Consider the following 56,227-nt stretch of genomic DNA (forward strand, 5'->3'; position numbering starts at 1 on the left):
GGCCAGCCGCGAGCTGGCGCCGCTGGTGCTGGTGCTGGCCGTCGTCGGCATCATCTACGGCTCCCTGCTGGCCGCGGGCCAGTCGGACATGAAGCGCTTCGTGGCGTACGTGTCCATCGCCCACTTCGGATTCATCGCGCTGGGCATCTTCGCCTTCAGCACGCAGTCGCTGGCGGGCTCGGTGACCTACATGGTCAACCACAGCATCGCCACCGGCATGCTGATCCTGGTGCTGGGCATGGTGATCGCCCGCGGCGGCTCCACCCGCATCGCCGACTACGGCGGCATGGCCAAGCTGACCCCGCTGCTGGCGGGCATGCTGCTCATCGCCGGGCTGGCGAGCATGTCGCTGCCGGGCACCAACTCCTTCATCAGCGAGTTCCTGGTGCTCGTCGGCTCGTTCCCGAACGCGCCGGTGTACACGATCATCGCCACGGTCGGCATGATCCTGGCCGCGCTCTACGTGCTCTGGCTCTACCAGCGGATCATGCAGGGCCCGCTGCGCGGCGACGCCATCATCGGCGCCGCGGGCGGACCGGGTGCGGTGATCGCGCCGGAAGTCGGCGCCAAGAAGGCCATCCTGGACCTGTCCGGGCGCGAGAAGCTCGTCCTCGCCCCGCTGGTCCTGCTGATCGTCGCGCTCGGAATCTTCCCGAAGCCGGTGCTGGACGTCGTGGAGCCCTCCGTGGCGGCCACCATGTGCGAGGCCGGTCTGGTCGACCCGGTGCAGTCCGATGAGGAGCAACCGCAGTGTTCGTGAAATTGCTGGCCCAGGAACCGCTGCCGGTGCCCGAGACGACCGGGATCGAGCCGCCGCCCGTCGGCGCCATCTGGCCGGTGCTGATCATCCTCGGCGCCGCCTGCGTCGGCGTGCTCGTCGAGGCGTTCCTGCCCCGCCACCAGCGCTGGTCGGCCCAGGTCGTGCTGACCCTGCTGGCCGTGGTCGGCGCGGGGGCCGCCCTGGCGGGCTACCTCGTCGACGCGCCCGCGGGCGGTGAGCTGGCCATGTACGGCACCATCGCCGTCGACGGACCGGCGCTGTTCCTGTGGGGCACGCTGCTGGCGCTGTCGGTGGGCGCGGTGCTGCTCATCGCCGACCGCTCGGTCGAGCCGGGCGGGGCGTTCGTGGCCACCGCGGCGATCCGGCCGGGCACGGTGCAGGACCGCGCGCAGGTCCAGTCGACCGGGATGCAGACCGAGGTCTTCCCGCTGACGCTGTTCGCGCTCGGCGGCATGATGATCTTCTGCGCGGCCAACGACCTGCTGACGATGTTCATCGCGCTGGAAGTGCTGTCGCTGCCGCTGTACCTGATGTGCGGCCTGGCGCGTCGGCGCAGGCTGCTGTCGCAGGAGTCGGCGGTCAAGTACTTCCTGCTCGGCGCGTTCGCCTCGGCGTTCTTCCTCTACGGCGTCGCCCTGCTCTACGGCTACTCCGGATCGGTGCGCCTGGCCGACATCGGCGCCGCCGCGGCGGGCACCGACCGCTCCGACACCCTGCTGTTCGCCGGTCTCGGCCTGCTCGTGGTCGGCCTGCTGTTCAAGGCGTCCGTCGGCCCGTTCCACACCTGGACCCCGGACGTCTACCAGGGCGCCCCGACCCCGGTCACCGCGTTCATGGCCGCCTGCACCAAGGTCGCCGCGTTCGGCGGCATCCTGCGGGTCCTGCAGGTCGCCTTCGAGTCGACCAGCTGGGAGTGGCGCGGCGTGCTGTGGGGCGTGGCCATCATCTCGATGGTCATCGGCGCGGTGCTCGGGCTGACCCAGACCGACGTGAAGCGGATGATCGCCTACTCGTCGGTCGCGCACGCGGGCTTCCTGCTCATCGGCGCCATCGCGCTGACCGAGAAGGGCCTGTCCGGCACCCTGTTCTACCTGCTGACCTACGGCTTCACCACGCTGGCCGCCTTCGGCGTGATCAGCCTGGTGCGGGGCCCGGACGGCGAGGCGACGCACCTGTCGCAGTGGGCGGGGCTGGCCAAGCGCTCGCCGCTGGTGGCCGGGGTGTTCACGTTCCTGCTGCTCGCCCTGGCGGGGATTCCGCTGACGTCGGGGTTCATCGGGAAGTTCGTGGTCTTCGAGGCCGCGATCGCCGACGGCATGGCCCCGCTGGTCGTCATCGCCCTGGTGGCCTCCGCGGTGGCGGCGTTCTTCTACCTCCGGGTGATCGTGCTGATGTACTTCAGCGCGCCCGCGGAGGACGGCCCGACGGTCACGGTGCCCGGCGCGTTCACCACCGCGGCGATCACCCTGGGCGTCATCGTGACGCTGCTGCTGGGCGTCGCCCCGGCGTTCGCCCTGGACTGGGCCGCCGGCGGGACGTTCGCGATCCGGTAGGGACTCGTTCGTCAGGCGGGCGCGGCCGGACCCCCGGTCGCGCCCGCCTCTTTTTGTGGGACGAGCGCCACGCGGTGTTCCGGCGGCATTCGTCTGAACTGGGCGAAGTCGGGCAAGTAGGCTCTGAGACTGTGTCTGCCACCGAGAACTCGGCCGTTCTGCCAGCGTCGCTGGGACTCGACCACGCGGACCCGGCGCTGACGGCGGCCGTCATCGCGGGTCTGGCGAAGGTCGAGGACGTCCTGCGCACCACCGTGCACAGCGACGTGGACTACATAGACGACGCCGCGCTGCACCTGGTCCGCGCGGGCGGCAAGCGCTTCCGCCCGCTGTTCACCCTCGTCGCCGCCGAGTTCGGCACCGGCGCGACCGACGAGGTGATCGCCGCGGCCGCCGCCGTCGAGCTGGTCCACCTGGCCACGCTGTACCACGACGACGTCATGGACGAGGCCACGATGCGCCGCGGCGACGCCAGCGCCAACGCCCGGTGGAGCAACTCCATCGCCATCCTCACCGGCGACTTCCTCTTCGCCCACGCCTCGATGCTGGTCGCCGACCTCGGCCCGGCCGCCACCCGGGTGATCTCGGAGACGATGCGCGAGCTGGTCACCGGCCAGATGCGGGAGACCATCGGCGCGCGCGGGGCGGACCCCATCGAGCACTACCTGTCGGTGATCGCGCAGAAGACCGGCTCGCTGATCGCGACCGCGGGCCGCTTCGGCGCGATGTTCGCGGGCGCGCCCATCGAGCACACCGAGGTCCTGCAGCGGGTCGGGGAGGTCGTCGGCGCGGCGTTCCAGCTCTCCGACGACGTCATCGACATCGCCTCCCCCGCGGCGGAGTCCGGCAAGATGCCGGGCACCGACCTGCGCGAGGGCGTGCGGACCCTGCCGATGCTCTACGCGCTGGCCGACGACCCCGACCCCCGCCTGGTGTCGCTTCTCGACGGTCCCATCACCGACGAGGCCGCGCTGCAGGAAGCCCTGGACCTGCTGCGGAAGTCGCCGGGGCTGGAGCGCGCCCGGCAGACCCTCGATGACTACACAGCGCGCGCGGACGCCGAACTCGCCATCCTTCCGGAGAGCCCGGCGCGCGAGGCCCTGCACCTTTTGACACGCTACGTGGTCGAGCGGACGCACTGAGCGCTATCACGGCGCAATCTCGGCGGGGTATCGGAATGGGCTCTGTGATTCGTTCGCGGAATCCACCGGCTGGCGCACGGCACATCAGGAGGCGCAGTAGCCTCTCCTAGTCTTTCAGCGACGGTCTGGCGCGATGTGTGGCAGGACCGGGAGGGAGAAGAGGCACGATGGGGTTGTTCGGGGAGGTGTGGCTCTGGAGCCTCGCCAGTTTCCTGGTCGGCGCGCTCCTGTGCTGGGCGCTCGTTGCCCGACCCGCCCGCAGGCGTGCCATCGAGCTGGAGGAGAGCCTGGCCGACGCGCGCAGGCGCAAGCCCTCCTATGAGGACGCCGCGCCGGCCGCCCTGCTCCCCGGGTTCGACCGCTCCGACGCCGCGCGCCGGGACGACGGGTACGCGGACTACCTCGACGCCGAGCGCTCGGCGGACGCGCACGGCTCCCGCGCCGAGCAGTCCCCCGACTCGCGCCCCGAGCGCTCCTTCGACTCCGGGCGTTCCTTCGACCCTCAGCCCTCCTCTGACTCCGGGCGCTCCTTCGACTCCGGTGGCTCCTTCAACTCCGGTGGCTCTTTCGGCTCCCGGCCCGACTCGCGACCTGACTCGCGGCCCGGCTCCCGGGGGCCCTTCGACTCCCGCGCGGCGGACTCGCCCGATGAGCTGACCGCGCCGCCGGAGCCCGCCCACGAGCCCGCCGAGCCGCCCGCGATCACCCCCGTCGAGACCACCCAGCTGATGGCCGCCCCGCCGGTGGCCTCGCACGAGCCGGTCGCCGCCCCGCCCGAGGTCGACTGGTTCCCCGCCGCCGAGCGCTTCGACGCCTCCCGCCTCGACGCCGACGACCGGGCCGACGACCGGGCCGACAACCAGGCAGGCGACCGGGCTGATGACCGGCCAGGCCACCGGGCCGCCGATGACCGCGCCGATGACCGCGCCGACGACCGGGCCGACGAGCACTTGGTCGACGACCTCCCCGACGACGCCACCACCGCCGACGAGCAGGACGACGACCGGGCTGATGACCGGGCTGATGACCGGGACGGCGACCGGTACGCCCGCGGCGGCACGATCTTCACCCAGCACACCACCCCCATCCCGGCCGAGCTGATCCGCAAGATCGACGAGGACGGCTCCCTGGTCGACGACCTCGATGACGCCGACAGCGCCGACGGTGCCGACAGCGCCGACGACCTCGACGGGATCGACCCCCACCGCGGCCACTTCGCCGACGCCCTGACCCCGGACGACGAGGAGGAGTGGGCCACCTCCCGAGGCGCCCACAGCCTCGACGAGCCCGACAGCCCCCGGGACCCGGCCACCACCTACCTCCCTGCCCTCACCCCCGCCGTCGCCACCGCCGACCCCACGGAGAACGGCCACGGCCCGGCCACCCGGCACGAGCCCGAGCGGCGCCCGGACCACGAGCCGACCGTCTACACCCCGGCCCTCGGCCACCGCCACGACGACGAGGACCAGCCCGAGCCCGACGCGGCGCACGGCTCGCGCAGGCCGGAGCCGGGCCACGCCCTGCCCAAGCGCCCGGAGCGCCAGCCCGAGGCCACGGTGTACGCCTCCGCGCCCGAGCTGGACCTGCCCAAGCGGCATGAGCGTCAGCCCGAGCCCGAGGCCACGATGTACGCGCCCGCGCCTGAGCTGGATTTGCCCAAGCGCCGTGAGCGCGAGCCTGAGCCGACCACGTACGCCCCGCCCGTCCGCGACAGCCGCGAGCCCGAGCCGTCGATGTTCGAGCCCGCCACGCCGGTGGAGCCCGCGCGCCGCGAGCCGGACCCGGCGGTCTTCGCGCCCAGCGTGCCCGAGCCCGTCGACGAGGAGCCGGACCCGGTCATCCCCGACCCGGAGGCCGCGCCGCAGCTGCCGGGGTCGCTGCCCAAGCGGGTGCCGAAGAAGCCCGGCGACCGCTTCCCGTTCGGGGTGCGCACCTCCACCCCGGCAGGCCCGTCCGTCCCGTCGCAGACCGGCTCCGCCACGCCCTCGGTGCCCCGCCAGGGCTCCGACGCGGAGCGGTCGCGGTCGCTGTTCGAGCCCATCCGCCCGGCCGACGAGGCCGCGAGCGCGGCCAAGGCGCCGGTCCCCGCGGTGAGCAAGCCGCGCCGCGGCCGCGCGGCCCAGGTCTCGCCCGGCGGCGTGGACACCTTCGTCCCGCCGGGGCCCTTCGGTCCGGGCTCGGCGATGCCGCTGCCGGGCGGGCACTCCCCGTCCAGCGAGTACCGGGTGAAGGCGAGCGTCACCGCGCTGCGTTATTGCTCCCCCGAGTCGGCGAAGTTCGACCGCACGGTGGCGGAGGTGTGGTTCCGCTCGGTCGCCGACGCCGAGCGGGTGGGCTTCCGACCGCTGGCCTGAGCCGTTGGCCTGAGCCGGTTCGGCTCGCGGTGATCGTTGCGGGGTGATACAACGAGGGTCGGGCTAGGAGGGCTGTGGTGCGTCGACCACTCGTGCTGTGTGCGCTGTCGTTCCTGTTGGGGATCGCGGCCGTGTGGCTGTGCAGGCAGCGCGAGATCCGCGAGTTCTCAACGGACGCCCGCGCCGTCGTCGACCCGCCGACCGGGGGCATCCCGGTGCCCACCGCCGAGGGCAGGCTGTCCGGCACGCTGGACGGGCTCCTCGACGACGACGCGCTGATCGACCAGGACGACTACGACGAGCGGTGGTCCGCGGTGGAAGTGGCCCCCGGGCCGTACCCCGGCTCCGCGCTGCCCCTGCCCGACGGCGGCGCGCCCTCGGACGAGTACACCGTCAAGGGCATCGCCGAGCACTTCCACACCACCGAGTCGCCGCAGTACCCGCGGGTGCGCGCGCAGCTGTGGTTCCGCAACCCGACCGACGCCGAACGGGCCGGCCTGACGCGCTGGGACACGTGAAACGGGCCCTCCCCCGATGGGGAGGGCCCGCTCGTCACGACGTGGCCTGCTCAGCCGATGACGGTCCAGGTGTCCTTGCCGTGCAGCAGGGCCCGCAGGTCGGTCTTCTTCGCCGCCCTGGCCTCGGCCACCTGGGCCCTGGCGAGGTCGTCGTAGGTCTCCCTGCGCACCGAGCGGAACACGCCCGTCACGGTGTGGCTCAGGTCCTGCGTGGACAGCCGCGACAGCGCGAACGCGTAGGACGGGTCGGTGGCGTGGGCGTCGTGCACGACCAGCGCCGCCTCGCCGACCTCGGCGACCTTCGCGACCTCCAGCGACCCGAAGCCGGAGCGGACGACGCCGAACTCGCCCTCGGCCCCGAACCGGATCGGCTTGCCGTGCTCCAGCGGGATGAGCCGCCGCTCGGCCTGGCCCGGCTCCTTGAGGGCGTCGAAGGCGCCGTCGTTGAAGATCGGGCAGTTCTGGTAGATCTCCACCAGCGCCGAGCCGCGGTGCTCGGCGGCCTGGCGCAGCACCTCGGTGAGGCCCTTGCGGTCGGAGTCCAGCGCTCGGCCGACGAACGTGGCCTCCGCGCCCAGGGCCAGCGAGACCGGGTTGAACGGGAAGTCCAGCGAGCCCATCGGCGTGGACTTGGTGACCTTGCCCGGCTCGGAGGTGGGGGAGTACTGGCCCTTGGTGAGCCCGTAGATCCGGTTGTTGAACAGCAGGATCTTGAGGTTCACGTTGCGGCGCAGGGTGTGGATCAGGTGGTTGCCGCCGATGGACAGCGCGTCGCCGTCACCGGTGACCACCCACACCGACAGGTCCGGCCGCGCGGTGGCCAGGCCGGTGGCGATGGCCGGGGCGCGCCCGTGGATGGAGTGCATCCCGTAGGTGTTCATGTAGTACGGGAACCGCGAGGAGCAGCCGATGCCGGAGACGAAGACGATGTTCTCCCGCTTGAGCCCCAGCGACGGCAGGAACGACTGCACGGCGTTGAGCACGACGTAGTCGCCGCAGCCGGGGCACCAGCGCACTTCCTGGTCGGACTTGTAGTCCTTGGCCTTCTGCGGCTCGTCAGCGGTGGGAACCCCCGCCAGGCCGGGCAGACCCAGGTCGATCGTGGTCACGCGGCATCGGCCCCTTTCACGAAGTCCAGCAGCACGCCTTGCAGTTCCTCCGCCATGAACGGCAGGCCCGCCACCTTGGTGTAGCTGATCGCGTCCACCAGGTAGCGCGCGCGCAGCAGCATGGCCAGCTGGCCGAGGTTCATCTCCGGCACGACGACCTTGTCGTAGCGGGCCAGCACCTCGCCGAGGTTCTTGGGGAACGGGTTCAAGTAGCGCAGGTGGGCCTGGGCCACGTCGTGTCCGAGCTTGCGGACCCGCCTGCACGCCGCGCCGATGGGCCCGTAGGAAGACCCCCAGCCGAGCACCAGCGTCGTCGCCGTGCCCGAGGGGTCCTCGACCTCGAGGTCGGGCACCGTGATGCCCGCGATCTTGGCCTGGCGCAGCCGGGTCATCCGGTCGTGGTTGTCCGGGTCGTAGGAGATGTTGCCGGTGCCGTCGGCCTTCTCCAGCCCGCCGATGCGGTGCTGGAGGCCGGGCGTGCCGGGCACCGCCCAGGGGCGGGCCAGGGTCTCCGGGTCGCGCAGGTAGGGCAGGAACTCGCCGTCGGCGCCGTTGGGCTCGGTGGCGAACTGCACCCTCAGGTCGGGCAGCGTCGACAGCTCGGGGATCAGCCACGGCTCGGAGCCGTTGGCGATCGCGCCGTCGGAGAGCAGCAGCACCGGCGTGCGGTAGGCCAGCGCGATGCGCGCGGCCTCCACCGCCATGGCGAAGCAGTCGGCGGGCGACTGCGGGGCCAGCACCGCGACCGGGGACTCGCCGTTGCGCCCGAACAGCGCCTGCAGCAGGTCGGCCTGCTCGGTCTTGGTCGGCAGGCCGGTGGACGGGCCGCCGCGCTGCACGTCGATGACGATGAGCGGCAGCTCGGTCATCACCGCGAGGCCGATGGTCTCCGACTTCAGCGCGATGCCGGGACCGGAGGTGCTGGTCACGCCGAGCGCGCCGCCGTAGCTGGCGCCCAGCGCGGCGCCGATGCCCGCGATCTCGTCCTCGGCCTGGAAGGAGGTGATGTTGTAGTGCTTGAGCTTGCTCAGCTCGTGCAGGATGTCGCTGGCCGGGGTGATCGGGTACGTGCCGAGGAAGATCGGCAGCGCGGACTGCTCAGCGGCGGCGACGAGCCCGTAGGCCAGGGCGGTGTTGCCGGTGATCTGGCGGTAGGTGCCCGGGTTGAGGTTCGCGGGGGCGACCTCGTAGGTGACCGCGAATGCCTCGGTGGTCTCGCCGTAGTAGTAGCCCGCGCGGAAGGCCAGCACGTTGGCCTCGGCGATGTCGGGCTTGCGGGCGAACTTCTCGCGCAGGAACCGCTCGGTGCCCTCGGTGGGGCGGTGGTACATCCAGGAGAGCAGGCCGAGGGCGAACATGTTCTTGCAGCGCTCGGCGTCCTTCTTGCCGAGGCCGGTCTCGGCGAGGGCGCCCTGGGTGAGGGTGGCCATCGCCACCTCGTAGACCTGGTACTGGGCCAGGGAGTCGTCTTCGAGCGGGCTGGTGTCGTAGCCGACCTTCGTCAGGTTGCGCTTGACGAACTCGTCAGTGTTGACGATCAGGGTGCCGCCGGGGGGCAGGTCGGCGATGTTCGCCTTGAGCGCGGCCGGGTTCATCGCCACCAGCACGTCGGGGCGGTCGCCTGGGGTGAGGATGTCGTAGCTGGCGAAGTGCACCTGGAAGCTGGAGACGCCGGGGATGGTGCCCTGGGGCGCCCGGATCTCCGCGGGGAAGTTCGGCATCGTGGACAGGTCGTTGCCGAACGCCGCGGCTTCCGAGGTGAACCGGTCGCCGGTGAGCTGCATGCCGTCACCGGAGTCACCGGCGAACCGGATGACCACCCGGTCCAGCTTGGTGACCTGGGCAGGCTTGGCAGCCGACCCGCCGTCGAGACTAGTGCTCATCGATCCCTCTCTCCTGGCCGCCGCCGCGACGTCTGCGAGGGTAGTACGGCCCTCCAGGCTCCTGGCCAAGCGTGGCCACCGGGTGCCCAGTATCCCGGTCTACCTGATATGTACCTGATGTTACTGTGACTCGCGGTAACAGTATCCCGGATGTCGGACGCGGTGTCCGATGTGTGGATTGTCTCAGCCCGGCTTGGTGATCCGCGCCTTCATGGCTGCCAGGAGCGCGGCGAACTCGGGCGTCTCCATGGAGGCCACCTGGGCGGTCAGCTCCGCGGCTATGGCTCCATCATGCCCCGACATCGCCGCGGTCGCCCTGAGCGTCCGCTTGGTGGACATCACCAGGTCGCGCGGGGCCGCCGCCGCTGGTGCGGCCAGTGCGACGGCGGCGGCGACGAGGTCGTCGTGGTCGCCGTCGACGGTGTCGAGCACGAGCCCGAGCCGCTTGGCCTCCCGCGCGTCGGGGACGTGCTTGAGCAGCGTCATCGCCGCGGCGGCCTGCGGGCCGACGACGCGCTGGAGCATCCAGGTCATCCCGCCGCCGGGGTGGATGCCCAGTTGCAGGAACCGCGCGTCGAAACGGGCCTTCGGACCTGCTAGGCGCACGTCCGCGGCCAGGGCGAGGTTGAGCCCCGCGCCCACCGCGGCGCCGCCGACCGCGGCGATGGTCGGCAGCGGCGAGCGCGCGACCGCGAGGAACCCCGCGTAGATGCGCTTGAGCCCGTCCTCCTTCGACTGGCCGAGCACGGTCAGGTCGGCGCCCGCGCAGAAGGCGGGCGGCGCGCCGGTGACCACGATGGCGTTGACGGTGCCGTCCTCGGCGCACCCCTCGACGAGGTCGGCGAGGTCCTGGGACATCTCCAGCGTCAGCGCGTTGCGCCGGTCGGGGTCGTCCAGGGTGATGACGGCCACGCCGCCGCGGCGCTCGATCTGCACGGTCATGGCAGTCGAACCTAGCGAGGTTCCGGGGCGGGTGGGCGTTCCAGGAGTGTGGAAAGCACCACCGTGGAGATGGTGCGCGAGACCATGTCGACCGCGCGCAGGCGTTCGAGGGCGTCCTCGAGGTGGTGGATGTTGGCCGCCCGCAGGTGCACTATCGCGTCGGCGGCGCCGGAGACGGTGTAGGCCGCGACCACCTCGGTGAGCGGTTCGAGGCGCTGGCGGATGCGGTCGGGGGAGACGTTGCTGTCGCAGAACACCTCCACGAAGGCCTCGGTGCCCCAGCCGAGGGCCTCCGGGTTGACCACCGCGGTGAACCCCCTGAGCACCCCGGCCTCCAGTAACCGGTCCACCCGCCGCTTCACCGCGGGCGCCGACAGGGAGACGACCTTCCCGATCTCCGCGTAGCTGGACCGCGCGTCGGCAACCAGCTGCGCAACGATTCGCTGATCAATGGCATCCATACGCAACATTATGTATGGATAGCCGCAACGCAGCGACATTGTTCGTTGGTTATCCGCACCCTTACATTTCGATCCATGACCACAGCGTCCACCACGCAGTCCACGGTCGTGCTGTCCGTGGCCGAGCGCGTCCCCACCACGCGCCGCTACTTGATGTGCGAGCCCCGCCACTTCACCGTCGAGTACGTGATCAACCCGTGGATGGACCCGACCCGCCCGGTGGACACCGCTCGCGCGGTGGCCCAGTGGTCCACCCTGAAGTCGGCGTACGAGTCGCTGGGCCACACCGTCGAGACCATCGATCCGGTCCCCGGCCTGCCCGACATGGTCTTCAGCGCCAACTCCGGCACCGTCATCGACGGCCGCGTCCTCGGCGCCCGCTTCCGCGCCCCCGAGCGCGCCGCCGAAGCCGACCACTACCGCCGCTGGTTCCTCTCAGCCGGCTACCGCGACGTCACCATGCCTTCCCGCATCAACGAGGCCGAAGGCGACCTCACCTGGACCGGTGACGTGCTGCTGGCGGGCACCGGCTACCGCACCGACCCCGCCGCCCACGCCGAAGCCCAAGAGGTCCTGGGCGTCCCGGTCGTCTCCCTCCAACTGGTCGACCCCCGCTACTACCACCTGGACGTGGCCCTGACCGTCCTCACCGAAGCCACCCCCACCCGCCGAGCCCACGTCGCCTACTACCCCGACGCCTTCTCCCCCGGCACCCAACGCGTCCTGTCCCGCCTCTACCCCGACGCCATCCTCGCCACCGAAACCGACGCCGCCTGCCTGGGCCTCAACGCCGTCTCCGACGGCCGCAACGTCGTCGTGGCCACCGAAGCCACCCACCTGATCGGCTCCCTCAAGGCCCACGGCTACACCCCCATCCCCGTCGACATCTCCGAACTCCGCAAATCCGGCGGCGGCCCCAAGTGCTGCACCATGGAACTCCGGGGCTGACCGGCTGCCACTCCATCGACGGAACCTGGGCGACACGGTCGCGGTTGCGTCGGTGGGTGGCTGCTGTGAGGCCAGAATCCGGCGATGCACAGGGAATGCGTCGCCACCGCGCTCATTGGCTACGGGCGGTTGAGCGTGGGGCTGGTGGACAACTACGCCCGGCTGATCCAGGAGTTGGTGGATCGGTGCCTCTGTCCTCGGTGCGGGTGGGGGCCGAAGGCGGAGTGGGAGCACGTGTCGCGGGTGGTGGGGGATGGGTGTCTGCGGATCTGCGGCGAGTGCGCCGATCACGAGGGTATTGAGGAATTGCGCAGTGGCGTGGTGCCGCCGATCGTCACGTGGCCGACGCTGGGGAGCCGGGCGGCTCGGCGGGGGTGACGAGCAGGGGCTTTCGCGTGGCAGCGTGCTCTGGGGCCGAACGCGGAAGCAGTACCGGGGTGTCGGCGGCCACCGGCAGGCACGCGAAGATGGGCGGTGATGAACACCGACCAGCCCCGCAAGCGTTCCCGCAGGCCGGAGCCCCGCCTCTGGCGCGTCCCGGTGGTCGCCGTGACCCGCCTCACCCCCCGGATGGCCCGTGTGACCGTCCAGCACGAGTCGCTGGCCGCGTTGCAGGACGTGCGGACCGACCAGAACGTGATGCTCTACCTCTACCCGCCCGGCACCGACCTGCCCGGCACCCTGGCCGACGCCCGCGCCCGCTGGTCGCAGATACGGCCGCTGACCAGGACGTACACCATCGCCCGCCACGACGAGGCGACCAATGAGGTGGACTTCGACTTCGTCCTGCACGGCGACAGCGGACCGGCGTCGAGGTGGGCCGCCCGCGTCCGGCCCGGCGACGAGGTGATCTTCGTCGGCCCCTCGCCCGCTTATCAGCCCGACCCGGACGCCGACTGGTACCTCCTCGCGGGCGACGAGACCGCCCTGCCCGCCATCACCGCGATTCTGCGGACGGTGAACAAGCCCGTTCGGGCGTTCGTCGAAGTCGCCGACACCGGCGAGGAACAGCCACTGGAGAACGTCGTCTGGCTGCACCGCGACGGCGTCCCCGCGGGGGAGAGCACCGTTCTCGTCGACGCCATCCGGGCCGCGGATCTGCCCCCCGGCCTGCCGGAAGTCTGGATGGCGGGGGAGCGCGCCGCCATGCTCGCCGTACGCGCGCACCTGTTGTCGGAACGGGGTTTCCCGCGCGCCCGAGTCCGGCCGACGACCTACTGGCGCCGGGGTGAGAGCGGCAACTAGCGGAACCTTCCCCGCCCGCGATCCGTTGGTACATCGGACCGAAGGGGGGAAAGCGCATGCACCGCGAGGGATTGCGGGCCGCCCTGCTGCTCGGCGCGATCACCGCGCTGATCCTGCTGTTCGGCGCCCTGTTCGACGTGCTCGTGATCGCCGCGGTCGCCGTCATCGCGGTCAACGCCTACGCCTTCCTCAACTCCGGCCGCGGCGCCCTGCGCGCCATGCGGGCCCGGCCGGTCTCCGAGGCCGAGCAGCCCGCGCTGTACCGCGTCGTGCGCGACCTGGCGACCAAGGCGCGCACCCCCATGCCCCAGCTCTACATCAGCGCCACCGCCGCGCCCAACGCCTTCGCCGTCGGCCGCGGGCCGCGCAGCGCCGCCATCTGCTGCACCACCGGCTTACTGGAGCTGCTCGACGAGCGCGAGTTGCGTGGCGTCTTGGCCCACGAGCTCTCCCACGTCTCCCACCGCGACACGCTGGCCGCGGGGGTGGCGGGCGCGCTGGCGGGCGCCGTCGGCCTGGTCGCGGGCGCCGCCGCCGTCAGCGGCCTGTTCGGCGACGACGAGGACGACAACCCGATCGCCCTGCTCGCCGTCGCCGTGCTCAGCCCGGTGGCCGCGACGATGGTCCGGCTGGCCGTGAGCCGCACGCGCGAGTACCGCGCCGACGCCGAGGCCGCCCGCCTCACCGGTGACCCCTTAGGTCTGGCGTCGGCGTTGGACAAGCTCGACAGGGGCACGCGCGTCGCGCCGCTGGCCCCCCAGCCCGCGCTGCTGTCGCAGGCCCACGTGATGATCGCGAACCCGTTCCCGGCCGGGGCCCGGCAGGCCCGCCGGTTCGCCACGCACCCGCCGATGGCCGAGCGCGTCCGGCGGCTCAGCCGGTAGCGCCCGCCGTCTTGGCCACGCTCATGACGTACTGCCCGTAGCCGGACTTGGCCAGCTCCAGTCCCAGCGCGTACGTCGCCTCGGGGGTGATGAACCCCTGGTCGAGGGCGATCTCCTCAAGGCAGGCCACCCGGACGCCGGTGCGGTGCTCCAGGGTCTGCACGAACTGCCCGGCCTCCAGCAGCGAGTCGTGCGTGCCGGTGTCCAGCCAGGCGAAGCCGCGGCCGAGGTCGACCAGCTTGGCCCGGCCCTGCCGCAGGTACTCCAGGTTGACGTCGGTGATCTCCAGCTCGCCGCGCGCCGAGGGGGTCAGCCCGCGGGCGATCTTCACGACCTGGTTGTCGTAGAAGTAGAGCCCGGTGATCGCCCGGTTCGACCGCGGCTGCTCGGGCTTCTCCTCGATGGAGACCAGCCGCCCGGCCGCGTCGACCTCGCCGACGCCGTAGCGCTCGGGGTCCTTGACCCGGTAGCCGAACAGGGTGGCCCCGTCCAGCGTGGCCAGGCTCTCCTGCAACTGCTCGATGAAGCGGTGGCCGAAGAAGATGTTGTCGCCGAGGACCAGGGCCACGTCGTCGTCGCCGATGAAGTCGGCGCCGATGATGAACGCCTCGGCCAGGCCGTTGGGCTCGGCCTGCTCGGCGTAGGCGAAGCGCATCCCCAGGCGCGACCCGTCGCCGAGCAGTCGGCGGAAGTTGGGCAGGTCCACCGGGGTGGAGATGATCAGCACGTCCCGGATGCCCGCGAGCATCAGCACCGAGAGCGGGTAGTAGACCATCGGCTTGTCGTAGACCGGCAGGAGCTGTTTGGACACCGCCTGGGTGATGGGGTGTAACCGGGTCCCGCTGCCCCCGGCGAGGACGATGCCCTTCATCACGCGCTCCTACTCGTTGGCTACCAGATTGATTCTGTCTCCCCCGACCCCTCCAGCCGCTCGCGCTCGGCTCGAAGTGTGAGCAAGTCGGCCCGCACGTCGCAGGCCCGGTGGAAGCGGTTGCGGTCGCGCATCGCCAGCGCCAGGTCGATCGCCTGGTTCGCGCACGCCAGCCTGCGGTCGATCTCGGCAAGGCCGAGATGCCCGGCCCGCGCCATGGTTTCTCGCATGGTGTCCTCCGATCCCTCTTGAGGTCACCATGCGCTGGGGCGGACCGGGTTTCCGCTCTCAGCGTGCGAAGTTACCGGTAGTTGGTGAACTGCAGGGCAATGCCGAAGTCCTCCGACTTCAACAGTGCGATGACGTCCTGCAGGTGGTCCTTCTTCTTGCCGGAGACCCGCAGCTGGTCGCCCTGGATCTGCGCCTGCACGCCCTTGGGGCCGCCGTCGCGGACCTTCTTGGCGATCTCCTTGGCCTTCTCCGACGAGATGCCCTGCACGAGGCTCCCGGTGACCTTGTAGACCTTGCCGGAGAGCTCGGGCTCCTCGACGTCGAAGGCCTTCTGCGAGATCCCCCGCTTGATCAGCTTCTCCTTGAACACCTCGATCGCGGCCGCGCACCGCTCCTCGGTCTCGGCCTGGAAGGCGATCGCCTCCTCCCCGGCCCACGACACCTGCGCCCCGGTGTTCCGGAAGTCGAACCGCGTGGCCAACTCCTTGGCCGCCTGGTTCAGCGCGTTGTCGACCTCCTGCCGGTCGACCTTGCTCACCACGTCGAACGACGGGTCCGCCACGTGCCTCGCACCTCCGTGCCATAACCAAGCTGGTAGAGCCTCGGATGCTACCGCCAGCCCCACACCGGGGTACCCGCTGGAACCCACCCCCGCCCATTCGGTAAGGTCTCCCCGTCCGGCCACCACCGGACCCCGGCGGGTTGCCCGAGCGGCCAATGGGAGCGGACTGTAAATCCGTCGCGAAAGCTTCAGAGGTTCGAATCCTCTACCCGCCACAACAGCAGAGACATCCCCGTGACCAGTTCGAACAGGTCGCGGGGATGTTTTTGTGTGGTCCAGCTGCGTCCGGCTTGTTGGCGTAGAGGCAGAGCTAGAGAAGGTTGAGGAACTCGGTGGCCGTCAGGCCGGCTTGGCGGAGGATTGAGGCCAACGTCCCGCGCTTGACTGTGCCGTGCATCGGGACGATGACCGTGCGGCCGTCCGCGTGACGGTAGACAGCATGGCTGCCCTTGGTGCGCGTGTGCTCGAAGGCCAGGGATTCGAGCACGCGGGTGAGCTTGCGGACCGGTAGGTCCGACAGGGCAGGGCTCACGCGGCTGTTCCGGGTACCTGGAACGACGTCACCAACGGAGTCGAGGTGATCTGAGGGTCGGGAACTTCGGACAGGTACAGCTCCACGGCTTCGCGGAGGCTGGCCAAAGCCTCCTGGATCGACTGGCCCTGACTGGCCACGTCGACCTCCAGGCACTGCGCGATGTACCAGTCTTCCTCTTGATGCACCGCCGCGGTCAGCGTCCGATCGCTCGTCATGCTAGCCAGTCTCGCATCTACGAACGCCCACGTCAGCCCCGGTCACAAGCCCGTAGGACGCAGCAGACAGCTCGCCACAGCCCTTCCCAGCCGAGCTCCTTGGCAGGCCGCCAGCCCCGGGCGCTCTTCGCCCTTCTGTCCTTAGTGGAATATCATGGGTGCGAGTTTGGGTGCGAACCCATGCCGACGACGCCTCCACGGTTGTCCCTGTTACCTGTTCAGGTGGTCTTTGCCCACGTAACGGCCCGCACTTTCGCAGGTCAGCCGCCTGTAAATCCGTCGCGAAAGCTTCAGAGGTTCGAATCCTTACCCGCCACAAGCTGGTCTGACCAGCATGAGTAACGAAGCCAAGATCGAAGACGCTCGCGTTCGGTGATCTTTGGGTGCGACCCTCAGGACTTTCCTGGGGGTCGCTTTCGTTGTGGCCGATGGGCGCGTGGGCGAGGGATGTCGAGTTGGGTGTCGTGCGACCGATCGGTGGTTGTGTCTGAGGCTCGGTCATCTCTTGAGAATCGGAATGGGTGCGGAAGTGGTGGGCGAAGGTCGTCGAGGTTGGGCGAGTACTCGCGCCTGGGCTGGGTTTCTTGCTGGGTGCGGCACTGCCGCTGGCGGGACGTGTCTCGACGATCGGCGTTCTCGTGGGCGGCCTGGTGAGTCTTCCCAGGTCCGAGGTGTTTCTCTGTTCGTGAGTTGCCGGGCTGCTCCGGCTACACTTTGCTCATGACCACGCCGCCTGCGAGCAGGAGACGTCACGGGGCTTCTGGTGTTCATCGCCGGCTCAGTTCCCGTGGGCGCCTGGCGGTCGGGCACGTGTCGGTGCCGGAAGGGCTGATCAAGTCCGTCAGGGTCGCAGGGGTGGCGCGCAAGGCCAAGGATGTCGTGTCTCGTCGTGCCGAGGCCGCTCTGGTCGCCTCGGGCGGCATGGTGGGAAGGGCGACTGCGGTGACCACGCTTCAGTCGATGGCTGCGTCCGGGGAGGCGATCGCGCCGTCGGTCCGTGGCCCCATTCCCGTGCCTCCGCCGCAGGGGAGCCGACGTGTGAACGTGTCGGACCGGTTGGTGGCCGATCGTGACGAGGAGCGTTGGTGATCTACCTCGACTCGTGCGCGGTCATCAAGCTCGTGCACAACGAGGACCACAGCTCCGATCTCGTCGCGTGGCTCAACGCGACAGGTCGTTCGGGTGCGCAGCTCGTGTCTTCGGTGTTGGTGGAGATCGAGACGGTCAGGGCGCTTCGTCGCAGCGCTCCTGCGGCGTTGCCGGGGATTCCGGCCGTGCTGGCTCGGCTGTATCGCGTGCAGATCACTGACGTCATTCGGGCCACTGCGGGCGCGTACCCGGAAGCGACTCTGCGAACGCTCGATGCGATCCATCTCGCAACCGCTCAGGTGATCGTCTCCGAGACGGCAACGGCGCTCTCAGCGTTTGTCACGTACGACAAGCGGCTTCTTGACTCGGCCATTGCGGCAGGGCTGCCCGTAGCCGCGCCGGGCATGCTGGCGTAGGTGTATCTCCACAGAGGACCGGCATGGGTGCGAGTTTGGGTGCGAACTCCGGCCAATGGTGCCTTCACGCCTGTCGTCGCTACCTCATCCGGGTGGCCTGTGCCCAGGTGGGCGACTGCATCGTCGCAGGTCAGCCGCCTGTAAATCCGTCGCGAAAGCTTCAGAAGTTCGAATCCTCTACCCGCCACAACAGCAGAAGCGCCCCCGTGATCAGTATGGAATAGTCACGGAGCTTTGCTTGTTTGGCGGAGCTAGAAGGTGCGTGAAGGGGCGACGATCGTCGATTGGTCTTAGCTGGCCACGTCGATCTCGAGACACTGGGCGATGTACCAGTCCTCTTCCTGGTGCACTGCGGCGGTCGGCGTTCGGTCGCTCATACCGACAGTGTTCGGGCTTGTGCGAACGTGCTGCCACCGGAGGCGTGGGTATGTGGTGGGCCGTGTGGTCGTGAGTGGGGCGGGGCCCGGGTCTCGCTCCCTGCAAGCGTGGCCCGGGCCCCTGGAGCCCCCGCGCGCGTGAGGGCGGCGGCGGGGGGATTCTGTTTTTAACCGGTGGCGATTGGATTGGGTGAGGAATTCCTATTAACCGAATCCGATTAGGCTTTTCGGCCTGTCGCGCTGGGCCGTTTGGACGTTCGTCGTCTGGCGAAAAGAGCAGGTGGGAGGGGGGTCGCCTGGACGGGGGGTGTTCGAATCGAACAAGCTGGTTAGATTTCCCCATTGTCCGGGAATGATCTTGCGGGAGTCCGAGTCCATGAGACCCAAACATCGCCTGTTGCCCATTCTGCTCACCCTGTTCGCGGTCACGTCACTGGCTCAGGCCGCGCATGCCGATCCGCCGGAGCGGCCGGTCAAGGAGCCGCCTGTTGTCGTCGCCCCGCGGGCGCAGGGTGGTCCAGTCGCGGGAGCGCCCGTCTTCGACATGCGGGAGGGGGAGGGGCTCAAGGTCGACGAGATGACCGTGCAAGGGGTCTACCTGCCCTTCAACTTCACTTTCAGCTTCGGCTACAGCCTGAACTCCCGGACCTTCTGGCCGTCCTACGACGGCCGCGCCTGCGTCAACCTGCGCGGGACGGGCAGTGCGGAGCCGACGTGGTGGGGCCGGGAGATCCGGGTCGAGATGTGGAACGCCTACGGGACCGACACCAGGGTCGGGGCGACGGTGCGCTACTCGGTCAACGGCAACTACTACGGGTACTGCTGGACCGGCCTTTACCCCTACCACGAGCACTACTTCCGCCTGGTCAAGGACTGGGGTGGCAGCAAGAGCGTGTGGGGCGACGGCTGGGCGTCGACCTGACGGCGGCGGCGGGTGGGTCATTCCGGGCTCACCCGCCGAGCGGTTTCCCGAGCGGCGGCGGCCGGGTCGACGGCACGTTCCAGGCGCCAGCCCGGCCCGTCCTCCACCACGCGGCCCACGGTGACCGTGATGTCGCCGCGCACCAGCAGCACCCGGTTGCCCGGGCTGACCTCACCGCTCGGCAGGAACCGGCCCGCGTCGGTGACGGTCCCGGTGACGCCGGAGTGGTACATCCGCACCTCGCCCAGCGCCGAGAGCCGGGTGTCGACCAGACCCCCTGACGCGACCACCCCGAGCAGCCCCGCCGAGGTGACGATCAGATCCCCCGCCGACGCCCCGTCGGCGACCAGCCCCTCGGCCACGGAACGCAGCCCCACCGGACCGGTCACCGGGTCCGCGGTACCCGCCGCGGGCACGACGCCGCCGAGCGGGCCCGCCTCGAAGCTGCTGTTCCACGCCCCGACGCCCGCGGGCACCTGCGTCCACACCGCCCCGTCGGCCCCCGGCACCGGGCCGCCGATCGGGAAGTCGATCTCCGAGGACCGCAGGCTCAACCCCGCGCCGGGCGCGCCCAGCCCGAAGGCGACCCCGCTGACCTCGTCGCGCGGGTCCGGCCGGGCGGCGATGAACCCGATCCCCGGCTGACCCGCCGTCACCCTGGACGTCGCCCGCAGCAGCAGGGTCGACGTGTCGATCTGGCGCCCCACCGGCGTGGTGACGAAGGCGACCGCCCCCTCGGTCGAGGCCATCGCCACCACGGCGAAGTTCGCCGTCCCGAAGTACTCCGGCGCCCCGGCGAACAGGGCCCGCACCGCCCCCGACGGCCGGTGCGGACTCCTTCGCCAGACCGCCTCGGCGCGGGCCAGCAGGTCGGCGTCCTCGGCCAGCGAACCGCGCATCGGCCACTCGGCCACCGCGGGCACCGCCGCGGCCGGGATCGACGGCGACTGCGCCCCCCGGGGCACCAGCACCGCCCCGACGATGGCCACCAGCACCACCCCCAGCGCCGCGACCGCCTGCATCCGGTGCTGCCGCTGCACCCGGCGCCGCTCGTGCACCCGGCGCAGGACGAGGTCGGCTCCCCGGGGGGCGACCAGCACCGACCCCGACTCCTCGCGTAGCCGGACCACGGCGGGGTCCTGCTCGTCGACGGTCATCTCCCCCTCCTCCTCCCCGAGTAGTCCGAGAGATCCGACGATCCGGCCGCGCCCTGCTCCAGCTCCCAGATCTCCCGCATCCGGGCCAGACCCCGGCTGGTCAGCGACTTGACCGTGCCCACGGCGCAGCCCAGCTCCACGGCGGCCTGCGCCTCCGAGAGGTCGAGCACGACCCGCGCGACCACCGCGGCGCGCTGTCGGGGCGGCAGCTTCTGCAACACCACCAGGACATGGTCGCGGCTGACCACCGCGCCCGCGATGTCTGTCATGTCCAGCTGCTCGGCGATCTCCTCCGGCGCGACCGGCGCCGCCTTCTTCGCCGCGCGCAGGAACTCGTTGTAGATCGCCTTGCGCACGTACGCGACCGCGTTGTCCGCCTGCACCCTGCGCCACCGCTTCAGGCAGCGCAGCAGGGCTTCCTGCACGACCTCCTCGGCGTCCCACTGCCTGCCGGTGAGCATGACGGCGTACCGCAGGAGCTGGGGGTAGCGCTCACGCACGAACTCGTCGAACTCCGGCTCCGCGCGCACAACCCACCTCCCCCTCCGCCTGGCTCACCCCCTAGACCGGGGGACCCCTCGGAAAGGTTGCCGCTCCGTCCGGTCGTTGCCTAGGCGTTACGGTCGGCGCATGCGGCCCGCCTTCCACCTCGCCATCCCCGTCGACGACCTCACCGCCGCCCGCGCCTTCTACGGCGAGGTCCTCGGCTGCCCCCAGGGCCGCGACAGCGACACCTGGGTGGACTGGGACCTGATGGGCCACCAGCTCGTCACCCACCTGGCCCCGAAGGGCCCCGAGGCGAGCAACCCCGTCGACGGCCACGGCGTCCCGGTCCCGCACTTCGGGCTGGTGCTCGACGTCCCCGCCTTCCACGCCTTGGCCAGGCGGCTGCGCGCGGCGGGCGCCGGGTTCGTCATCGAGCCCTACGTCCGGTTCGAGGGCCTGCCCGGCGAGCAGTGGACGATGTTCCTGCGCGACCCGGCGGGCAACGCCCTGGAGTTCAAGGCGTTCGCCGATGAGTCCCAGATCTTCGCCCGCTGAGCGCCGCCGCGCCCGCACCGCCGCCCAGGGCCTGGCGGGCGAGCGCGCGAGGACCCCGGTCGAGGCCGTGCGCCGCGTCCTCGCCCTGCAGTCCCAGGACGTCCGCGCCGCCCGGCTCGCGATCCGGGCCCGCGGCGACGGCCTGACCCGGCACGGCGTCGACGCCGCCTGCGCCGACGGCACGCTCGTGCGCACCTGGGCGATGCGCGGCACCCTGCACGTGCTCGCCCGGGAGGACGTCTCCTGGGTGGTCGGCCTGCTCGGCCCCCGCTTCGCCCACGCGGGCCGCGGCAGGCGCGCGCGCCTCGGCCTGACCGACGACCTCTGCGCCCGCGGCGTCGAGGTGATCACCGAAGCGGCGGCCGCACCCCGGACCCGCGCCGACCTGGTGGCCCACCTCAGGGCCGCGGGCATCGACCTGGACCCGCGCACCCAGGCCCCGGCCCACCTCATCGCCTACGCGGCCATGACCGGCGCGGTCGTCCGCGGCCCGGACGTCTCCGACAAGACCCCGACCTACGTCCGCGCCCCCGGCACGACCGCGTTGGACGAGGACACCGCCCTGGCCCGCCTGGCCCAGCGCTACCTCGACGGCCACGCGCCCGCCACCGCCGAGGACTTCGCCGCGTGGTCCGGCCTGCCCCTGGCCAAGGCCCGCGCCGGATACGCCCAGGCCGAGCCGCCCGCCATGGCCGACCCCGGCCCCTCGGTCCGCCTGCTCGGCCACTTCGACGACTACCTGCTCGGCCACAAGGACCGCGAGCTGATCGTGCCGCCGCGCTGGTCGGCGCTGGTCTTCCGCGCGGGCATGATCATGCCGGTTGTCCTGGCCGACGGCGAGGTCGTCGGCACCTGGAAGAACCTCTCCGAGCACCTGGTCGAGGTCACCGGGCCTGTCCCGGCGGACTGCCGCGCCGAAGTCGCGGACCTCGGCCGCTTCCTCGGCGCCGAGGTCAGGCTGCGCGAGTAGCTGACCGTCGCGTGCGAGACGCGCCACATCCCCGGAAAAACAACGTTAGGCGGTACCGCGACCCGGTCTCGGGGTGAACGCTCGGCGTGGTTGTGTCCCCCTGTAACTGAGACACGTGCCCCTGTCGCCTGATCGGGGTACAGTTTCTCCGCCGTCGCCGACCAGGCTGTCCGAGGAGGTCGTATGCCGGACCACCCCGGAGCGCGGGAACCGCAGCCGCAGGCCGAGGCCCAGAACTGGCCCGCTGAGGAAGCACCCAACCGGCTCTTCTTAGCCTTCTCGATCCTCATCCTGGTCTCCGCGGTGATCGTCGCGGGCCTGCTGTCGTGGTGGCTGCCGCAGCCGGACAACCAGGCCGTGTGGGTCGGCCTGCTGCTGGCCCTGGGCTTCCTGCTCGCCGAGCAGCTGGCGATCAACGTCGACGTGCGCAGCGGCGTCTCGTGGTCGATCACCTTCTGCGAGATCCCGCTGGTGATCGGCCTGTTCGTCGCCCCGTTCGAGGTCGTGCTCGCCGCGCACCTGCTCGCGGGCGTCGGCACGCTGCTGATCCGCAGGGTCCAGGACCGCATCCTCTACAACGCGGGCGCCATGATCTTCGAGATCTGCGCCGCGTTCGCCGTCGCCAACTGGCTCAACGACCTGCTGGAGGGCATCGCGCCGTCGTGGACCGGCGTCGTCGCCGGTGCGCTCGCCGCGCCGCTGTCCTCGACCCTGCTCGCCCTGGTCTGCGTGCGCATCCTCGGCCGCAGGATGCGCCTGGGCGCCGCCGCCCGCCTGTTCCTGCGCACCCTCGTGCTCGGCCTGGTCAACGCCTCCGTCGGCGTCGTGGGCTACCAGGTCGCCGTGTACGCCGAGTGGGGCTGGCCGCTGCTGGTGCTGGCCCTGTCCGGCCTGGGCGCGCTGTACATCGCCTACTCCGGCCTGCTGCGCGAGCAGCGCGACCTCGAAGCGCTCTCCGAGGTCAGCCTCATGGTCGCCCGCTCGGGGCACCAGGCCGCCGCCAAGCCCTCGCTGGGCGTCGCCGACCCGACCGAGGGCACTGACGTCACCGACGCCGACGAGTGGCAGGTGATCGCCGACCGGGTCAAGGACCAGCTCGGCGCCGCCCGCGTCGTGCTGCGGCTGCGCTTCGACCCGAACACCCCGCTGCACACCGTCGTCTCCGGCGACGACCTGCCCGCCGAGACCGTCGACCTCGACGCGGCGGGCCCGCGCGCCGACGCCCTGCTGCGCCTGCCCGGCGCGCACGTGCGCCACTTCCGGCGCGTGGACTCGGTGCCCGAGGTCCGCCAGGGCCTGCTGCGCCGCGGCGTCGAGGAGGCGCTCGTCGCCCCGCTGCGCAGCGCCAGCCACCTGCTCGGCGTGGTCGAGGCGCACGACAAGCTCTCCCGCTGGCGCGGTTTCGGCCAGGCCGACGTCCGGCTCATCGGCACCATGGCCAGCCACCTCGCCACCGCGCTGGACAACCGCCGCCTGCTGGCCACCCTGCGCCACGACGCCTACCACGACCCGCTGACCGGGCTGCTCAACCGACCCGGCTTCCGCCGCACCGCGGGCGACCTGCTGCGCACCAAGCCCGACTCGGTGGTGCTGCGCATCGACCTCGACGTGCTGCCCGCCGTCAGCGACGCCCTGGGCTACGCCTGGAGCGACCGGATGATCGTGGCCGCGGGCCGCCGCCTGCGCGACGCGCTGGGCCCGGAGGTGCCGCTGGCGCGGCTGGAGGGCGGCGCGTTCGCCATCCTGCTGGCCGACACCGACGCCGAGCAGGCCCACGACGCCGCCGAGCGGCTGCGCAGCGGCCTCACCGCGCCGTACCCGGTCGACCGGCTCACCGTCGAGGCCGGGTCGGTCGTCGGCTACGCCAGCCCGCACACCGGCGAGGCCGAGCACGGCGTGGAGCTCGACGTCGACGCCCTGCTCCAGCGCGCCGACGTCGCCCTGCGCGCGGCGCGCTCCTCCGGGGAGGCCGTGCGGGCGTACCTGCCGACCATGGGCCAGATCTTCCTGCGCCGCTTCCAGCTGGTCACCCAGTTCCGCCAGGCGCTGGAGACCGGGCAGGTGAAGGTGCACTACCAGCCCAAGGTCGCCCTGCCGAGCCGCCAGCTGCTCGGCGTGGAGGCGCTGGTGCGCTGGCGGCACCCGGAGTTCGGCAAGCTCGACCCGGACGAGTTCGTGCCCGCCGTCGAGGCCGCGGGCCTGGTCGACGCGCTGACCGGGTTCGTGATGGACCAGGCGCTCATGCGGGTGCGCAAGTGGATGGACCGCGGCCTGCGGATCTCCGCGGCGGTCAACCTGTCCGTGCGCAGCCTCGACGACGCCACCTTCCCCGACCGCGTCGCCGAGGCCCTGGCCCGCCACGAGGTGCCGCCGGAGCTGCTGACCCTGGAGCTGACCGAGTCCGGCGTCATGGCCGACCCGCAGCGCGCCCTGCCGGTGCTGCGCGCGCTGCACTCCCTGGGCGTCGTGCTCGCGGTGGACGACTTCGGCACCGGCTACTCCTCGCTGGCCTACCTGCGCCAGCTCCCGGTGGACGAGGTCAAGATCGACAAGAGCTTCGTGCTCGGCATGGGCACCGACCTCGGCGACCACGCCGTGGTGCGCTCCATTGTGGAGCTGGGGCACTCCCTCGGCCTGACCGTGGTGGCCGAGGGCGTCGAGGACGACCTGGCCCGCGACCAGCTGACCGCGATGGGCTGCGACGTCGCCCAGGGCTACCTGATCTCCCGGCCCCTGTCGGAGAGCAGGCTGGAGGCGTGGCTGCAGGCCCGCACGACGCAGGCGCGCGGCGTCCGGGATGAGATGGTGCTCACCTTGTTGACCTGACAGGCCCCCCGGTTTTGGAGCCAGGACCGGGGCTGTGTAAAGTATCCAGCGTCCCCAGGGACAAGGCCCCTTTAGCTCAGTCGGCAGAGCGTCTCCATGGTAAGGAGAAGGTCTACGGTTCGATTCCGTAAAGGGGCTCGGTGGGACCAGGCCGCGATACATAGCAGGTAGCTGCCACGTATCGTGGCCTTGTTCCATGCCAGGCGGTGTAGCTCAGTTGGTAGAGCAAGCGGCTCATAATCGCTGTGTCGTCGGTTCAAGTCCGGCCACCGCTACGCGACGGGCGAAGTGTGTCGGCGGATAGCGCCGAACGATCGCTGCGCCATTTACCCTGGGGGCGGGCCCCCAGACCCCCAGCCGGGGCGTGCCCCGGCTCCGCGTTCGAGAGGTTTTGCTGTGGCTGCGACAGACGTGCGACCGAAGATCACGCTCGCGTGCGAGAGCTGCAAGCACCGCAACTACATCACCAAGAAGAACCGGCGCAACGACCCGGATCGCCTGGAGATGAAGAAGTTCTGCCCGAACTGCGGCAAGCACCAGACGCACAAGGAAACCCGCTGACCCTCAGCGCCTAGACACCTCCTCAGGGCCGTCCCACCACTGGTGGGGCGGCCCTGAAGCGTCTGCGGGTAGCCTTCCGCGCGTGGCTCTGGACCCCAAGTTCGTCGGCCGTACCTACCCGCGCACCGCGGAGTACGAGGTCAGCCGGGAGAAGATCAAGGAATTCGCCGCCGCGATCGGCGAGGACAGCCCCCTGCACACCGACCCCGACGCCGCCCGCGCCGCCGGGCACCCGGACGTGATCGCGCCGCCGACCTTCACCACGATCATCAATCTGGCCGCGATCAACGCGATCGTCACCGACCCGGCGCTGGGCCTGGACTACAGCCGGATGGTCCACGGGGACCAGACCTTCGTCTACCACCGCCCGGTCGTCGCGGGCGACCACCTGGTCGCCGACGGCGCCATCGAGACCATCTCCCGGCGCGCGGGCAACGACTTCATCACCCTGCGCGCCGACATTTCCGACGCCGGTGGCGCCCCCGTCGTCACCGCCCGCGCCCAGCTCGTCGTGCGCGACCCCGAGGAAGGCAGCGAATGAACCCGGTCGAGATCGGCGACGAGCTGCCCGCCATCGAAGTCCGCCTCACCCGGGCCGACCTCGTGCGCTACGCCGGGGCCTCGCTGGACTTCAACCCCATCCACCTCAGCGAGCGCTTCGCCAAGGCCGTCGGCCTGCCGGACGTGATCGCCCACGGGATGCTCACCATGGCCCTCGCCGGGCGCGTGGTGACCGCGTGGGGCCGCGGCGAGCTGCTGGACTACACCGCCCGGTTCACCCGTCCGGTGGTGGTTCCCGACGACGACGAGGGCGCGGCGCTGACCGTGGCGGGCAAGGTGGCCGCGATCGACACCGCCGAGGACGGCGCCCGGGTGGCCAGGGTCAACCTGACCGCGCACTTCGACGGCCGGACCGTGCTGGGCAAGCCGATCGCCAGGGTGCGGCTGCGCGACTGAGCCCCCGGCGCTGCCGCCCGGGGCCGCCCGTCGTAGATTCGGCCGCGTGACGGCTTCCGACCTCATCTCCTTCGCCCGTGGCGCCCCGTCCCTCGACATCGTCGATGTCGACGGGCTCAAGGCCGCCGCGGACGCCGCGCTGACCGCCGACCCCGGCGGCGCGACCGCCTACGGCACCGCCATCGGCTACCCGCCGCTGCGCAGGCTCCTCGCCGAGCGGCACGGCGTCGCCGAGGACCAGGTGCTGGTCACCAACGGCTCCATGCAGGCCGACGCGTTCCTCTTCGACGAGCTGGTCGAGCCCGGCCGCCCGGTGGTCGTCGAGCGCCCGACCTACGACCGCACGCTGCTGGGCCTGCGCGAGCGCGGCGCCGACGTGCGCGCGGTCACCCTGGCCACCGACGGCATCGACACCGAGGAGCTGGCCGTCCTGCTCGACGGCGGCCTGCGCCCGACGTTCGCCCACGTCATCCCGAACTTCCAGAACCCCGCCGGCTACACCCTCAGCGCGGCCAAGCGCGCGCGGCTGCTGGAACTGGCCGCCGAGCACGACTTCATCGTCTTCGAGGACGACCCGTACGGGCAGATCCGCTTCGCGGGCGAGGCGCTGCCGACGATGCTGGAGCTCGACGCCGGGGCCGGGCGCGTGGTGTACGCCAGCTCGTTCTCCAAGACCGTCGCCCCCGGGGTGCGCGTGGGCTACCTGGTCGGCCCGGCCGACCTCATCGCCCGCATCCGGGTCCGCGCGACCAACACCTACATCTCGCCGAACATGCTCGCCCAGGCGATCGTCTACCGGTTCTGCGTGGACGGCGGCCTCGAGCGCTCGGTGGCGACGGTCAACGCCGCGCTGCGCGAGCGGGCCACCGCCCTGTGCGACGCGCTGGCCAGGCACATCCCGGACGCGACCTTCACCAAGCCCGACGGCGGCTACTTCATGTGGGTCGAGCTGCCGGAAGGGGTGAACGTCGGCGAGCTGCTGACCGCCGCCGAGCAGCGCGGGGTCACCTTCGTCAAGGGCACCGACTTCCTGCTCGACGGCGGGGAGTCCACGCTGCGCATGGCGTACTCCGGGGTGCGGGTGGAGCAGATCGAGGAGGGCGTCACGCGGATCGCCGACGCCCTGCGCTCGCTGCGGGTCGGCGCCTCCTGAAGCGATGATCGGGACTCGGTTTCGGCGGCGCGGCGCGGTGCCGTAAAGTGGCCGACGCGACTCGACGAGCCTGCGGTTGGCCGTTCCGGCAGCGGAGCGGCTAGGGTGGGCAAGTCGAATGCGTCCAAGCGCGGTCCAGCGGTATCGTCTCCGCCGGGCAGCGAAGGGGTGTAGCTCAATTGGCAGAGCAGCGGTCTCCAAAACCGCAGGTTGCAGGTTCAAGTCCTGTCGCCCCTGCGTTTGACGTCCGGTGCGGTTGACCGTCGCACCGAGCGATGGGTCAGCACACCGAGCGGAGGAACTGGCGTGGCCGACGAAGTGGAGCGGGAAGACGGGCAAGAGCGCCCTTCTCGTCCGGCCAACGCCGCGTCGCGGCGTGAGCGCCGTGGTGCGGCTCGCCCGGCGGGCCGCCCGGACGGCGAGACCGAGAAGGTCCGCGGCAAGGCCAAGCCCGCGGGCAAGCCGGACAAGTCCGACGCCGACGCGGTGGGCCGCAAGGGCAAGCCGACGCCCACGCGGGACCGCAAGGACGACCGGACCGGCTTCTTCAGCCGGATCGGCCGGTTCCTCCGCGAGGTCGTCGCCGAGCTGCGCAAGGTCATCTGGCCGACGCGCAAGCAGATGATCGCCTACACGGCCGTGGTGCTCGTGTTCGTCGCCTTCATGATCGCCCTGATCTCCGGGCTCGACCTCGCGCTCGGCAAGGGCGTGTTCTGGCTCTTCGGCTGATGCCGCGCCGAGCCGGACGCGTGATGGACGAAAGGAAGCGGGACCAACAGTGACCTCCGAGAACGGCGCCGTCGGCAGCAAGCTGACCAGCCTGCCCGATGACGACGAGGTGAGCCAGGACGCGCCCGAGGGCGCGGCGGACACCGAGTCGGGGCAGGCGACCGAAGCCGCCGAGGACGGTCCCGACGCCGCCGGTGACGACACCGACGGTGATGACGGGGACGACGCCGACTCGGCCGACGAGACCGGTGACGAGACCTCCGCCGACGAGACCTCCGGTGATGAGGCCGTTGGTGACGAGTCCGCCGGTGACGAGCCCATCGGTGACGAGGCCGTCGCCGAGGAGCCGGAGCCCGTGGAGGAGCCGGAGGCCGACCCGGCCGCCCAGATGCGCGACGCCCTGCGGCGCGCCCCTGGCGACTGGTACGTCGTGCACTCCTACGCGGGCTACGAGAACAAGGTCAAGACCAACCTGGAGACCCGCATCCAGACCCTGGACATGGAGGAGTACATCTTCCAGGTCGAGGTGCCCACCGAGGAAGTCACCGAGATCAAGAACGGCCAGCGCAAGCAGGTGCAGCGCAAGGTGCTGCCCGGCTACATCCTGGTCCGCATGGAGCTCAACGACGGCTCCTGGTCCGCGGTGCGCAACACCCCGGGCGTGACCGGCTTCGTCGGCGCCACGTCCAAGCCCTCGCCGCTGACGATCGACGAGGTCCTGAAGTTCCTGCTGCCGCAGGTCGAGCGCGAGAAGCCCAGCGCGGGCAAGGCCGCCGCCGCGGGCGCGTCCCGCTCGACGGTCGAGGTGGACTTCGAGATCGGCGAGTCGGTCACCGTCATGGACGGCCCGTTCGCCACGCTGCCCGCGACGATCTCCGAGGTCAACGCCGACCAGCAGAAGCTCAAGGTCCTGGTGTCGATCTTCGGCCGCGAGACGCCGGTCGAGCTGTCGTTCACCCAGGTTTCCAAGATCTGAGTCCGCAGTACGTATCCGCAGTACGTGGGAGGGCCGGGCGCGGTCCGCACCACAGCTGATCCATGAGTCGAGGAGCAGAGCAATGGCACAGCGCAGCAAGGCCTACCGCCAGGCCAGCGAGATGATCGACAAGACCAAGCTGTACACCCCGCTCGAGGCGGCGAAGCTGGCCAAGGACACCTCCAAGGTCAAGCTGGACGCCACGGTCGAGGTGGCCATGCGCCTCGGGGTCGACCCGCGCAAGGCCGACCAGATGGTCCGCGGCACCGTCAACCTGCCGCACGGCACCGGCAAGACCGCCCGCGTGATCGTCTTCGCGGTGGGCGACAAGGCCGCCGAGGCCGAGGCCGCGGGCGCCGACGTGGTGGGCGCCGAGGACCTGATCGAGCGCATCCAGGGCGGCTGGCTGGACTTCGACGCCGCGATCGCCACCCCCGACCAGATGGCCAAGGTCGGTCGGATCGCGCGCATCCTGGGCCCGCGCGGCCTGATGCCGAACCCGAAGACCGGCACGGTGACCCCGGACGTCACCAAGGCGGTCAACGAGATCAAGGGCGGCAAGATCAACTTCCGGGTGGACAAGCAGGCCAACCTGCACCTGGTGATCGGCAAGGCGTCCTTCGACCAGGAGAAGCTGGTGGAGAACTACGCCGCCGCGCTGGACGAGATCCTGCGGGCCAAGCCGTCGGCGGCCAAGGGCCGCTACGTCAAGAAGGTCACCTTCACCACCACCATGGGCCCCGGCATCCCGGTCGACCCGACCCGCACCCGCAACCTGCTCGAGGACGACGCGCAGGCGTAAGGCACCCCACCGGAACGGCCCCGCACTCGTGGCGGGGCCGTTCCGGCGTCTCTAGGCCGTGTTTCAGGTGTGGAGCACGGCATAGCCGCGCGCCAGTCCGGCCCGCTGGCGGCACGGGCCGGATACGCCCGAATACGACACCGGTATGAGGGCGATCCGTCCGCACCGCCTGCGGCCGGACTGATCACGACTCTCCCGCACCCCACACCTGAAACACGACCTAGGCGCCGTTCTTCATCCGGTCGAGGAATTCCAGCAGGACCACGGCGACGACGATCACCGCGACCGACACGATCCACCACCACGGCTCGGGCAGGCGCAGCGGGAAGGCCAGGAACGGCTTCCAGTCGAACACCCTCGACACCAGCGGCAGGACTCCCTCGTAGACGCCGACGATGAACACCGTGGTCTGTAGGCCCTCGATCCCCCTGCGTTCCATTCACCAGAACCTAGTGGTGGCCGCCAATTTCGCCCATGGTGGACGGTGCCGCTACCGGCAGTCGGACGCCTCCTTGCGGTGGTCGGTGATGATCCACTGGTTGCCGCGGGAGCCGGGGATGACGCGCAGGGTGAACTCGCCCAGCCGCGGTCCCTGGCGGATGTCGAGCTCGCACGAGGAGACCACGACGTTCCCGTCGGCGTCGGGGGTGAGCTTGACCGAGGCCGGGAAGTAGGGGCGGGCGTAGTCGCTGGCGTCGGTGACGTCGGCGTGCAGGTCGCGGATCGCCGTCGGGCAGTCGGCGGCGTTGACGTGGTCGGCGAAGCGCTCGGCCAGCTCCTCGGTCTCGAAGCGGGTGCAGGCGTCGGGGAGGGTGGCCTGGGCGACGTTGTTGTAGATCATCCGGATCGCCTCGCGCGGGGACTCGGCGAAGAGCACCGTGCGGGTGGTCTTGTCCCCGCCGGTCTCGGAGGCGGGCAGGTCCTCGTCGGGGTTGCCGAAGTAGTGGTCCACGGCCCAGCCCGCGGCGATGACGACGGCCAGCAGGACGGCGAGGCGGCGTACCCACTTGTTGAACAGGACCTTGCGCCACAAGGGTTTGCCGCGCCGGGGGGGCGGCTCGGCGCGCGCGGGCTCGCCGGGGCGCTGGGCCTCCTCGAACTTCTGGAACTCCTGGAAGCGCTGGTAGCGCTGCCACTGCTCCGGGTCGTAGGACTCGCCCCGGATGACGGGCGGGGGTCCGGGTTTGTCGGGCTTCTCGTCGTCGGCCACGGACCCATCATGCCGTGTGGGGTGGGGCGGTTTGGAACGCGCGCCGGGCGGCGCGTACTCTTGCCGAGGTTTCACCGAAGACCGCTGGTTCCTCTCCGTCCGGAGAGGTGAAATGCCCCGAGTGGGCGGCCCGCGCAGGGGGAACGGGTTGTGGTTTCTCTCAACGCCCCGTGCCGTCTGCGCCGGGGCGTTCGTCGTCTCCGGGCACCAGTGTCTGCCCAACGAGAGGAGGCGACCATGGCGAAGCCCGACAAGGTGGCCGCTGTCACCGAGATCGCGGACCGTTTCCGCAGCAGCTCGGCGGCAGTCGTCACCGAGTACAGCGGCCTCACCGTCTCGCAGCTCACCACGCTGCGTCGCGCTCTCGGCACTGGCGCGTCCTACCGCGTCGCGAAGAACACCCTGGTCAAGCGTGCCGCCGAGGATGCGGGCGTCACCGGCCTGGAGAGCCTGTTCGTCGGACCCACCGCGATCGCCTTCATCGAGGGCGAGCCGGTGGACGCGGCCAAGGCACTGCGCGATTTCGCCAAGGACAACAAGGGTCTGGTCATCAAGGGCGGCTACATGGACGGCCGCCCGCTCACCGTCGACGAGGTCACCCGCATCGCGGACCTCGAGTCGCGTGAGGTGCTGCTCGCCAAGCTGGCGGGCGCGATGAAGGGCAACCTGAGCAAGGCCGCGAGCCTGTTCAACGCCCCGGCGTCCCAGGTCGCGCGCCTGGCCGCCGCCCTGAGGGACAAGATGGCCGACGGCGCCCCCGCCGACGCCGACGAGTCCCCCGCAGACGAGTCCGCCGCAGCCGAGAGCTGATCCACCCACCCGGAATCCCGCGCCCGGCGTACCGGGTGTGCAAGTGAAAGGACACGCCACCATGGCGAAGCTCAGCACCGACGAGCTGCTCGACGCTTTCAAGGACATGACCCTCCTGGAGCTGTCGGCGTTCGTGAAGCAGTTCGAGGAGACCTTCGAGGTTTCCGCCGCCGCTCCGATCGCCATCGCCGCCGCTGGCCCCGCGGGCCCGGCCGCCCCGGCCGAGGAGGAGAAGGACACCTTCGACGTCGTCCTCGAGGGCGCTGGCGACAAGAAGATCCAGGTCATCAAGGTCGTCCGCGAGGTCGTCACCGGCCTGGGCCTGAAGGAGGCCAAGGAGCTCGTCGAGTCCGCTCCCAAGGCCATCCTGGAGGGCGTCAAGAAGGACGTCGCCGACGCCGCCAAGGACAAGCTCGAGGCTGCCGGCGCGAAGATCAGCGTCAAGTAGTCCCAGCTCAACCGCTCGCACGAAGGCCCGGCCCCACCAGGTGCCGGGCCTTCGTCGTTCCGGTTCAACACCGGGTGTTGCACCTGCCGGAGAAGGTCCACACTTGATGAGTGCCTACCGAGAACTCTCGACACACGATCACCGAGGGGTACAGGGCGTTGCGTGAGTCAGCCGAGGCGCGCCGGGAAGCGGTGGCGGTCATGTTCGGAATGGTGAAGGACGTTTTCGGCCCTACCCACCTGGATGACCTGCGTGCCGAGTGGCCCTCGTGATCGTTCTGGATGCCTGCGCGCTCATCGTTCACATCTAGGAATTGGACATACGGCACAAGTGTTCGACCTGCTCTTGACTCCCTGCGTGGGTGTCACACGAAGTTGTTCCGCCGGATGGCGGGTGGGTGTGTGCCATGTCATAGCCTCCGCGGACGGGGCAAGGGCTGGACGGGTACGTTCTGAACTCGGCGGTAACTTCGGCAGTAACCAGTGTGGGTCGTCGTCGTTGCACCTGAAGACACCTCTGCGGCGGGCGGTCGGGAGGGTGGCGGGCAGGCGGGAGGTGGCAGATGGGCGCCGAGGTGGTCATCGAGGGGCTGACGAAGTCCTTCGGGAGGCAGGCCATCTGGCGTGACGTCACCCTGAGCCTGCCGCCCGGTGAGGTCTCGGTCATGCTCGGCCCGTCGGGCACGGGCAAGTCGGTGTTCCTCAAGTCGATGATCGGGCTGCTCAAGCCCGACCGCGGCAAGTGCGTCATCAACGGCGTCGACATCGTCACCTGCTCGGAGTCGCAGCTCTACGAGGTCCGCAAGCTCTTCGGGGTGCTGTTCCAGGACGGCGCGCTGTTCGGGTCGATGAACCTGTTCGACAACGTCGCCTTCCCCCTGCGCGAGCACACCCGCAAGTCCGAGGCCGAGATCAAGCGGATCGTCCTGGACAAGCTGGAGATGACCGGCCTGCAGGGCGCGGAGATGAAGCTCCCCGGAGAGATCTCCGGCGGTATGCGCAAGCGGGCGGGGCTGGCCCGCGCCCTGGTGCTGGACCCGGAGATCATCCTCTGCGACGAGCCGGACTCCGGCCTCGACCCGGTCCGCACCGCCTACCTGAGCCAGCTGCTGATCGACCTCAACGCCCAGATCGACGCCACCATCCTCATCGTCACGCACAACATCAACCTCGCCCGCACGGTGCCGGACAACCTGGGCATGCTCTTCCGCAAGGAGCTGGTGATGTTCGGCCCCCGCGAGGTGCTGCTGACCAGTGACGAGCCGGTCGTCGAGCAGTTCCTCAACGGCCGCAGGCTCGGGCCCATCGGCATGTCCGAGGAGAAGGACGCCGCGACGATGGCCGCCGAGCAGGCGCACGCCGACGCGGGCCACTCCGACGGCTCCTCCGACGAGGACCTGCGCGGTGTCGTCCCGCAGATCGAGCCGACCCCCGGCCTGCCCGAGCGCAAGGGCGTGCGCCGCCGCAAGGACCGGGTCATGAGCATCCTGCACTCGCTGCCGCCCGCCGCGCAGGAAGGCATCATCGCCTCCCTGACCCCCGAGGAGCAGGTGCGCTACGGCGTGCACGCCCGCACCAGGCCGAGCCCGCGCCCCCGCCACGCCTTCAGCGGCTCGCTGGAGGACACCGACGTCGCCCAGCTGCCCCGCGCCGACTGGCGAACCGCGCGATGACCGCGGGCACGGCGCGGGCGGGCTTCCCCGGGGCGGGGGCGCTGCGCGAGACCGGCAGGCTGTTCGCCCTCGGGCTCGACGTCGCGGTCAACATCTTCCGCGGGCCCTTCCAGTTCCGCGAGTTCGTCCAGCAGTGCTGGTTCATCGCCAGCGTCACGATCCTGCCGACGGCGCTGGTGGCCATCCCGTTCGGCGCGATCGTCGCCCTGCAGCTGGGCACGCTGATCGTGCAGCTGGGCGCGCAGTCGTTCACCGGCGCGGCCAGCGTGCTGGCGATCATCCAGCAGGCCGCGCCGCTGGTGACCGCGCTGCTGGTCGCGGGCGCGGGCGGCAGCGCGATCTGCGCCGACATCGGCTCGCGCACCATCCGCGAGGAGATCGACGCGATGGAGGTGCTGGGCGTCTCCCCGGTGCAGCGCCTGATCGTGCCCCGCGTGCTGGCCGCGATGCTGGTCGCGGTCCTGCTCAACGGCCTGGTCAGCGTGGTCGGCGTGATGGGCGGCTACTTCTTCAACGTGGTGCTCCAGGGCGGCACGCCGGGGGCGTACCTGGCCAGCTTCTCCGCCCTCGCCCAGCTGCCGGACCTCTGGATCAGCGAGCTCAAGGCGCTGATCTTCGGGTTCATCGCGGGCGTGGTCGCGGCCTACCGGGGGCTGAACCCCAAGGGCGGGCCCAAGGGCGTCGGCGACGCGGTCAACCAGTCCGTGGTCATCACGTTCCTGCTGCTGTTCTTCGTCAACTTCGTGCTGACCGCGGTGTACCTGCAGGTCGTCCCGGCGAAGGGGAGCTGAGATGGCGCCCATGGACACCGCCCGCAAGGCCGCCGAGCGCCCGCTGCGCGCCCTCGACGACCTCGGCGACCAGCTCTCCTTCTACGTCCGCGCGCTGGCGTGGATTCCCCGCGCCCTGCGCCGCTACACGCGCGAGACCATGCGCCTGCTCGCCGAGGTCAGCTTCGGCAGCGGCGCGCTGGCCGTCATCGGCGGCACGGTCGGGGTCATGGTCGGGCTGACGGTCTTCACCGGCGTCGTCGTGGGAATGCAGGGCTACGCGGCCCTGGACCAGATCGGCACCGCGGCCTTCTCCGGCTTCGCCAGCGCCTACATCAACACCCGCGAGATCGCCCCGCTGGTGGCCGGTCTCGCGCTCTCGGCCACGGTCGGCTCCGGCTTCACCGCCCAGCTCGGCGCCATGCGCATCTCCGAGGAGATCGACGCGCTGGAGGTCATGGCCGTCCCGAGCCTGCCGTTCCTGGTGACCACCCGGATCATCGCAGGCTTCCTCGCGGTGATCCCGCTCTACATCGTCGGCCTGCTGACGTCCTACCTGGCCTCGCGCACGATCATCGTGCACTTCTACGACCAGTCCGCGGGCACCTATGACCACTACTTCAACCTGTTCCTGCCACCGGAGGACGTCTTCTGGTCCTTCGGCAAGGTGCTGATCTTCGCGGTCATCATCATCCTGTCGCACTGCTACTACGGCTACACCGCCAGCGGCGGCCCCGCGGGGGTCGGCGTGGCCGTCGGCCGCGCGGTGCGCATGACCATCGTGACCGTGGCGCTGGTGAACTTCTTCATCGGCTTCGCCATCTGGGGCACCACCACGACGGTGCGGATCGCCGGATGAGCGCCATCGCGGGCACGGTCAGGCGCAGGCTGTGGGGCCTGGCGTTCATCGCCGTCATCGCCGGGCTGGTCAGCCTGAGCATCGCCACCTACAACAAGGCGTTCACCCCGGTCGCGACGGTCACGCTGACCACCGACAAGGTCGGCAACCAGTTGGCCGTGCACTCCGACGTGAAGGTGCGCGGGCTCATCGTCGGCGAGGTCCGCCGGATCACCCCGACCGCGACCGGCGCGGAGCTGGAACTGGCCATCGACCCGGACAAGATCGAGGTCATCCCGGCCAACGTCTCGGCGCGCTTCCTGCCCAAGACCCTATTCGGCGAGCGCTACGTGGCCCTGCAGATCCCCGAGGACCCCGCGCTCACGCCCCTGACCGCGGGCACGGTGATCGCCCAGGACGCCTCGGCCGAGGCCGTGGAGCTGGAGGACGCGCTGGAGAGCCTGCTGCCGGTGTTGCAGGCCGTGCAGCCGCAGAAGCTCTCCAGCACGCTGACGGCCATCTCCACCGCCCTGCGCGGGCGCGGCGAGCAGCTCGGCGACACCCTGGTCGAGCTGGGCGAGCTGGTCGGCGAGCTGAACCCGCACCTGCCCCAGCTGCGCGCGGACCTGGCCAAGCTGGCCGAGGTCAGCGACACCTACACCGTGGCCGCGCCCGACCTGATCGCGGCGCTGGAGGACCTGACCGTCACCTCGGCCACCATCGCCGAGCAGCGCGGCAACCTCGACGCCGTCTTCGCCTCGGTGACCACCGCCAGCCGCGACCTCGACGCCTTCCTGCGCGCCAACCGGGCGAACCTGATCATGCTCGCCGACACCTCCCGGCCCACCCTGGAGACGCTGGCCAGGTACTCCCCGGAGTACCCGTGCCTGCTCAAGCTGATGGCCGAGAACGTCGACGCCCTCGATGTCGCCTTCGGCAAGGGGACGAACAAGCCCGGCCTGCACGCCACCATCGAGGTCACCGTCAACCGCGGCCCGTACAGGCCCGGCGTGGACGAGCCGCGCTACGAGGAAGACCGCGGCCCGCGCTGCTACGAGTTCGAGGACTTCCCCTCGCCGTTCCCGCAGGCCCCGCCGGACGGCCCGCTCAACGACGGGTCGTCCTTCCCGCCGCCCGCGCGCCCGGCCGCCGACGGCCTGCTCCCGCCGCAGAACACCGAGAAGACCACCCCCAGCGCCGCGGGGGACGGGCTCGGGCTGCCGAACTCGCCGGAGGAGATCGCCTTCGTGAACACGCTGCTGGCCCCCGGCATGGGCGTCGAGCCCGCCCAGGTCCCGACGTGGTCCACGCTGCTGCTGGGCCCGGCGCTGCGCGGGTCGGAGGTGAGCTTCCGGTGAGGAGCCTCGCCGCGCCGCTGGTGAAGCTGGCGCTGTTCATGGTGGTGACGATCGCGGCCACCGCGGTGCTGGCCATCAGCATCGCCAACGTCAACCTCAGCGAGACCGTCTCCTACAAGGCCCGCTTCACCGACGCCACGCTCCTGCTGCCCGGCGACGACGTGCGCATCGCCGGGGTGCGGGTCGGGCAGGTCGAGGACGTGTCCATCGTGGACCGCGACCAGGCGATGGTGGAGTTCTCCGTCGCCGCGGAGCGCGCGCTGCCCGCCTCGGTCGGCGCCCAGATCAAGTTCCGCAACCTCGTCGGCCAGCGCTACGTCGCGCTGAGCCAGGGCGTCGGCCCCGACCCGAACGCGGTGCTGGAGCCCGGCCAGGAGATCCCGCTGGAGCGCACCCGCCCGGCGCTGGACCTGACCGAGCTGTTCAACGGCTTCAAGCCGCTGTTCCAGGCCCTCTCGCCCGACGAGGTCAACCAGCTCAGCTACGAGATCATCCAGGTGCTCCAGGGCGAGGGCGGCACGGTGGAGTCGCTGCTGGCCCACACCGCGTCGCTGACCAGCACGCTGGCGGCCAAGGACGAGGTCATCGGCCAGGTGATCAGCAACCTCAACGGCGTGCTGGAGACGGTCAACGCCCGCGGCGAGAAGCTCTCCGAGGTGCTGGTGCAGGTGCAGCAGCTCGTCAGCGGCCTCGCCGAGGACCGCGAGCCGATCGGCGAGGCCATCGACGCCATCGGCGGGCTCGCCCAGACCACCTCCGGCCTGCTGACCGAGGCCCGCGGCCCGCTCAAGGCCGACATCGCCCACCTGGGCACGCTGGCCGACACCCTCAACGAGCACGAGCCGGTCGTCGAGCACTTCATCCAGTTCCTGCCGAAGAAGACCGCCGCGCTGACCCGCACCGTCAGCTACGGCTCGTGGTTCAACTTCTTCCTCTGCGAGGCCTCCGGCGACGTCGGCGTCCCCGGCCTGGTCACCCAGCCGATCAACCTGCCGCTGCTGCCCGCCAACCAGGGGAGGTGCACGGAGTGAAGTCCTTCCGCTCCCGCAACCCGATCCCGATCGGGATCGTCAGCCTCCTGGTGATCGGCCTGGTGCTGCTCGCCGCGGTCAACTCCGACGACCTGCCGGTGATCGGCGGCGGCACCACCTACAGCGCGGAGTTCCGCGAGGCCGCGGGCCTGCAGTCCGACGACGAGGTGCGCATCGCGGGCGTCAAGGTCGGCTCGGTCTCGGACGTGGAGCTCGACGGCGACCGCGTGCTGGTCTCCTTCAAGGTCAAGGACGCCTGGGTCGGGGACCGCAGCCGTGCCGACATCAAGATCAAGACGCTGCTGGGCCAGAAGTACCTGTCCCTGGAGCCCGACGGCGGCGACGTCCTCGACCCGGGCACCCGCATCCCGCTGGAGCGCACCACCGCACCGTACGACGTGCTGGAGGCGTTCCGCGGGCTGGCCGAGACCGTCAACGAGGTCGACACCGAGCAGCTCGCCGAGAGCTTCGAGGTGATCGCCGAGACCTTCGCCGACACCCCGGAGGAGGTCCGCGACGCCCTAGGCGGCCTGCGCGCGCTGTCGAAGACCATCAGCTCGCGCGACACCGAGCTGGCCCAGCTGCTCAGCAACACCCGCCAGGTCAGCCAGACCCTCGCCGACCGCGACGCCGAGCTGGTCAGGCTGCTCACCGACGGCAACCTGCTGCTGACCGAGATCAACAACCGCAAGAACGCCATCTCCACGCTGCTCACCGGCACCCGCACGCTGGCCACGGAGCTGCAGGGCCTGGTGAAGGACAACGAGCTGCAGCTCGGCCCGGTGCTGGAGAGCCTCGACCAGCTCACCTCGATGCTCCAGCGCAACCAGGACTCCCTCACCGAGGGCATCAGGAAGTTCGCGCCGTTCGTCCGCCAGCTCAACAACGCCATCGGCAACGGGCGCTGGTTCGACAACTACATCTGCGGGCTGCTGCCGCCCTCACTGGGCCCGGTCAACCAGCCCGGCTGCCTGGGGGACCCGAAATGAGCACCTTCGCCACCAAGACCGGGCGCGACCTGGCCCGCACCGTCGCCATCGCGTGCGTGCTGGGCCTGGTGCTGGCCACCGGGCTCTGGTACTTCCTGCGCGAGGCCAACGAGCGCTCCTACACCGCGCTGTTCACCGGCACGGTGGGCCTCTACGAGGACAACGACGTGCGGGTGCTCGGCGTGAAGGTCGGCACCGTGGAGGAGATCACCCCGCGCGGCGACGTCGTCGAGGTGCGGATGCGCGTGGACCGCGCGGTGGAGGTCCCCGCCGAGGCCCAGGCCGTCATCGTGGCCCCGTCGCTGGTCTCCGACCGCTACGTCCAGCTCACCCCGGCCTACACCGGCGGCCCGACCCTGGCCCAGGGCGCGCTGATCCCGCGCGAGCGCACCGCGACGCCCCTGGAGGTCGACGACCTCTACGCCAGCCTGACCAGGGTCAGCGAGACCCTGGGCCCCAACGGCGCCAACCGCGACGGCGCGCTCTCGGACCTGCTGACCACGCTGGCGGCCAACCTGGAGGGCAACGGCCAGGCGCTCAACGACACGGTCAACCAGCTCGGGCAGCTCAGCACCACCCTGTCGGGCAACTCCGAGGACCTGTTCGCCACCGTGGAGAACCTGCAGCGGTTCACCACCACGCTGGCGGGCAGCGACCAGGCGGTCAACGACTTCAGCGCCCAGCTCGCCGAGGCGTCGCGGTTCCTGGCGGGGGAGCGCGACAGCCTGGCCGCCGCCGTCGACCAGCTCGGCATCGCCCTGGCGGTGGTGCAGAAGTTCGTCAACGAGAACCGCGGCGCGCTGAAGTCCAACGTGGACAAGCTGGCCTCGATCACCCAGGTCCTCGCCGACCAGCGGGCGGCCCTGGCCGAGACGCTGGACATCGCCCCGCTGGCGCTGAGCAACGTCGTCAACTCCTACAATGCCGCCTCGGGCACCCTCGACGCCCGCTCCAACATCAACGAGCTGACGCAGCCGCCCATCGTGACCCTGTGCAAGCTGATCCGCCAGACCCCGCCGAAGGAGGTGCCGCCCACCCTCGCCGACCTGTGCGACCAGCTTGCCCCGGTCGTGCAGGGCGCGGTGCCGCTGCCCTCGCCCGCACAGGTCATCGAGGGGATGCGCAGCGGCAAGCTGCCGATGCTGCCGCTGCCGCTGGCGGGCGACCCGCTGAGCCTGGGGGGCAACTGATGGGCCGCCGCACCGGACCGGCCAGCCGCACCAGATTGGCCTTCCGCACCGGACCGGCCTTCCGCACGAGGCTGGCCGCGATCGCCGCGAGCGCCCTGCTCGCCTCCGGCTGCGGGTTCACCGGCATCTACGACCTGCCGCTGCCCGGCGGCGCCGACCTCGGCGACGAGCCGTACTCGGTGCGCGTGCAGTTCCGCGACGTGCTCGACCTGGTGCCGCAGTCCGCGGTCAAGGTCAACGAGGTCGCCGTCGGCCGGGTCGACACCGTGGCCCTGGCCGCCGACGGCTGGACCGCCGAGCTGACCGTGCTGGTCAACGGCGACGTCGAGCTGCCCGCCAACGCCTTCGCCAAGATCCGCCAGTCCAGCCTGCTCGGCGAGAAGTACGTCGAGCTGAGCGCGCCCCCGGCCGACCCGCGGGGCGTCCTGGGCGATGGCGACCTGATCCCGGTGGAGCGGACCAACCGCAACACCGAGGTCGAGGAGGTCCTGGGCGCGCTGTCGATGCTGCTCAACGGCGGCGGCGTCGAGCAGCTGCGCGACATCGCCACGGAGATGAACGCCGCCCTGGCGGGCAACGAGAGCGACCTGCGCGCGCTGCTGGAGAACCTCAACACCACCGTCGCCACCCTCGACGCGGGCAAGAACGACATCACCCGCGCCCTCGACGGCATCAACCGCCTCGCCGCCACCCTCAACGCCCAGCGCGACCAGATCGCCGGGGTGATCGACAACATCGGGCCCGGCCTGGCCGTGCTGCACGAGCAGCGCGCCCAGCTGGTGACCATGCTGCGGAGCCTGGAGTCCCTCGGCGGGGTCGCGGTGGACACCGTCAACCGCAGCAAGGCCGACCTCGTCGCCGACCTCAAGGCGCTCGCCCCGACCCTGCAGAAGCTCGGCGAGGCGGGCGCGGACCTGCCCAAGTCGCTGGAGCTGCTGCTGACCTTCCCGTTCACCGACCAGGCGGCCAAGGGCGTCAAGGGCGACTACTTCAACCTCTACCTCGAACTCGACCTCGACCTGACCAACGTGCTGGACAACCTGGGCCGCAGCAGGCAGAACCCGCTGCGGGACCTTGGCCTGCCCGAGCAGCTGGGCGGCATCGCGGGCGGGCGCGACGGCGTGCCGGAGAACGCCCCGGCCCCGCTGCCGCTGCCCCCGGTCAGCACGCCGACCCCGCGGGCGCCCGCGCCGCAGGCCCCGCCGCCGGGCGGGGCGCCGAGCACCGGCATCTTCGACGTCCTGCTGGGAGGCGGTGTCTGATGCTCACCAGGACGGTGCGGCTGCAACTGGTCGCCTTCTTCGTCATCGCCGTGCTCGCGGTGACCTACGCGGCGTTCCGCTTCACCGACATCGGCCGCGTCTTCGGCGTCAACGGCTACCGGGTCACCATGGAGCTGGCCGAGTCCGGCGGCATCTTCACCAACGCCGAGGTCACCTACCGCGGGGTCAACGTCGGGCGGGTCGGGGAGATCCGGCTGACCCGCGCGGGCATCGAGGTCGACCTGGACATCGAGCCCGCGGCCCCGCCGATCCCGGCCGACCTCGACGCGGTGGTCGCCAACCGCTCCGCCGTCGGCGAGCAGTTCGTGGACCTGCGCCCGCGCCACGACGGCGGCACGGTCCTGGCCGAGGGCTCGCGCATCCCGGCCGGGCGCACCAGCGTCCCGGTCGGCACCGACAAGGTGCTCCGCGACCTCGACAGCCTGGCCTCCTCGGTGCCCACCGACGCGCTGCGCACCGTCGTCGACGAGCTGGACCGGGCGTTCGCGGGCACCGGCGACGACCTGCAGGCCCTGCTCGACAGCACCGGGGAGTTCACCGCGGCGGCCCGCGCGGCCATGCCCGCGACGGTCAGGCTGATCGAGGACGGCGCGGTCGTGCTGGACACCCAGCTCGCCCAGTCCGGCAACATCAAGAGCTTCGCGGGCGACCTGCGCCTGCTCGCCCAGCAGCTCAAGGGCTCCGACGCCGACCTCCGCGAGCTGATCGCCGTGGCCCCCGGCGCGTCGGCCTCGATCAGCGGCCTGCTGCGCGAGTCGGGGCCGGGCCTGGGCGTGGTGGTGGCGAACCTGCTGACCACGTCCAACCTGATGGCCACCCGGGTCGACGGCCTGGAGCTGGCGCTGGTGGCGTACCCGGTGGTCGCCGTGGGCCCGAAGACGGTCGTGCCCGGCGACGGCACCGCCCACCTTGGCCTGGCGCTGAACCTGTTCGACCCGCCGCCGTGCACCCGCGGCTACGAGGCCACCGAGCGGCGGGCGGGCAACGAGGTCACCGACGTGCCGGAGAACGCCAGGGCGTACTGCGCCGAGCCGGTGGGCAGCCCGATCAGCGTCCGCGGCTCGCAGAACGCGCCCTTCGGCGGCAAGCCCGTGCAGCCCAGCCCCGAGCAGGTCGACGCGAGCAAGGACCGCCCGAGCGAGCAGCTGGCCGAGGTGGCCGCGGCGAGCATCCCCGGTGTCGCCAGCGGTCCCGGCATCGGCAGTCCCGCCGGTCTCGCGGGCCTGCTGGGCCTGGGCTGAGCCGAGTATCTACTCTGGAGCGTCATGACCGAGCAGGACGTCGACACCGCCGACACCACCGACACCGCTGTCTCCGAGGAGGCCGAGTCCCCTGTGGAACCGTCAGCGGGCTCTCGTGTGGACTCCCCGGACCAGGGGAGCGCGGGCGAGCGGTCGTCCGGCAGGAACCCCCTGCGCAACCCCGTCGTGGTGGCCGCCGTCGCGCTGCTCGGGCTCTGCGCCGCGGCGGCTGTCTGGTTCGGCGTCGCCTGGGTCCGAGCAGAGGCCGACGACGCCCTCGACACCGCCCGCGCCCGCGACGAGGCCGCCCGGACGGGTGAGCAGGCCGTGCTCCTCTTCCACACCATGGACCACAAGTCCGTCGACGCCCAACTCGCTCTCTGGGTCGACGCCTCCACCGGCGACATGCTCGACCAGCTCGAGCGCGGCAAGGGCAGCGCCAAGGCGATCATCGAGCAGCGCAAGCGGATCTCCACCGCGACCGCCTACAGCACCGCCGTCATCGACCTGAACGACACCACGGGCACGGCCACGATCATCAGCGCCGTCCACCAGAAGATCAGCGAGGACGACGCCGCCCCGGTGGACAAGTACCTGCGCGTGCAGGCCGCGCTCCAGCGTGGCGAGCAGGGGTGGAAGCTCACGGGCATCGCCTACATCGCGCCCACCCCGGTCGGCTGAGAGGAACGCCCGTGCCCACGCCCCCGCGCCGCCGCCCCGCCGCCGGTCCGCCGTCCCCCCGCCGCCCCAAGGTGGCGGGCCTGCGCAAGCCCGCTCCCCGCCCCGACTCCCCGCCGGACCTCCCAGCCCCGAACCCCGCGGCCAGGGACGTCACGAATAGGGACGTTGCAGGCAGGGACGTTGCTGGCAGGGACGTTGCTGGCAGGGACGTTGCTGGCAGGGACGTTGCTGGCAGGGACGTTGCTGACACGCGGCGACAGGACGCTCCGGAGCAGGACCCGCGGACGCCGACTGTCCACACCCCGCCTGGTGTCATCCCCCCGGCGAGCACCTCTGCCCCGAAGCCCGCGGGCAAGCCCACCGCTGACGAGCCCGCCGATGGGTCCGCCGACGAGACGGTCGACGACGAGCCCGCCGAGGACGAGACGGCGGCCCCCGAGGCGGCCCGCGCCGACGAGTCCACCGACCTGGACGAGCCCGAGAACGCGTCGCTCGTGGCCTCCGATGGCCTCATCACCGCAGCTCCGCCCGCAAATAGTGACGAAGCTCACGAAAATAGTTCCACCGACGACGGCGCCCCTCGGCGCCCGTCGCCGACTGGCAAGCGGCGCGCCACCGGCCGTCCCGCGCCGTCGGACCTGCGCGGCGCCGAACGGGCGACCAAGGGCGTGACCAGGCGAAAGAAGGTCGACCCGGCCCGTTCCAGCCTCAACCTGGCCGTCGCCCTGGCCGTCTCCGCGCTGCTGTTCGCGGCGCTGGGCCTGTGGTTCAAGGGCCAGGGTGACCGGCTGGCCGAGGGGTTCGACCGCTCCAACGCCGCCTTCGTGGAAGCGGCCGCCACCGCCGAGGTCAAGACCAAGATCATCTCAGCCCTGGAGCGGGCCCTGTCCTACGACTACAGGGACCTCGACCGCACCGCCGCCGCCGTGGACGAGGTCCTCGCGGGCAAGGCCATCTGCGAGTACGAGGCCATGTTCGGCCAGCTCAAGGAGCTGGCGCCCGCCCAGAAGCTCGTCCACACGACGATCGTGCGCGAGCTGGGGGTGCGCCACCTGAGCGAGGACCGGGCCGAGGCGCTGGTCTTCATCGACCAGACCTCCACGCGCGTGGAGGACGAGCAGTCGACCGCCAGCGGGGCGCAGTTGACGGTCAGCGCCGAGCGGGTGGGCGGTACCTGGAAGATCACCGCGTTCGACACGTTCGACCAGCCCCTGCCCAACGGCAGGCCCATGCCGCAGTGCTGAGGCGGCGTACGCGCGAGTGCTCGCACTGCGCGGGCTAGCACGGGTGTTTATGCTGGTCAAGCCGTGATCGGCGAACGGCAGGACACTGCTGCAAAAGTGGTTTCGTTGGCGTGGCATCTTGACTGCGGGGTGTGCTGGGTTCAGGCTGTATCCGAGCAGTGGGTTCCGATCAGGAGGGCCGAGTGAGCGCGGGCCTCGACAGTCGCCCTGTCAGTGGCTAGACTGCCCCTTTGCGCTGCCCATTTTCCGCACGCCCTTTGCCGAGAGCTAGGATGTTGGGCACCACGGCACCCTTGACAGTTGCGTGAGCTGTTGCTAACGCGGCTGTCGACCGCTCATAGTCCTGGAAGGACGCATCTTGGCAGTCTCCCGCGCGACCAAGGCCACGCTTGCGACCAACTCCACCCAGTCCGAGATTCCGGGAGCCCCCAAGCGGGTCTCTTTCGCGAAGATCCGTGAGCCCCTGGGTACTCCCGACCTGCTGGACCTGCAGATCCAGTCGTTCGAGTGGTTCACCGGCGCCGAGGCGTGGTTCCAGCGCCGCGTCGACGCCGGCGAGGAGCAGCCCACGGGTGGCCTTGAGGAAGTCCTCAACGAGATCTCCCCGATCGAGGACTTCTCCGGGTCGATGTCTCTCTCCTTCTCCGACCCGCGCTTCGACGAGGTCAAGGCCTCCGTCGAGGAGTGCAAGGACAAGGACATGACCTACGCGGCGCCGCTGTTCGTCACCGCCGAGTTCACCAACAACACCACTGGCGAGATCAAGAGCCAGACGGTGTTCATGGGTGACTTCCCGGTCATGACGGACAAGGGCACGTTCATCATCAACGGCACCGAGCGTGTCGTGGTCTCCCAGCTCGTCCGCTCGCCCGGTGTCTACTTCGACACCAACATCGACAAGACGACCGACAAGGACGTCTTCTCGGTCAAGATCATCCCCAGCCGCGGCGCGTGGCTGGAGTTCGACGTCGACAAGCGCGACACCGTCGGCGTGCGCATCGACCGCAAGCGCCGCCAGCCCGTCACCGTGCTGCTGAAGGCGCTGGGCTGGACGACCGAGGCGATCCGCGAGCGGTTCCACTTCTCCGAGACGCTCCTGGCGACCCTGGAGAAGGACCACACCGCCGGAACCGACGAGGCGCTGCTCGACATCTACCGCAAGCTGCGCCCTGGCGAGCCGCCGACCAAGGAGAGCGCGCAGACCCTGCTGGAGAACCTGTTCTTCAAGGACAAGCGCTACGACCTGGCCAAGGTCGGCCGCTACAAGGTCAACAAGAAGCTGGGCCTGGTCACCCCGAACTCGACCGGTGTGCTGACCGAGGACGACATCGTCACCACGATCGAGTACCTGGTCCGCCTGCACGCGGGCGACACCACGATGACCTCCGGCGCCGACGAGAACGGCCAGGGCGGCGTCCAGGTCCCGGTCGAGGTCGACGACATCGACCACTTCGGCAACCGGCGCCTGCGCACGGTCGGCGAGCTGATCCAGAACCAGATCCGGGTCGGCCTGTCCCGCATGGAGCGCGTCGTCCGCGAGCGGATGACCACCCAGGACGTCGAGGCGATCACCCCGCAGACCCTGATCAACATTCGGCCCGTCGTGGCCGCGATCAAGGAGTTCTTCGGCACCTCGCAGCTCTCCCAGTTCATGGACCAGACCAACCCGGTCGCGGGCCTGACCCACAAGCGCCGCCTCTCGGCGCTGGGTCCCGGCGGTCTGTCGCGGGAGCGCGCGGGCATGGAGGTCCGCGACGTCCACCACAGCCACTACGGCCGCATGTGCCCGATCGAGACCCCGGAAGGCCCGAACATCGGCCTGATCGGCTCGCTGTCGAGCTACGCGCGGGTCAACCCGTTCGGCTTCATCGAGACCCCGTACCGCAAGGTCGTCGAGGGCCAGGTCACCGACCAGGTCGACTACCTGACCGCGGACGAGGAGGACCGCCACGTCATCGCGCAGGCCAACGCGCCGATCGACGAGCAGGGCAACTTCCTCGAGGAGCGCGTCCTGGTCCGCAAGAAGGGCGGCGAGGTCGAGTTCATCGAGCCCTTCGACGTCGACTACATGGACGTCTCGCCGCGCCAGATGGTCTCCGTGGCCACCGCCATGATCCCGTTCCTCGAGCACGACGCGGCCAACCGCGCGCTCATGGGCGCGAACATGCAGCGCCAGGCCGTCCCGCTGCTGCGCAGTGAGTCCCCGCTGGTCGGCACCGGCATGGAGCTGCGCGCCGCGGTCGACGGCGGCGACCTGGTCACCGCCGAGAAGGCGGGCGTGGTCGAGGAGGTCTCCGCGGACTTCGTCACGATCATGGCCGACGACGGCTCCCGCCGCACCTACGGGATGCACAAGTTCCGCCGCTCCAACCAGGGCACCTGCATCAACCAGAAGCCCATCGTGAGCGAGGGCCAGCGCATCGAGGTCGGCCAGGTCATCGCCGACGGGCCGTGCATCGAAGAGGGCGAGATGGCCCTCGGCAAGAACCTGCTCGTGGCGATCATGCCGTGGGAGGGCCACAACTACGAGGACGCGATCATCCTGTCGCAGCGCCTCGTGCAGGACGATGTCCTGACCTCCATCCACATCGACGAGCACGAGATCGACGCCCGCGACACCAAGCTGGGCGCCGAGGAGATCACCCGGGACATCCCGAACGTCTCCGAGGAGGTGCTCGCCGACCTCGACGAGCGCGGCATCGTGCGGATCGGCGCCGAGGTCAGCGCGGGCGACATCCTGGTCGGCAAGGTCACCCCCAAGGGCGAGACCGAGCTGACCCCGGAGGAGCGCCTGCTGCGCGCGATCTTCGGTGAGAAGGCCCGCGAGGTGCGCGACACCTCGCTGAAGGTCCCGCACGGCGAGTCCGGCAAGGTCATCGGCATCCGGGTGTTCTCCCGCGAGGACGAGGACGAGCTGCCCCCCGGCGTCAACGAGCTGGTCCGGGTCTACGTCGCCCAGAAGCGCAAGATCCAGGACGGCGACAAGCTCGCGGGCCGCCACGGCAACAAGGGCGTCATCGGCAAGATCCTGCCCGCCGAGGACATGCCGTTCCTGCCCGACGGCACCCCGGTCGACATCATCCTGAACACCCACGGTGTGCCGCGACGGATGAACATCGGCCAGATCCTGGAGCTGCACCTGGGCTGGTGCGCGATGCAGGGCTGGTCGATCGATCCGGACGCCGACTGGGCCAGCCAGCTGACCGAGGAGCTCTACGAGGTCGAGCCGAACACGAACACCGCCACCCCGGTGTTCGACGGCGCCAAGGAGACCGAGCTGATGGGTCTGCTGGCCGCCACCCGGCCCAACCGCGACGGCGAGCGCATGGTCGGCGCCGACGGCAAGGCGCAGCTGTTCGACGGCCGCAGCGGGGAGCCGTTCCCGCACCCGGTCGCCGTGGGCTACATGTACATCCTGAAGCTGCTGCACCTGGTGGACGACAAGATCCACGCGCGCTCCACCGGCCCGTACTCGATGATCACCCAGCAGCCGCTCGGTGGTAAGGCGCAGTTCGGTGGCCAGCGCTTCGGTGAGATGGAGTGCTGGGCCATGCAGGCCTACGGCGCGGCCTACACGCTGCAGGAGCTGCTCACCATCAAGTCCGACGACGTGCTCGGCCGAGTCAAGGTCTACGAGGCGATCGTCAAGGGCGAGAACATCCCGGAGCCGGGTATCCCGGAGTCCTTCAAGGTGCTCCTCAAGGAGCTGCAGTCGCTGTGCCTGAACGTCGAGGTGCTCTCCAGCGACGGTGCCGCGATCGAGATGCGCGACACCGACGACGAGGACCTCGAGCGGGCCGCGGCCAACCTGGGAATCAACCTCTCCCGCAACGAGTCGCCCTCCGTGGACGACGTCGTCAACTAGACCTCGCCGGCCGGGGTCCCCTGTGGACCCCGGCCAGCGCCGATCCCCCTGGCCATTGACCCATTATGGGGAGAAGGAACAGCCTTGCTGGACGTCAACTTCTTCGATGAGCTCCGCATCGGCCTGGCGACCGCCGACGACATCCGTCAGTGGTCGTTCGGCGAGGTGAAGAAGCCCGAGACCATCAACTACCGGACTCTCAAGCCCGAGAAGGATGGTCTGTTCTGCGAAAAGATCTTCGGTCCCACCCGGGACTGGGAGTGCTACTGCGGCAAGTACAAGCGCGTGCGCTTCAAGGGCATCATCTGTGAGCGCTGTGGCGTCGAGGTCACCCGCGCCAAGGTGCGCCGCGAGCGGATGGGCCACATCGAGCTGGCCGCCCCGGTCACCCACATCTGGTACTTCAAGGGCGTTCCCTCGCGCCTGGGCTACCTGCTGGACCTGGCGCCCAAGGACCTCGAGAAGATCATCTACTTCGCCGCCTACGTGATCACCTCGGTGAACACCGAGCTGCGGCACAACGACATCCCGACCCTCGAGTCGGAGATGGGCGTCGAGCGCAAGCAGGTCGAGAACCGCCGCGACGCCGACATCGAAGGCCGCGCGCAGAAGCTCGAGGGCGACCTGGCCCAGCTTGAGGCCGAGGGCGCCAAGAGCGACGTGCGCCGCAAGGTCAAGGAGGGCGGCGAGCGGGAGATGCGCCAGCTCCGCGACCGGGCCCAGCGCGAGCTGGACCGGCTCGAGGAGATCTGGAGCACCTTCACCAAGCTCGACACCAAGCAGCTCATCGCCGACGAGATGCTCTACCGCGAGCTGATCGACCGCTACGGCGACTACTTCACCGGCGCCATGGGCGCCGAGGCGATCCAGACGCTGCTGCGCGACTTCGACGTCGACGCCGAGGCCGACATCCTGCGCGAGACCATCCGCTCGGGCAAGGGCCAGAAGAAGCTGCGCGCGCTCAAGCGGCTCAAGGTGGTGGCCGCCTTCCAGGCGACCCGCAACTCGCCGATGGGCATGGTGCTGGACTGCGTGCCGGTCATCCCGCCGGACCTGCGCCCGATGGTGCAGCTCGACGGTGGCCGCTTCGCCACGTCCGACCTGAACGACCTCTACCGCCGGGTGATCAACCGCAACAACCGGTTGAAGCGGCTGATCGACCTCGGCGCGCCCGAGATCATCGTCAACAACGAGAAGCGGATGCTCCAGGAGGCCGTCGACGCGCTGTTCGACAACGGCCGCCGCGGACGCCCGGTGACCGGGCCGGGCAACCGCCCGCTCAAGTCGCTCTCGGACCTGTTGAAGGGCAAGCAGGGCCGGTTCCGCCAGAACCTGCTCGGCAAGCGCGTCGACTACTCCGGCCGCTCGGTCATCATCGTCGGCCCGCAGCTGAAGCTGCACCAGTGCGGCCTGCCCAAGGCGATGGCGCTGGAGCTGTTCAAGCCGTTCGTGATGAAGCGGCTCGTCGACCTCAACCACGCGCAGAACATCAAGTCCGCCAAGCGGATGGTGGAGCGCGCGCGCCCCGCGGTGTGGGACGTGCTCGAAGAGGTCATCAACGAGCACCCGGTGCTGCTCAACCGCGCGCCCACGCTGCACCGCCTCGGCATCCAGGCCTTCGAGCCGCAGCTGGTCGAGGGCAAGGCCATCCAGCTGCACCCGCTGGTGTGCGAGGCGTTCAACGCCGACTTCGACGGCGACCAGATGGCGGTGCACCTGCCGCTGTCGGCCGAGGCGCAGGCCGAGGCCCGCATCCTCATGCTGTCGAGCCACAACATCCTGTCGCCGGGTTCCGGCCGCCCGCTGGCCATGCCGCGCCTGGACATGGTCACCGGCATCTACTACCTGACCACGCTGAAGCCGGAAGGCATCGGCGCGGGCCGCGCGTTCTCCTCGCCCGCCGAGGCGATCATGGCCTACGACCGCGGCGTCATCAGCCTGCAGTCGCCGGTCAAGATCCGCATCACCGACCGCACGCCCGGACCGGGCATGGTCGGTGAGGACTGGACCCCCGGTACGCCGTGGCTGGCCGAGACCACGCTTGGCCGCGTGATCTTCAACGACCTGCTGCCCGCGGACTACCAGTTCATGAACATCCAGCTGGCCAAGAAGAACCAGGCCGCGATCGTCAACGACCTGGCCGAGCGCTACCCGATGGTGGCCGTGGCGCAGACGCTGGACCGGCTCAAGGACGCGGGTTTCTACTACGCCACCCGCTCCGGGGTCACGATCGCCATCTCCGACGTGCTCGTCCCGGCCGCCAAGCAGGGCATCCTGGACGACTACGAGGCCAAGGCCGACACCGTCGAGAAGCGCTACCAGCGCGGCCAGCTGTCGCTGACCGAGCGCAACAGCGAGCTCGTGCAGGTGTGGGCCAAGGCGACCGACGAGGTCGCCAAGGTCATGGAGGACAACTTCCCCGACGACAACCCGATCCCGATGATCGTCAAGTCGGGCGCGGCGGGGAACATGACCCAGATCCGCCAGCTCGCGGGCATGAACGGCCTGGTCACGAACCCGCGTGGTGAGTTCATCCCGCGGCCGATCAAGGCCAACTTCCGCGAGGGCCTGTCGGTGCTGGAGTACTTCATCGCCACGCACGGCGCCCGCAAGGGTCTGGCCGACACCGCGCTGCGCACGGCGGACTCGGGCTACCTGACCCGGCGTCTGGTCGACGTCTCGCAGGACGTCATCGTGCGCGAGGTCGACTGCGGCACCACCCGGGGCATCTTCATGCCGCTGGGCACGCAGAACGCCGACGGCTCGGTGCTGCGCCACCAGCACGTGGAGACCGCGGTCTACGCGCGCTGCGTGTCCGAGGACGTCGCCGACGCCGAGGGCAACGTGCTGCTCAACCGCGCCGACGACCTGGGCGACCCGGCGATCGAGAAGCTGCTGACCTCCGGGGTCACCCGGGTCAAGGTCCGCTCCGTGCTGACCTGTGAAGCCGCGATCGGCGTCTGCGCGACCTGCTACGGCCGCTCGATGGCGACCGGCCTGCTGGTCGACATCGGCGAGGCCGTCGGCATCGTCGCCGCGCAGTCCATCGGTGAGCCGGGCACGCAGCTGACGATGCGCACCTTCCACCAGGGTGGTGTGGCCGGGGACGACATCACCACCGGTCTGCCGCGTGTGCAGGAGCTGTTCGAGGCCCGCCAGCCCAAGGGCAGGGCCCCGATCGCCGACACCGACGGCCGCGTCCGCATCGAGGACGGCGACCGCTACTGGAAGATCACGATCATCCCGGACGACGGTTCCGAGGAGATCGTGATGGAGAAGCTGTCCAAGCGCCAGCGCCTCGCGCTGGGCCCGGACGGCCCGCTGGCGGACGGCGACCACGTGAGCGTCGGCCAGCAGCTCCTGGAGGGCACCCCCGACCCGCACGAGGTCCTGCGCGTGATGGGTCCCCGTGAGGCGCAGCTGCACCTGGTGGACGAGGTCCAGAAGGTCTACCGCGCCCAGGGTGTGTCGATCCACGACAAGCACATCGAGGTCATCGTCCGCCAGATGCTCCGCAGGGTGACGATCCTCGACTCGGGAGCCGCCGAGTTCCTGCCCGGCGCCCTGATCGAGCGCGCCGAGTTCGAGTCCGAGAACCGCCGCGTGGTCGCGGCTGGTGGCGAGCCCGCCTCCGGCCGCCCGGTCCTGATGGGCATCACCAAGGCGTCGCTGGCCACCGACTCGTGGCTGTCGGCGGCCTCCTTCCAGGAGACGACTCGCGTGCTGACCGACGCGGCCATCAACGGCCGCAGCGACAAGCTCGTGGGCCTGAAGGAAAACGTGATCATCGGCAAGCTGATCCCGGCCGGTACCGGCATCAACAAGTACCGCAACATCCAGGTCCAGCCCACCGAGGAGGCCCGCGTGGCCGCCTACGCCATCCCCAGCTACGACGACGGGTACTACACCCCCGACGTCTTCGGCACGGGCACCGGCGCGGCAGTCCCGCTGGACGACTACGACTTCGGCCGCGACTACCGCTAGTCGCCCCGAGTCACCAGGACAGGCCCGCGAGCACCAGCTCGCGGGCCTGTCCCTTTTCAGCGATCGGTGCGACCCGCCACCGCGAGTGGTCTCGGCTCGCTGGTGCGGAGGAATGCCGCTGTGGCGATGAGGATGGCGGCGAAGGACAGGACGTAGATGTTGCCTGCCAGCAGTTCGCCGGGGAGGCCCAGGCGGGTGTCGAGGGACGCCAGGCCCGATGGGGGGATGAGGTTGGTCTCTGGGTCGGGGAAGCCGGTGAGGACGGCCAGGGCGGAGGCGCCGAGGAGGGGGGTGAAGACGGCCGCGCCGCGGTTGCCGGTGGTGGCCAGGTGGGCGCCGTGGAGCAGGAAGGGGACCAGCCAGATCCAGTGATGGGTCCACGAGAACGGGGAGACGGCGGCGCCGGTGAGGCCGCACAGGGACAGGCCGAGGACGTCGTTGCCCTGGGTGTAAGCCTTGTGGGCCAGGAACAGGCCCGTGGCGAACGCGGCCAGGGCCAAGGTGAGCCACGCCGCGGTCGCGGGCGTTCCCTCGCCCAGCAGGCGGGCCACCGTCCCGCGCAGCGAGTGGTTGCTGCCCGAGGCGATCGGGTTGATCCGGCTCACCTCGCCGAACGCCCCCCGCAGCCAGAACCGGATGGACTGGGCGGGCATGAGCGTGAAACCGATCGCGACCGTCGCCGCGAGCGTGCCGACGGCCACCGCCGCCGCCCGGTACCGCCTGGTCACCAGCAGGTACACCACGAAGATCAGCGGCGTGAGCTTCACCGCCGCGGCGAGGCCGATTCCCACGCCCTGCCACTTCCGGCCGCGGTTGCGCAGCAGGTCCCAGACGATCACCGCCATCAGCACGAGGTTGACCTGGCCGAGGGAGACCGTGACCCGGACCGCGTCGAGCAGGAACAGCGCCCCGGTGAACAGCGCCACCACGTGGATGAGCGGGATGTGCGACGCGGGCCCGGCCAGTCGTCGCCAGCACCACGCGATCACCGCGCCGAGCAGGGCGACGTTGCCGACCAGCCACAGGTGGCGGATCGCTTCCAGGGGGATCAGCGTCAGCGGCGTGAACAGGATGGCGGCGAAGGGCGGGTAGACGAACTTCAGCCCGGCGGTGACGCCGCCCTCGTAGAGGGGCGTGCCACGCAGCACCGCCAGGGCCCCGTCGCGGTAGACCTCAAGGTCGACCATGGGCCAGTAGCCCTTGGACCAGATCGAGACGCTGGTCGCGTGGAGCACGCCCGCGATCGCCAGGACAGGAAAGCCCCACCGGGTGATCCAGTGCGTGTTCTCCGCCTGCCTCATTGACCGCGCGCGGTCGGCGTTCGCGTTTCCACTGCGCTCCCAGGCCTGTTCCGCATCAGCCGCGTTCCCGACTCGGGAGCGCGTTCCGGCCCACGATGCACGACATCGGTGGGGTCGGCGATTCGGACGGCCCGGGTCAGGCGGTCCAGACCTGGTGGGCGGCGGTGAGGGCGGCGGCCTGGTACGGGGGGAGGAGCTTGCCCTCGACGACCACCTCGATCTGCCACTTCTCCCGCAGGTCGATCCACAGCGTCGAGGTCAGGCCCGCGTACGCGCGGAGTTCGTCGGTTCCCACCGCGACCTGCGCGACGTACAGCCAGGTCGCGCCGCCCGGCGCCCCCGGCAGGGGCTGGCGCCACGCGCGGCGCAGGCGGCGGGCGCCTTGGCGGGGGGCGGCGGCGGAGAGCAGGTGGTCGGCGCGGGTGGGGTCCGGCGCGCCCGGGGGGGCGGTCGGGCCGAAGCGGTACGGCAGCGGCGGGGCCGTGTCGATGTGGGGGACGGTGTCCAGGTCCGGGTTGGCCGGGTCGCCGAGGAGTGCGCGGATGAGGTCGCGCTCCTCCTGGGTGATGCCGACGCCCTCGTGCGCCAGGTTCAGCAGCAGCGCGTTCTCGGCGGACTCGTCCTCGCCCACCGAGTAGTCCTCGCGCACGGTGCCCAGGACGTCGTCGGAGAGCCTGCCCGCCAGCAGCGCGCACACGGCCGTCGCCGCTGCGTAGGTCTGCACGTCCACGGCGCCCTACCTCGGTTTCCTGTACTCGCCCAGCTCGGTCGTGGTGACGTTGCCCTGGGCGTCCTGGACCACTCTGATGACCTTGTCGCCCTTCGGGCCTTCCCACGTCCAGCTGCCGCTGCCGCCGACATCCGGGTGACTGTACCGAGGCGGGTTGCCCTGCGGCACGCCCTTGGGGGCGGGGTTGGGCGCCGGGGGATTGGTGATCACGCCGGGGTCGGCGCTGTTCACCGGGAACGCCGTGCGGATCTCGCCGTCGGCGAAGACCGTCGTCCTGATCGCGACGCCGTCGACGCGGCCCTCGTAGTTGTAGGCCCAGCGCTGGTTGCCGTCGGCGTCCTTGGTCAGGTACGGGCCCTTCACCGGCGGTCCCTGCTGGGTGACCTGGTGGGACGCGTCGAGGATCTTCGGCCGGTCCCAGCTGCTCGGGAACTCCGTCTTGTTCGAGAAGCCGGTGCCCGCGAGGTGGCCGCCCTGCCTGCCGCCGTCGCCGGTGATGATGTGCGCTTCCGACGTCGAGTTGTGCGAGATCGTGGTCGAGTCGGGCGGCTGGATCGGCTTGGTGGCGGGCGGCGGCTGGTTCGTGCCCGGTGTGGTGGGCTGCGCCGCGCCCGGCTTGCCCGCCTGGGCGGTCTGTCCGGTGGCGTTCTGCGCGCTGGCGATGCCCGCGCCCGCGTTGACGCCGCCGTGGGACTGCGAGGGCTTGCCGCCGCCGGGGTTCTTGGGTTTCGGGGTCACGGCCTACCCGTTCAGGAGCTTGGTGAGGTTGGTCAGGCTGGCGACCAGGGCCATCGTGTACGTGAGGATGCGCCCGGCCCACTTGACCACCGCCGCGGCGATCTGCGCGGCGACCACCGGGATGGTCACCACGAACAGCGCCTCGACGGCCCACACGATCACCCGGGCGACGAGGTCGGCGATCAGGTCGCGGACGATCTCGCGGGTCAGCTCGACCAGCCCGCCCGCGCCCTCGGTGGCCGCCGCCAGCGCCGCGGAGATCGCGGCCAGCCCGCCGAGGGCGTCGACGTTGTTGACCATCAGCGCGCGGTAGGCGTCGGCGGCCTCGCCGCCCCACCCCGGCAGGTCGGCGTTGAGGTGGGCGCCGAGGTCGGTGGACATCGCGTGCAGCTCGGTGGCCATGTTGTTCCAGGTGGACGCGTGCGCCCGGACCACGTCGGGCTTGCCGGTCAGCTCGTCGAGCATCTCCCGCAGCGGTTCGAAGTACTCCATCGCCCAGCCCAGCCCGTTGGCCAGCAGCGCGCTGATCGGGTCCATCACGGAGGCGGCGGTCTCGACCCCGAGCGTCGCGCCCGCGAGGGCGTCGTCGACCCAGCCCTCGGTCTTGATCGCGTCGACCAGGCCCTCGATGCTG

General features: G+C 70.6%; 53 protein-coding genes and 4 tRNA genes (2 of these 57 running past the window's edge). 40 read left to right on the forward strand and 17 right to left on the reverse strand.

All coding sequences use genetic code 11. The annotated features are described in order from the left end of the window. The 5 genes from ACTG9Q_RS03890 to ACTG9Q_RS03910 form a co-directional block, all read left to right on the forward strand. Positions 1-760, forward strand: partial view of an NADH-quinone oxidoreductase subunit M gene (locus tag ACTG9Q_RS03890; RefSeq protein WP_455571167.1) — the 3' portion only. Its footprint begins 842 nt before the window's first position; only the last 760 of its 1,602 coding nucleotides appear in the window; the start codon falls outside the window, past its left edge; it ends in the stop codon at positions 758-760. Positions 761-786: 26 nt separating this feature from the next. Further along, positions 787-2,334, forward strand: a complete 1,548-nt coding sequence (gene nuoN / locus ACTG9Q_RS03895; RefSeq protein WP_455571319.1) for an NADH-quinone oxidoreductase subunit NuoN — start codon at positions 787-789, stop codon at positions 2,332-2,334. A 131-nt stretch (positions 2,335-2,465) separates the two neighbouring features. Beyond that, positions 2,466-3,476, forward strand: coding sequence for a polyprenyl synthetase family protein (locus ACTG9Q_RS03900; protein ID WP_455571168.1), 1,011 nt, complete (start codon positions 2,466-2,468; stop codon positions 3,474-3,476). Positions 3,477-3,643: 167 nt separating this feature from the next. Then, positions 3,644-5,830: a sunset domain-containing protein gene (locus ACTG9Q_RS03905; RefSeq protein ID WP_455571169.1), complete on the forward strand. Its 2,187-nt coding sequence runs from the start codon at positions 3,644-3,646 to the stop codon at positions 5,828-5,830. 77 nt (positions 5,831-5,907) lie between these two features. Further along, positions 5,908-6,348 carry a sunset domain-containing protein gene (locus tag ACTG9Q_RS03910; RefSeq protein ID WP_455571170.1) on the forward strand — a complete coding sequence of 147 codons (441 nt, stop codon included), beginning with the start codon at positions 5,908-5,910 and terminating at the stop codon, positions 6,346-6,348. Positions 6,349-6,398: 50 nt separating this feature from the next. Here ACTG9Q_RS03910 and ACTG9Q_RS03915 read toward each other — a convergent pair whose 3' ends face one another. The 4 genes from ACTG9Q_RS03915 to ACTG9Q_RS03930 form a co-directional block, all read right to left on the reverse strand. Continuing rightward, positions 6,399-7,457 carry a 2-oxoacid:ferredoxin oxidoreductase subunit beta gene (locus tag ACTG9Q_RS03915; protein ID WP_455571171.1) on the reverse strand — a complete coding sequence of 353 codons (1,059 nt, stop codon included), beginning with the start codon at positions 7,455-7,457 and terminating at the stop codon, positions 6,399-6,401. Further along, entirely contained in the window at positions 7,454-9,340 is a 1,887-nt protein-coding gene (locus tag ACTG9Q_RS03920; protein WP_455571172.1) for a 2-oxoacid:acceptor oxidoreductase subunit alpha, read from the reverse strand. Before ACTG9Q_RS03920 ends, ACTG9Q_RS03915 begins: the two co-directional genes overlap by 4 nt. Positions 9,341-9,523: 183 nt before the next feature. Continuing rightward, positions 9,524-10,282, reverse strand: coding sequence for an enoyl-CoA hydratase (locus tag ACTG9Q_RS03925; protein ID WP_455571173.1), 759 nt, complete (start codon positions 10,280-10,282; stop codon positions 9,524-9,526). Positions 10,283-10,293: 11 nt separating this feature from the next. Beyond that, positions 10,294-10,743 carry an Lrp/AsnC family transcriptional regulator gene (locus ACTG9Q_RS03930; protein WP_455571174.1) on the reverse strand — a complete coding sequence of 150 codons (450 nt, stop codon included), beginning with the start codon at positions 10,741-10,743 and terminating at the stop codon, positions 10,294-10,296. A 75-nt stretch (positions 10,744-10,818) separates the two neighbouring features. On the opposite strand from ACTG9Q_RS03930, the gene ddaH reads away from it, so the two are divergent. The 3 genes from ddaH (at position 10,819) to ACTG9Q_RS03945 (ending at position 13,820) form a co-directional block, all read left to right on the forward strand. Beyond that, the gene (gene ddaH, locus ACTG9Q_RS03935) at positions 10,819-11,691 is read left to right on the forward strand and encodes a dimethylargininase (protein WP_455571175.1); all 873 of its coding nucleotides are present in this window, start codon (positions 10,819-10,821) and stop codon (positions 11,689-11,691) included. A gap of 477 nt (positions 11,692-12,168) precedes the next feature. After that, entirely contained in the window at positions 12,169-12,936 is a 768-nt protein-coding gene (locus ACTG9Q_RS03940; RefSeq protein WP_455571176.1) for a siderophore-interacting protein, read from the forward strand. A gap of 56 nt (positions 12,937-12,992) precedes the next feature. Next, positions 12,993-13,820, forward strand: coding sequence for a M48 family metalloprotease (locus ACTG9Q_RS03945; protein WP_455571177.1), 828 nt, complete (start codon positions 12,993-12,995; stop codon positions 13,818-13,820). On the opposite strand, the gene rfbA is transcribed toward ACTG9Q_RS03945, so the two are convergent. From rfbA to ACTG9Q_RS03960, 3 genes are all read right to left on the reverse strand, one after another. Next, the gene (gene rfbA, locus ACTG9Q_RS03950) at positions 13,810-14,691 is read right to left on the reverse strand and encodes a glucose-1-phosphate thymidylyltransferase RfbA (RefSeq protein ID WP_455571178.1); all 882 of its coding nucleotides are present in this window, start codon (positions 14,689-14,691) and stop codon (positions 13,810-13,812) included. The two genes, ACTG9Q_RS03945 and rfbA, sit on opposite strands and share 11 nt — an antisense overlap. 20 nt (positions 14,692-14,711) lie before the next feature. Then, positions 14,712-14,921 carry a hypothetical protein gene (locus tag ACTG9Q_RS03955; protein ID WP_455571179.1) on the reverse strand — a complete coding sequence of 70 codons (210 nt, stop codon included), beginning with the start codon at positions 14,919-14,921 and terminating at the stop codon, positions 14,712-14,714. Between the two features lie 71 nt (positions 14,922-14,992). Beyond that, a complete protein-coding gene (locus ACTG9Q_RS03960) occupies positions 14,993-15,484 on the reverse strand; it encodes a YajQ family cyclic di-GMP-binding protein (RefSeq protein WP_455571180.1) in 492 nt (163 codons plus the stop codon). A gap of 134 nt (positions 15,485-15,618) precedes the next feature. Here ACTG9Q_RS03960 and ACTG9Q_RS03965 point away from each other — a divergent pair. Continuing rightward, positions 15,619-15,699, forward strand: a tRNA-Tyr gene (locus tag ACTG9Q_RS03965). 95 nt (positions 15,700-15,794) lie between these two features. Here the strand turns inward: ACTG9Q_RS03965 and ACTG9Q_RS03970 are convergent. Continuing rightward, positions 15,795-16,016, reverse strand: coding sequence for a type II toxin-antitoxin system HicA family toxin (locus ACTG9Q_RS03970; protein ID WP_455571181.1), 222 nt, complete (start codon positions 16,014-16,016; stop codon positions 15,795-15,797). Then, complete coding sequence (locus ACTG9Q_RS03975; protein WP_455571182.1) at positions 16,013-16,234, reverse strand: type II toxin-antitoxin system HicB family antitoxin; 222 nt, start codon at positions 16,232-16,234, stop codon at positions 16,013-16,015. Before ACTG9Q_RS03975 ends, ACTG9Q_RS03970 begins: the two co-directional genes overlap by 4 nt. A gap of 810 nt (positions 16,235-17,044) precedes the next feature. Between ACTG9Q_RS03975 and ACTG9Q_RS03980 the strand changes: the two genes are divergently transcribed. The 3 genes from ACTG9Q_RS03980 (at position 17,045) to ACTG9Q_RS03990 (ending at position 19,038) form a co-directional block, all read left to right on the forward strand. Next, positions 17,045-17,323, forward strand: a complete 279-nt coding sequence (locus ACTG9Q_RS03980; RefSeq protein WP_455571183.1) for a hypothetical protein — start codon at positions 17,045-17,047, stop codon at positions 17,321-17,323. Further along, positions 17,320-17,739: a type II toxin-antitoxin system VapC family toxin gene (locus ACTG9Q_RS03985; protein ID WP_455571184.1), complete on the forward strand. Its 420-nt coding sequence runs from the start codon at positions 17,320-17,322 to the stop codon at positions 17,737-17,739. Before ACTG9Q_RS03980 ends, ACTG9Q_RS03985 begins: the two co-directional genes overlap by 4 nt. A 774-nt stretch (positions 17,740-18,513) precedes the next feature. Continuing rightward, a complete protein-coding gene (locus ACTG9Q_RS03990) occupies positions 18,514-19,038 on the forward strand; it encodes a hypothetical protein (RefSeq protein WP_455571185.1) in 525 nt (174 codons plus the stop codon). 17 nt (positions 19,039-19,055) lie between these two features. On the opposite strand, the gene ACTG9Q_RS03995 is transcribed toward ACTG9Q_RS03990, so the two are convergent. Further along, positions 19,056-20,195 (reverse strand): hypothetical protein, encoded by a 1,140-nt coding sequence (locus ACTG9Q_RS03995; protein WP_455571186.1) that lies wholly within the window; start codon positions 20,193-20,195, stop codon positions 19,056-19,058. Further along, positions 20,192-20,725 carry a sigma-70 family RNA polymerase sigma factor gene (locus ACTG9Q_RS04000; RefSeq protein WP_455571187.1) on the reverse strand — a complete coding sequence of 178 codons (534 nt, stop codon included), beginning with the start codon at positions 20,723-20,725 and terminating at the stop codon, positions 20,192-20,194. Before ACTG9Q_RS04000 ends, ACTG9Q_RS03995 begins: the two co-directional genes overlap by 4 nt. 100 nt (positions 20,726-20,825) lie before the next feature. Between ACTG9Q_RS04000 and ACTG9Q_RS04005 the strand changes: the two genes are divergently transcribed. The 13 genes from ACTG9Q_RS04005 to rplA all read left to right on the forward strand — a co-directional run bounded on the left by ACTG9Q_RS04005 (position 20,826) and on the right by rplA (position 30,210). After that, positions 20,826-21,236: a VOC family protein gene (locus ACTG9Q_RS04005; RefSeq protein WP_455571188.1), complete on the forward strand. Its 411-nt coding sequence runs from the start codon at positions 20,826-20,828 to the stop codon at positions 21,234-21,236. Further along, the gene (locus ACTG9Q_RS04010) at positions 21,211-22,206 is read left to right on the forward strand and encodes a winged helix DNA-binding domain-containing protein (protein WP_455571189.1); all 996 of its coding nucleotides are present in this window, start codon (positions 21,211-21,213) and stop codon (positions 22,204-22,206) included. Before ACTG9Q_RS04005 ends, ACTG9Q_RS04010 begins: the two co-directional genes overlap by 26 nt. Before the next feature lie 183 nt (positions 22,207-22,389). Then, a complete protein-coding gene (locus ACTG9Q_RS04015) occupies positions 22,390-25,032 on the forward strand; it encodes a putative bifunctional diguanylate cyclase/phosphodiesterase (RefSeq protein ID WP_455571190.1) in 2,643 nt (880 codons plus the stop codon). Between the two features lie 65 nt (positions 25,033-25,097). After that, positions 25,098-25,170, forward strand: a tRNA-Thr gene (locus ACTG9Q_RS04020). 64 nt (positions 25,171-25,234) lie between these two features. Next, a tRNA-Met gene (locus ACTG9Q_RS04025) sits at positions 25,235-25,307 on the forward strand. Positions 25,308-25,428: 121 nt separating this feature from the next. Continuing rightward, positions 25,429-25,593, forward strand: coding sequence for a 50S ribosomal protein L33 (gene rpmG, locus ACTG9Q_RS04030; protein ID WP_455571191.1), 165 nt, complete (start codon positions 25,429-25,431; stop codon positions 25,591-25,593). Between the two features lie 82 nt (positions 25,594-25,675). Beyond that, positions 25,676-26,134: an FAS1-like dehydratase domain-containing protein gene (locus ACTG9Q_RS04035; protein ID WP_455571192.1), complete on the forward strand. Its 459-nt coding sequence runs from the start codon at positions 25,676-25,678 to the stop codon at positions 26,132-26,134. Next, complete coding sequence (locus tag ACTG9Q_RS04040) at positions 26,131-26,550, forward strand: MaoC/PaaZ C-terminal domain-containing protein (protein WP_455571193.1); 420 nt, start codon at positions 26,131-26,133, stop codon at positions 26,548-26,550. The genes ACTG9Q_RS04035 and ACTG9Q_RS04040 overlap by 4 nt, the downstream gene beginning before the upstream one ends. Before the next feature lie 46 nt (positions 26,551-26,596). Further along, positions 26,597-27,703 carry an aminotransferase-like domain-containing protein gene (locus tag ACTG9Q_RS04045; protein ID WP_455571194.1) on the forward strand — a complete coding sequence of 369 codons (1,107 nt, stop codon included), beginning with the start codon at positions 26,597-26,599 and terminating at the stop codon, positions 27,701-27,703. Between the two features lie 164 nt (positions 27,704-27,867). Continuing rightward, a tRNA-Trp gene (locus ACTG9Q_RS04050) sits at positions 27,868-27,940 on the forward strand. A 69-nt stretch (positions 27,941-28,009) separates the two neighbouring features. Then, positions 28,010-28,432, forward strand: a complete 423-nt coding sequence (secE, locus tag ACTG9Q_RS04055; protein ID WP_455571195.1) for a preprotein translocase subunit SecE — start codon at positions 28,010-28,012, stop codon at positions 28,430-28,432. Between the two features lie 49 nt (positions 28,433-28,481). Beyond that, complete coding sequence (nusG, locus tag ACTG9Q_RS04060; protein ID WP_455571196.1) at positions 28,482-29,408, forward strand: transcription termination/antitermination protein NusG; 927 nt, start codon at positions 28,482-28,484, stop codon at positions 29,406-29,408. Positions 29,409-29,490: 82 nt separating this feature from the next. Next, positions 29,491-30,210 carry a 50S ribosomal protein L1 gene (gene rplA / locus ACTG9Q_RS04065; protein WP_455571197.1) on the forward strand — a complete coding sequence of 240 codons (720 nt, stop codon included), beginning with the start codon at positions 29,491-29,493 and terminating at the stop codon, positions 30,208-30,210. A 220-nt stretch (positions 30,211-30,430) separates the two neighbouring features. On the opposite strand, the gene ACTG9Q_RS04070 is transcribed toward rplA, so the two are convergent. Further along, a complete protein-coding gene (locus tag ACTG9Q_RS04070) occupies positions 30,431-30,649 on the reverse strand; it encodes a hypothetical protein (RefSeq protein ID WP_455571198.1) in 219 nt (72 codons plus the stop codon). Between the two features lie 51 nt (positions 30,650-30,700). After that, a complete protein-coding gene (locus ACTG9Q_RS04075; protein ID WP_455571199.1) occupies positions 30,701-31,420 on the reverse strand; it encodes a hypothetical protein in 720 nt (239 codons plus the stop codon). A gap of 237 nt (positions 31,421-31,657) precedes the next feature. On the opposite strand from ACTG9Q_RS04075, the gene rplJ reads away from it, so the two are divergent. The 15 genes from rplJ to ACTG9Q_RS04150 all read left to right on the forward strand — a co-directional run bounded on the left by rplJ (position 31,658) and on the right by ACTG9Q_RS04150 (position 52,824). Continuing rightward, positions 31,658-32,230: a 50S ribosomal protein L10 gene (gene rplJ / locus ACTG9Q_RS04080; protein WP_455571200.1), complete on the forward strand. Its 573-nt coding sequence runs from the start codon at positions 31,658-31,660 to the stop codon at positions 32,228-32,230. Between the two features lie 61 nt (positions 32,231-32,291). Further along, positions 32,292-32,678 carry a 50S ribosomal protein L7/L12 gene (gene rplL, locus ACTG9Q_RS04085; RefSeq protein WP_455571201.1) on the forward strand — a complete coding sequence of 129 codons (387 nt, stop codon included), beginning with the start codon at positions 32,292-32,294 and terminating at the stop codon, positions 32,676-32,678. A 562-nt stretch (positions 32,679-33,240) separates the two neighbouring features. Next, positions 33,241-34,350: an ABC transporter ATP-binding protein gene (locus tag ACTG9Q_RS04090; RefSeq protein ID WP_455571202.1), complete on the forward strand. Its 1,110-nt coding sequence runs from the start codon at positions 33,241-33,243 to the stop codon at positions 34,348-34,350. Beyond that, the gene (locus tag ACTG9Q_RS04095; protein ID WP_455571203.1) at positions 34,347-35,141 is read left to right on the forward strand and encodes an MlaE family ABC transporter permease; all 795 of its coding nucleotides are present in this window, start codon (positions 34,347-34,349) and stop codon (positions 35,139-35,141) included. The genes ACTG9Q_RS04090 and ACTG9Q_RS04095 overlap by 4 nt, the downstream gene beginning before the upstream one ends. Position 35,142: 1 nt before the next feature. Beyond that, on the forward strand, positions 35,143-35,979 hold the full coding sequence (locus ACTG9Q_RS04100) for an MlaE family ABC transporter permease (protein WP_455571204.1): 837 nt from the start codon (positions 35,143-35,145) through the stop codon (positions 35,977-35,979). Then, positions 35,976-37,316 carry an MCE family protein gene (locus ACTG9Q_RS04105; protein WP_455571205.1) on the forward strand — a complete coding sequence of 447 codons (1,341 nt, stop codon included), beginning with the start codon at positions 35,976-35,978 and terminating at the stop codon, positions 37,314-37,316. Before ACTG9Q_RS04100 ends, ACTG9Q_RS04105 begins: the two co-directional genes overlap by 4 nt. Next, positions 37,313-38,347 carry an MCE family protein gene (locus tag ACTG9Q_RS04110; RefSeq protein WP_455571206.1) on the forward strand — a complete coding sequence of 345 codons (1,035 nt, stop codon included), beginning with the start codon at positions 37,313-37,315 and terminating at the stop codon, positions 38,345-38,347. The genes ACTG9Q_RS04105 and ACTG9Q_RS04110 overlap by 4 nt, the downstream gene beginning before the upstream one ends. After that, a complete protein-coding gene (locus ACTG9Q_RS04115; RefSeq protein WP_455571207.1) occupies positions 38,344-39,336 on the forward strand; it encodes an MCE family protein in 993 nt (330 codons plus the stop codon). The genes ACTG9Q_RS04110 and ACTG9Q_RS04115 overlap by 4 nt, the downstream gene beginning before the upstream one ends. Then, positions 39,333-40,526, forward strand: a complete 1,194-nt coding sequence (locus ACTG9Q_RS04120; RefSeq protein WP_455571208.1) for an MCE family protein — start codon at positions 39,333-39,335, stop codon at positions 40,524-40,526. Before ACTG9Q_RS04115 ends, ACTG9Q_RS04120 begins: the two co-directional genes overlap by 4 nt. Then, positions 40,526-41,788 carry an MCE family protein gene (locus ACTG9Q_RS04125; protein ID WP_455571209.1) on the forward strand — a complete coding sequence of 421 codons (1,263 nt, stop codon included), beginning with the start codon at positions 40,526-40,528 and terminating at the stop codon, positions 41,786-41,788. The genes ACTG9Q_RS04120 and ACTG9Q_RS04125 overlap by 1 nt, the downstream gene beginning before the upstream one ends. After that, entirely contained in the window at positions 41,788-43,050 is a 1,263-nt protein-coding gene (locus ACTG9Q_RS04130; RefSeq protein WP_455571210.1) for an MCE family protein, read from the forward strand. Before ACTG9Q_RS04125 ends, ACTG9Q_RS04130 begins: the two co-directional genes overlap by 1 nt. A 24-nt stretch (positions 43,051-43,074) precedes the next feature. After that, complete coding sequence (locus tag ACTG9Q_RS04135; RefSeq protein ID WP_455571211.1) at positions 43,075-43,731, forward strand: hypothetical protein; 657 nt, start codon at positions 43,075-43,077, stop codon at positions 43,729-43,731. Positions 43,732-43,742: 11 nt separating this feature from the next. Next, positions 43,743-44,975, forward strand: a complete 1,233-nt coding sequence (locus ACTG9Q_RS04140) for a hypothetical protein (RefSeq protein ID WP_455571212.1) — start codon at positions 43,743-43,745, stop codon at positions 44,973-44,975. A 358-nt stretch (positions 44,976-45,333) separates the two neighbouring features. Beyond that, on the forward strand, positions 45,334-48,840 hold the full coding sequence (gene rpoB, locus ACTG9Q_RS04145) for a DNA-directed RNA polymerase subunit beta (RefSeq protein ID WP_455571213.1): 3,507 nt from the start codon (positions 45,334-45,336) through the stop codon (positions 48,838-48,840). Between the two features lie 84 nt (positions 48,841-48,924). Beyond that, the gene (locus ACTG9Q_RS04150) at positions 48,925-52,824 is read left to right on the forward strand and encodes a DNA-directed RNA polymerase subunit beta' (protein ID WP_455571214.1); all 3,900 of its coding nucleotides are present in this window, start codon (positions 48,925-48,927) and stop codon (positions 52,822-52,824) included. Positions 52,825-52,880: 56 nt separating this feature from the next. Here ACTG9Q_RS04150 and ACTG9Q_RS04155 read toward each other — a convergent pair whose 3' ends face one another. The 4 genes from ACTG9Q_RS04155 to ACTG9Q_RS04170 all read right to left on the reverse strand — a co-directional run. Beyond that, positions 52,881-54,125 (reverse strand): glycosyltransferase 87 family protein, encoded by a 1,245-nt coding sequence (locus ACTG9Q_RS04155; RefSeq protein ID WP_455571215.1) that lies wholly within the window; start codon positions 54,123-54,125, stop codon positions 52,881-52,883. Between the two features lie 136 nt (positions 54,126-54,261). Continuing rightward, the gene (locus tag ACTG9Q_RS04160; RefSeq protein ID WP_455571216.1) at positions 54,262-54,855 is read right to left on the reverse strand and encodes a hypothetical protein; all 594 of its coding nucleotides are present in this window, start codon (positions 54,853-54,855) and stop codon (positions 54,262-54,264) included. Between the two features lie 6 nt (positions 54,856-54,861). Beyond that, positions 54,862-55,593, reverse strand: coding sequence for an EndoU domain-containing protein (locus ACTG9Q_RS04165; protein ID WP_455571217.1), 732 nt, complete (start codon positions 55,591-55,593; stop codon positions 54,862-54,864). A gap of 3 nt (positions 55,594-55,596) precedes the next feature. Then, positions 55,597-56,227, reverse strand: partial view of a WXG100 family type VII secretion target gene (locus ACTG9Q_RS04170; protein WP_455571218.1) — the 3' portion only. 71 nt of this gene lie beyond the right edge of the window; the window shows 631 of its 702 coding nt (coding positions 72-702); the start codon falls outside the window, past its right edge — the gene reads right to left on this strand; it ends in the stop codon at positions 55,597-55,599.

The sequence above is a fragment of the Actinokineospora lacus genome, from assembly GCF_053813445.1.

Excerpts from the sequence above, each read along its gene's own strand:
- ACTG9Q_RS03905 (WP_455571169.1), top strand. The coding sequence starts at position 3,644 with ATGGGGTTGTTCGGGGAGGTGTGGCTCTGGAGCCTCGCCAGTTTCCTG.
- ACTG9Q_RS03920 (WP_455571172.1), bottom strand. The coding sequence starts at position 9,340 with ATGAGCACTAGTCTCGACGGCGGGTCGGCTGCCAAGCCTGCCCAGGTC.
- ACTG9Q_RS03925 (WP_455571173.1), bottom strand. The coding sequence starts at position 10,282 with ATGACCGTGCAGATCGAGCGCCGCGGCGGCGTGGCCGTCATCACCCTG.
- ACTG9Q_RS03930 (WP_455571174.1), bottom strand. The coding sequence starts at position 10,743 with ATGGATGCCATTGATCAGCGAATCGTTGCGCAGCTGGTTGCCGACGCG.
- ddaH (WP_455571175.1), top strand. The coding sequence starts at position 10,819 with ATGACCACAGCGTCCACCACGCAGTCCACGGTCGTGCTGTCCGTGGCC.
- ACTG9Q_RS03940 (WP_455571176.1), top strand. The coding sequence starts at position 12,169 with ATGAACACCGACCAGCCCCGCAAGCGTTCCCGCAGGCCGGAGCCCCGC.
- ACTG9Q_RS03945 (WP_455571177.1), top strand. The coding sequence starts at position 12,993 with ATGCACCGCGAGGGATTGCGGGCCGCCCTGCTGCTCGGCGCGATCACC.
- rfbA (WP_455571178.1), bottom strand. The coding sequence starts at position 14,691 with ATGAAGGGCATCGTCCTCGCCGGGGGCAGCGGGACCCGGTTACACCCC.
- ACTG9Q_RS03955 (WP_455571179.1), bottom strand. The coding sequence starts at position 14,921 with ATGCGAGAAACCATGGCGCGGGCCGGGCATCTCGGCCTTGCCGAGATC.
- ACTG9Q_RS03975 (WP_455571182.1), bottom strand. The coding sequence starts at position 16,234 with ATGACGAGCGATCGGACGCTGACCGCGGCGGTGCATCAAGAGGAAGAC.
- ACTG9Q_RS03995 (WP_455571186.1), bottom strand. The coding sequence starts at position 20,195 with ATGACCGTCGACGAGCAGGACCCCGCCGTGGTCCGGCTACGCGAGGAG.
- ACTG9Q_RS04005 (WP_455571188.1), top strand. The coding sequence starts at position 20,826 with ATGCGGCCCGCCTTCCACCTCGCCATCCCCGTCGACGACCTCACCGCC.
- ACTG9Q_RS04010 (WP_455571189.1), top strand. The coding sequence starts at position 21,211 with ATGAGTCCCAGATCTTCGCCCGCTGAGCGCCGCCGCGCCCGCACCGCC.
- ACTG9Q_RS04015 (WP_455571190.1), top strand. The coding sequence starts at position 22,390 with ATGCCGGACCACCCCGGAGCGCGGGAACCGCAGCCGCAGGCCGAGGCC.
- ACTG9Q_RS04040 (WP_455571193.1), top strand. The coding sequence starts at position 26,131 with ATGAACCCGGTCGAGATCGGCGACGAGCTGCCCGCCATCGAAGTCCGC.
- rplA (WP_455571197.1), top strand. The coding sequence starts at position 29,491 with ATGGCACAGCGCAGCAAGGCCTACCGCCAGGCCAGCGAGATGATCGAC.
- ACTG9Q_RS04070 (WP_455571198.1), bottom strand. The coding sequence starts at position 30,649 with ATGGAACGCAGGGGGATCGAGGGCCTACAGACCACGGTGTTCATCGTC.
- rplJ (WP_455571200.1), top strand. The coding sequence starts at position 31,658 with ATGGCGAAGCCCGACAAGGTGGCCGCTGTCACCGAGATCGCGGACCGT.
- rplL (WP_455571201.1), top strand. The coding sequence starts at position 32,292 with ATGGCGAAGCTCAGCACCGACGAGCTGCTCGACGCTTTCAAGGACATG.
- ACTG9Q_RS04090 (WP_455571202.1), top strand. The coding sequence starts at position 33,241 with ATGGGCGCCGAGGTGGTCATCGAGGGGCTGACGAAGTCCTTCGGGAGG.
- ACTG9Q_RS04095 (WP_455571203.1), top strand. The coding sequence starts at position 34,347 with ATGACCGCGGGCACGGCGCGGGCGGGCTTCCCCGGGGCGGGGGCGCTG.
- ACTG9Q_RS04100 (WP_455571204.1), top strand. The coding sequence starts at position 35,143 with ATGGCGCCCATGGACACCGCCCGCAAGGCCGCCGAGCGCCCGCTGCGC.
- ACTG9Q_RS04105 (WP_455571205.1), top strand. The coding sequence starts at position 35,976 with ATGAGCGCCATCGCGGGCACGGTCAGGCGCAGGCTGTGGGGCCTGGCG.
- ACTG9Q_RS04120 (WP_455571208.1), top strand. The coding sequence starts at position 39,333 with ATGAGCACCTTCGCCACCAAGACCGGGCGCGACCTGGCCCGCACCGTC.
- ACTG9Q_RS04125 (WP_455571209.1), top strand. The coding sequence starts at position 40,526 with ATGGGCCGCCGCACCGGACCGGCCAGCCGCACCAGATTGGCCTTCCGC.
- ACTG9Q_RS04130 (WP_455571210.1), top strand. The coding sequence starts at position 41,788 with ATGCTCACCAGGACGGTGCGGCTGCAACTGGTCGCCTTCTTCGTCATC.
- ACTG9Q_RS04135 (WP_455571211.1), top strand. The coding sequence starts at position 43,075 with ATGACCGAGCAGGACGTCGACACCGCCGACACCACCGACACCGCTGTC.
- ACTG9Q_RS04155 (WP_455571215.1), bottom strand. The coding sequence starts at position 54,125 with ATGAGGCAGGCGGAGAACACGCACTGGATCACCCGGTGGGGCTTTCCT.